Origin of the sequence: Nitrosomonas sp. (genome assembly GCF_040256045.1) — a bacterium.
Lineage (GTDB): Bacteria > Pseudomonadota > Gammaproteobacteria > Burkholderiales > Nitrosomonadaceae > Nitrosomonas.
The window spans coordinates 1-57,671 of the sequence record NZ_JBDZWD010000005.1 but is presented as its reverse complement, the minus strand read 5'-3'; the positions used below and the strand labels follow the sequence as shown (position 1 = coordinate 57,671).

The following is a 57,671-nucleotide window of genomic DNA, read 5'->3' as shown; positions in this document are numbered from 1 at the left end:
ACCTTCCGGGTCTTGCATGACCGTATAAAACTCTCCCCCAGGACGAAGATTAACCCGGCAATCTGAAATACTCCAGGGTTTTGGAACAAACCATTTTTTAAGCAGTTCCGGTTCGGTTAGGCCGCGCCATACCAAATTTACAGGGACAGCCAATTCGCGTTCAAGTACGAGGTCTAGCTCAGCATCAATTGGTGTTGTGCTCATCGTTATTTCCTTTCGGTGTGTTATGTTCTGTTAAAAGCAATGCATCCAATGCGTCAAAACGTTCGTTCCAGAATTTCCGCATTTGGCTCAGCCATTCCCACATTTCATCCACGCCTTGCGGGTTTATAGAATATATACGCTGCTGCGCTCGCTTCTCCATCTTCACCAGTTCGGCTTCTCGCAACACTTTGAGGTGCTGCGATACGGCAGACGGGCTAATATTGAACTGATTACTGATATCCGAAGCGGCAATCTCCCCCTGCGCTGCTATGATCTCAATCATGCGGCGGCGGTTCGGTTCGGCAAGAGCTGCGAATCTATCCATATCTTTATTATTAAGATTTAATTTAATTAAGTCAATTCTAAAATATTAGAACTGCTGTAAAATAAGTAACCTGAGTTCGGGATAAACCCTCAAGCTGTGTCTAGGCTATTGGCCTTGGTCAGATTCAAGGTTGGTCTGTTATCAGATAAACAATAGGCCACGATGCCAGCCATAAGATTAATGAGGAAATTGAAGAGGGAGCAATGGCGGATGTGCTCAATCTGGCAAAGGTTCTTCAATTCGTCGAAGATCGTCTCGATCAGGGAACGGCAACGTAGAATGGTCTTCTCGAGCCCGGTACGGGGCACAGGCGTCATGTTTTTCCGGAGGGAAGTGATGAGCTGAAGATTCTGCCGGGCCAATGTTTCAGTAAGCTAGCGGGCAAGGTAACCCTTATCGGCGAACAATTGGCCGAACAGCCGCTGGCAGATGGTTGGGCATGGGCTGATGGTCATCCACATTGACGGGGTATTTCATAGCCACCCATGGCAAGTATGCATTCAGGAAGGGGTGGTAAGGGTGTAGAACTCGCCCACATGGCCGAGAGTATGTTGGCTGCCAATTCAAATCCCTTGATTCTGATCATGAGTTCTGCACGCCGGGGCCGGATTGGAGACTGATCGGTCGGCCAGTCCTTGCGGGGTGAAGCTTTCTCCGAATGCGTTGCAGATGAAGGTGGATTCGAGGTAATGACGGTTTTTCTCTTCTTCTATCCTTCGGAACCATCAGCACGGGCAGTATATACGGTTCAGGGCGGGTGCCAAGTCACCATTTTTTACCGTAGGTGGAGCGATGCGGTAGTGGCTAACGATTTTGAGGCAGGTTTGATGGGCTTCTGTTGCAGTATCAGATCGGGTGCTTGCGTAGCGGCATCGGGCAGCAAGCCGTTTGGCCAGGTAGGTTTTTCAGAATAAAATCTTGACGATTGTGGCGACTGCCGCGATGATGCCGCCTGCTACTACCACAGGGTACCAGAACGTTTCTTTATTTAGTTTTGCGGTCTCAGTCATCAACTTGGCGATTTCAGCCTCTATCTTCAACTCTTCCATACCTTTTTCCATTTCTTCTCCTATTAGGATTTCAGGTTACGTCGGGGTGGGGAGAGTTAAGGATGTCTCAACCATGAGATGATGTCAACTCTGGTAGAAATCCGGCACGCATTATCATTCTCCTGATGTCACGAAAATAATAATGGTGGTGGAAAATGCTGACCAAACAATGTAAAAACATGACCATATCTGGTCATGTTTTTACGATTAACTGATTGATTCTACTAATTTAAATGGTGGAGGCGGCGGGAATTGAACCCGCGTCCGCAAGTTCTCTACAGACAGTTCTACATACTTAGCCATGTTGTTTAATTTAACCTGACATCCGCCAACCGGCAAGCTGATGAAAGGCGAGTTACCTATTTTTTAGCGCTCTGCAAAGTAACCCTGCAAAACGCGATCCTCGTTAATGACTCCACTGTCTGTTGCCAGACCCGGCGTTGAGGCCCACCGGTATGGAGTTTAGCCGGATTAAGCGGCTAAAGCGTAGTTTTCGTCGTTTGCGACTATTTTTTTTCAGCTGTTTTACGAGGGTACTGAACCTCGGTATGCCCTGCGCTGCTTTGCAACCCACGTCGAAACCGGATCGCCCCCTAATATAAATAAATTCTTGTTATATAAGAACTGATATTGAGGAGAAAGTTCAATCGGAGAAGATTGTAACAGATTAAACGTAGTACAGCAGGTCCCCCGGGTGATTGATCAGCTCAGCAGCACCCCATGTTTCGGGGGATGCACAGTTGCCAAGATAACCGTAGAGTGCCACAACGGGTTTCACCCCGGCAGCGAGGCTAGCCTGCACGTCACGAATATCATCACCCAGATAAATACAACAATCAGGAGGGGTATTTATCTGACGGCAGGCAGTGAGTAATGGTTCAGGGTGTGGTTTGCTGTAGGGGGTATCGTCTCCGCTGATAATACAGGCTGCACGATGGTATAAATTCAGAAGATGCATCAGTGGCTGGGTGAATCTTGCGGGTTTGTTGGTGACGATTCCCCAGGGAATAGCTTGATTATCCAATTGCTCGAGCAGTTCGGTAATTCCTGGAAACAAGCGGGTATCCTGGCATAATTGCTCGGTATAAAACGAGAGAAATTCCTCCCGCAGGGCCTGATATTCAGGGTCGCCCGGTTTCAGGTTGAAACCGAGATTCAACAATCCACGCGCTCCGGCAGAAGCTTCGGTACGAATCAGTTCGATCGGCAAGGGAGGCTGGTTGCGAGCAGCACGCTGCCGGTTGAGTGCACGACCAAGATCCGGTGCGGTATCCGCAATGGTGCCGTCGAAATCAAATAAAACAGCTTTGATCATCCGTTGCTAAGCGAATTCAGATCAAGCCTGAAATGTCATGATGTAGTTGACACTGGTATCTGCTTCCAGTGCATAGATCTTTGTAATCGGATTGTAGGTCATGCCGATGATCCGCGATTCCATGAGTCCGGCACTGCGAGCCATATGTCCCAGCTCAGCGGGTTTGATGAACTTCGCATATTCGTGGGTTCCCCGCGGCAGCAGATGAAGGATATATTCAGCCCCAATGATGGCATAAAGATAGGATTTCGGATTGCGATTCAATGTCGAAAAAAATACCCATCCACCATTTTTTACAAGGCGGGCACACGATTGAATCACACTGGCAGGATCAGGCACATGCTCCAGCATTTCCATACACGTAACGATGTCGTAGTGACGGGGTTTTTCCGTTGCGAGCGCTTCCACAGTTATTTTACGGTAATCGACGTGATTGCCGCTTTCCAGCAGGTGTAACTTTGCTACCTTCAATGCCTTATCGCTCAGATCGATTCCTGTCACACTGGCCCCATGTGCTGCCATGGATTCCGACAATATCCCGCCACCACAACCGACATCGACAACCGTTTTCCCGCTTAGCCCACCAGCAATTTCATCAATATAGCCCAGCCGGAGTGGATTGATTTCATGCAATGGTTTGAATTCGCTATTTGGATCCCACCAATGGTGTGCTAGTTGACTGAATTTTTCCAGCTCCATTGGATCCGCATTGATACCATCATTATCCATACGTTTATTTACCTGAAAAATTAACCGGAAAAATGTTTTTCCTAATAAGCCGTATATTTGCGTGATTCGTGGCCCGATCCCAGTATAACAAGTTCCCGAGCAGGGGCTCTTTCAATACCAAAAAGCCCTGCACATCGGCAGGGCTTTTGGCAATCTGGAAAAGGATGAACCAAACCTTAGTTAATGGTTTCCCTTGTGCCAGCAACTTCAATTTCCACACGACGATCCGGTGCCAGACAATCAATCAAAGCTCTAGTCGCCTTGGTTCCCTGGCAGGAATCACCCGTAACCGGGTTGGCTTTACCTTTACCATCCGTGAAGATACGATCAGAGCCGATTCCTTTAGAAACCAGATAGCTCTTGACTGCTTCCGCACGTTTTATGGACAGGTTTTTGTTATAAGCTTCCGGACCGATACGGTCGGTATAACCCACAGCAATGATCAAGTCGTAATTCACACCTTCCAGGTTAGCAGCAAAATCATCCAATGCTTGCTTGCCGGCTGGCTTCAGGACGGCCTTGTCAAAATCAAACAAGGCATCAGCAGAAAAAGACACTTTTTCGGGCTCAGGAATAACGGGAACTACCGGTGGTGGCGCCTCAACCACTTGTTCAGGTTGTTTGACCAGATCAGGGTCGCACTCATAGATAGCCTTGGCAGGTGTCCAGTAGCCGGTACGCCAGCACAGCCCGGTCGAATTCCGAGCCACAACACCACGGTCATCTACAGCGTAAGCTTCTGCTTTGTCCACTATGCTCAAACCCTGTCTTTCTTCCTCATGCATATCGGCCATCACGACTCCGGATGCCAGCAATCCGGGCAAAATAACGGCTCCCATCAGGTATTTCCTGGCTAATATCATTTTTTTCATGCTGTTGTCCTTATCCTCAGGTATAAAAATACTGTATCAATCACCACGCTCACTCTTTTTATACGACCACTCGCACTGTCACGATCCTCCCGCTCATCGCAATCAGCATAACCGCTCGCATACTACCGGCGTCGATTATGATTTGATCCTTTTACCTTTGTCAAACCGAAGTGTATCTTCTACACAACACTGTATCAAAGCAAATGACCTAGGATGGACTAAACTGCGGAAAGTTTTAATACGGCAAATTTTATAATTATGGTAATCGCGAGGTCAGTAAAGCGATCCTTCCTTTTTACCCGGAAAAGCTACCAGAACGAGTAATATAACAAGGTATAGATCTGATAATGCTTATTGATGTGATCCCGGACAACCCTCATCCAGTCATTGAAGCCCATAGTTTAAATCGTCAGTTTGGCGATCGTGTCGCCGTATGTGATGTAAACCTGAAATTGTGCTGTGGTGACATTCTCGGATTCCTGGGACCGAATGGCGCCGGTAAAAGCACCACTATGCGAATGTTGACTGGCAACCTGGCACCAAGCAGTGGGCACGTGCATATTTGCGGAACCGATCTACTGGACGATCCGCTGGCAGTAAAACGCCATATTGGCTATCTTCCTGAAATTCCGCCACTTTACAAAGAGCTGACAGTGGATGAGTATTTACGCTTTGCCGCCCGGCTGCACGGTCTTGCCAAAGCATCGCTGCAAATTGCCATGGATGAAGTAAAACAACAGTGTGAGCTGAATGATGTGGGAAAACGGCTGATTGGTGTCCTGTCGAAAGGTTATCAGCAGCGTGTAGCAATTGCCCAAGCAATCATCCACCGGCCGCAGCTGATCATCCTGGATGAGCCGACAGTCGGCCTCGATCCCAACCAGATCCAGAAAATGCACGCACTGATTCGTGAACTCGGCAAGGCTCACGCTGTCATTCTTTCCTCCCACATTCTTTCAGAAGTGGAAAGCGTATGTAATCGCGTGCAAATCATGCATCAGGGTAAACTGGTACTGGATGACAGTCTAAACAACCTGAAACAGCAGAATATGAATCTGGAAAACATATTCATCCAACTCACTGCCGGAAACACACCCGCCAGGGAGCCAGTACAATGATGATGTTTACCATCGCTGGTAAGGAGTTGAAACTGCTGTTTGCATCATCACTGGTATGGATCTTTCTGGCTGGAATGCAGCTGGTATTAGCTTGGGTATTTCTGGGACGACTAAATACCTTCCTCGAAATACAACCTCAGCTGACACAACTGGCCAACCCGCCAGGCGTTACTGAAGTGATTGTCTCTCCCGTTTTTTCCGTAGCCTCTATCGTACTGCTGGCCGTTACACCCGTCCTGAGTATGCGCCTGTTTGCAGAAGAGCGCCGCAACCATACACTGGCTATGCTGGTTTCTGCCCCGGTTTCCATATCTGCCATCGTACTGGGCAAATTTGTGGCACTAATGATTTTCTTCTGCCTGTTACCCTCATTGATCGTGGCATTGGCCATTTCATTACTGGCCGGGGGAATGCTGGATTTTGGCCTGCTAGGCAGTAACGTGCTCGGACTGATTCTGCTGGCAGGCTGTTTTGCTGCACTGGGACTGTATATTTCCAGCCTCACATCTCACCCGACTGTTGCAGCGCTAACTTGCCTGGGCGTGCTGCTGTGCCTGTGGGTAATGGATATCATGGCAATCGAATCAGAAAATATCGTACATTACTTTTCTCTGTTCAGACATTTCGAGAATTTCAATATCGGTCTGATCGATTCGTTCAGCCTGGTCTTTTTTCTCCTGTTCGCCATTACCTTTCTGGTATTGACCATCCGTCATCTGGAAAGTGAACGACTGAATGGCTGAGCTTTCCTTCCAACCGGTTTTTTTATGGCACTCTTCAATAAAAAGTTACGGTTACGATCCCGCTGGCAAAACGGCATGTTCACTGCCTTGTTTCTGGTACTGGTGGGAATACTGGGCTATCTGGCACAGGAGTTCCGCACACAGTGGGATATCAGTCAGAACAGCCGCAACAGTTTGAGCCAAGCCAGTATTGATCTGCTGCAAAAACTCGATGGCCCGCTGCACGTCACCGTTTATGCAACACGGCAGGATCTGCAGCTGGGAGATATTCGCGGAATCATCAGCAATTTCATCAGTGTATATCAGCGAATCAAGCCCGACCTGACTCTGAATTTCATCGATCCAGTGGAGCAGCCACAGCAGGCACAGAGTGCGGGAGTCATGCTCAATGGTGAAATTGTCATTAGTTATAAAGCGCGTAAGGAGCGCCTTGCCTCCATCAACGAACAAGCGTTTTCAAACACACTGGTGCGGCTAGCACGCACTGAAAAAAAACAATTGCTAGTATTATCCGGCCATGGTGAACGTAAAATGGACGGTATCACCCAGCGTGACCTGGGAAATTTAGGTAAGAAACTGTTAGAAACCGGCTTCGAAAGCACCTCCTTCAGCTTTACCGATCAACCTGAGATTCCGGATATCGGCGTACTGGTCATTGCCTCCCCACAAATCGAATTGCTGGAAGGGGAAGTAAAAAAAATTCTGGATTACCTTGCCAATGGTGGGAATTTGCTGTGGCTGGTGGATATCGGTTCATTGAACGGATTACTACCCCTGGCCGAAAAACTGGGCATCGTATTTACCCCCGGCGTCATTGTCGATCCTCAGTCCAAGCAGCTGAGAGTACCCACCACTTTCGCGTTGGGAACACTCTACGGTGCACATGCCGTAACAGAAAACTTTGATTACATCACGGTATTTCCTTTTGCGCGCCAGCTCATCCTGGAAGAAAACACCGATTGGCACCGTACCATCCTGGCAGAAGCTGCGCCTGAAGGCTGGGTGGAAACCGGTTCAATCAATTCCTCCTCGGAAGGTGAAATCACCTTTGATAAGGAAAACGACGTTTCAGGCCCGGTAAGTGTTGCCGTGGCATTGAGCCGAGTGGTGGGGGATCGCGAACAGCGGATCATTGTAGTGGGCAGCGGACATTTTCTGGCCAATGGCTATCTCGGTAATGGCGGCAATCTGGATTTGGGCATGAATATGATCAACTGGCTCGCCGGTGATGAAGCATTTATTCCGATTCAGCCACGTATCACTCTCGACAGCCGACTGGCACTGAACGAACTGCAACTGACCCTAATCGTTACTGGTTTCCTTATCATCCTGCCTCTGGTATTCCTTGTCAGTGGAATTTTTATCAACTGGTACCGCAAGCGCAGATGATATGCAATCCTGTTTCTCCTGCTTACTCCCGGTTCCTGCCTGATCATGCCAGAATTACCTGAAGTCGAAATCACCCGATCCGGAATCGATGCCCATCTGGCTGGCAGAGCTATCATACGGGTCAATATTCGCAATCCTGTTCTGCGCTGGCCAGTATCTTCCGAGTTGATTGTGTTATTACCCGGGCAACGAATCAGTGCAATTACCCGGCGAGCAAAATATCTGCTGTTTGCCTGCAGCAGAGGAACGCTCATCATGCACTTGGGAATGTCCGGTAATTTGCGTGTGCTACCTGAATCAACTCCGCCACAACTACACGATCACTTCGATCTGCAAATGGATAATGGAATGATGCTGCGTTTTCGTGATCCACGGCGGTTTGGCGCCATACTATGGTGGGATGGTGATATTCGCCAACATCCCCTATTACAGAAATTGGGCCCCGAACCCTTGAGCGATGATTTCAATGGACAATTTCTGTACAAAAAAACACGAGGGCGCAGCGCCAGCATCAAGGAAGTGCTCATGAACCAGCACATCGTGGTCGGGATAGGCAACATTTACGCCAATGAAGCTTTGTTTCAAGCTAGGATTTCCCCGCTGGCCGCTGCTGGCAGCCTGAATATAATGCAATGTGAACGGTTGGGTGATGCTGTCAAGGCGACCCTGCTGCGCGCAATCGAGGCTGGAGGAAGCAGTCTGCGTGATTTCACCGACTGCGAAGGCAGCCCAGGTTATTTTCAGCAGCAATATTGGGTGTATGGGCGAGCTGACCAGTCATGCCGGCACTGTGGAACGTGGGTGAGTAAGACCCGGCAAGGCCAGCGGTCTACTTTCTTTTGTGCTCAGTGCCAGCAATAAGAAATTAAGCCAGATTCAATTAAACCCGTGTTGCTGCAACCAGGTATCCAGCAGTCGGCGCAATGCCTCTATCGGACGAAAACCCACAGTAATCAAATAACAGTCTGTTTCGCTTTCAGCCACCAATGCGGGAAATCCGTTTATTCCCCACTGTTGTGCTGCACGCTGAAAACCTGCCAGTGTCCGCTGTTTCGTCTCATCAGACTGAAATACCGGGGTAAATCGTGATTCCGGTATGTTCAGATCTGCTGCAAGTTTTTTCAGAATGGCAAATTGCGTCACATTTTCCCGTTCGACATAAAAAGCACGCTGTATCTCGGCAAAAAAGGGAAATACCTTTTCCGGTTCGATCAGTGAAACACTGACGACACTCCGGCAGGCAGGTTCAGTGTCGTAAATAAACCCTTCCGGCAAGGCATTTTCAAATGTGAAGGGCTGGCCGGTAGTGGTATGTACTGACTGCCAGTGATGCAAGATCTGTGCTCTTTTTTCCGGCAAAAGCGGCGTGTTCATTCCCGGCCGCAATCCACCCGGCATTATCTTCATCGTTAAAGATGCTGAATATTCCTGCTGGATTTTTTCGATCACCGGTGCAAATCCCCAGCACCATGAACACATGGGGTCGGCTATATACCACAGAACCGGTTTTTCCATGGCCGTCAGAAGAACGTCAGGCTGCAGTACGAGATGCCCGTTTACGTTCGTGTTCCAGCAGGAAGCGTTTGCGGATGCGAATACTTTTCGGTGTAATTTCAACCAGTTCGTCATCCGCGATGAATTCGATCGCCGACTCCAGCGTCAATTGAATCGGCGGCGTCAGCACTACTGCCTCGTCATGGCCGGATGCCCGGACGTTAGTCAGTTGTTTGCCTTTGATCGGATTGACGACCAGATCGTTCTCACGGCTGTGTATGCCAATAACCATACCTTCATACAAGGGCTCTCCAGGGCTGACGAACATGCGCCCGCGTTCCTGCAACTTCCACAGCGCATAGGCCACAGCCTCACCCATTTCTGCCGAAATCAGCACCCCGTTTTTGCGTGAGGCCATATCTGGCCGCATTGGTGCATATTCATCAAAAATATGACTCATGATGCCGGTACCGCGCGTCAATGTCATAAATTCCGACTGGAACCCGATCAGGCCGCGTGCAGGAATACGGTAATCCAATCTGACTCGACCGCGTCCGTCAGTCACCATATCCAGCAGATCGCCGCGGCGTGTCCCCAGCGCTTCCATCACTGATCCCTGATTGGCTTCATCAATATCGATAGTCAGGACTTCGAACGGTTCACACTTCTCGCCATCAATTTCGCGGATCACTACCTTGGGACGAGATACCGCCAGTTCGTAGCCTTCTCGGCGCATATTTTCAAGCAGAATCGTCAAATGCAGCTCTCCTCGGCCAGAAACAAGAAATGAATCGGTTTCACCGGTTTCTTCCAGCCGCAATGCAACATTCGTCAGTAACTCCTTTTCAAGGCGCTCACGCAACTGGCGACTGGTCACGAATTTACCCTCCCTGCCGGCAAAAGGTGAAGTATTGACCTGGAAATTCATTGAAAGCGTCGGTTCATCGACTACCGGCATCGGCAATGCCTCCGGGTGATTGATATCTGCCAGAGTCGTTCCAATACCGAGTTCCTCGATACCGCTGATCAGTACAATTTCACCGGCAGCGGCCTCTCCCAGCTGAACCCGATCCAGCCCCCGAAAACCGGATACCTGATTGATACGTGCTTTTTTAGGTGTCCGCTCACCCGTCAGCACCATGACTTCCTGCCCTGGCTTCAGGCGACCACGATTGATTCTTCCAATACCGAGGCGTCCGACGAAACTTGAATAATCGAGCGCACTGATCTGCAGTTGCAGCGGCTGGTCAGGATCACCCACCGGTGCCGGAACATGTTTGAGTATCATGTCAAACAGCGGGCGCATATCGCTGCCAGACTGACTGGTATCCAATGTGGCATAACCGTTAAGTGCGGAAGCATAAACCACCGGAAAATCGAGCTGTTCCTCAGTAGCATTCAATTTATCGAACAGATCAAACGTCTGGTTCACGACCCAATCCGGCCGTGCACCGGGACGGTCGATTTTGTTGACGACCACGATTGGACGCAAACCGCAGGCCAGTGCCTTGCGAGTCACGAACCGGGTTTGCGGCATGGGGCCTTCAACAGCATCTACCAGCAACAACACACCATCCACCATCGACAATACGCGCTCGACTTCCCCACCGAAATCGGCATGGCCCGGTGTATCCACGATATTGATGTGTACGCCTGCATAATCAATCGCACAATTCTTGGAAAAAATCGTAATCCCACGTTCGCGCTCGATATCATCCGAATCCATCACTCGTTCAGCGACAGTCTGGTGAGCGGCGAAGGTACCGGCCTGATGCAGCAGCTTATCTACCATCGTGGTCTTGCCGTGGTCCACATGGGCGATAATGGCGATATTACGGAGCAGGCGTGTCATAATTGAAAGTTCCTCGGCAGTCGGTCTGGACGATTCCAGATAAACTGTGAATTATATCAGTGATCGAGTTGCTCGATTGGCAGGGTGTCATCTGTTTACTGTAGGATTTATTCAAAACCCGGAAAAACATGTTCACAGGAATCATCGAAGCAGTTGGCAGCATCAGACACGTCCATCCAGAAAAGGATGCGGTACGCATCCACATCGATCCCGGTAAACTGGATCTGGCAGATGTCACCATTGGCGATAGTATTGCTGTCAATGGCGCCTGCCTGACCGTCACTGCATTTGAAGAAGAATGCTTTACCGTTGATGTCTCCGGTGAAACGCTGAGTTGCACGCACGGGCTGGACATTCCTGGCAACCTGGTCAATTTGGAAAAAGCATTGCGGTTTTCCGGCCGGCTAGACGGCCATCTGGTCAGTGGCCATGTGGAAGGGATCGGCGAGGTCATGGAATTTACGCAGATAGGTGATCGCTGCCTGCTGGCAATCGAACTACCTCTCCAACTGCTCAAATACATCATTCCCAAAGGTTCGATCACGGTGGATGGTGTTAGCCTCACTGTGAATCAGATAGATGCCGAACGGGTTGAAATCAACCTGATTCCCCATACATTGGCCAATACGACTTTCAGGCAGTTTGAACCCGGCAAGAAAGTGAATCTAGAAACCGATATGATAGCGAAATATGTGGCACGTTTACTCGATCAGGCCCAAGGCATACAACCATGACGATTTCCTCGACTGAAGAAATTCTGGCAGATTTCAGAAATAGAAAAATGGTCATTCTGATCGACGAGGAAGATCGCGAGAATGAAGGTGATCTGGTACTGGCCGCCGATTTTGTTACACCCGACGCAATCAATTTCATGGCTAGATATGGCAGAGGACTGATCTGCCTGACATTGACGGAAGAACGCTGCCACCAGCTCAAGCTACCCATGATGGTGGCGGACAACCATTCACCACTCGGCACCAACTTCACCGTTTCCATCGAAGCAGCCACGGGCGTGACGACCGGAATTTCCGCGTCCGATCGTGCCCGAACCGTTCAAGCAGCTGTCAAGGCAGACGCCAGACCGGAAGATCTGGTTCAGCCAGGTCATATTTTCCCGCTCAAGGCACAGAAAGGTGGTGTGTTGGCACGCGCCGGCCATACCGAAGCAGGCTGTGATCTGGGGCGTCTGGCAGGTTTGAGCGAAGCTGCGGTGATCTGTGAGATTCTGAAAGAAAATGGCGAAATGGCACGATTGCCGGATTTGATCGAATTTGCCGACAAACACGCTCTCAAGATCGGGACGATTGCTGATCTCATCCATCATCGCAGCCTCACGGAAAGTCTGGTATCACGTTTTGCCGAGCGCCCCCTGCACACTGCCTACGGCGAATTCAGGCTGATTGCCTACCATGATAAGATTGCCGGTGTAACTCATATCGCGCTGGTAAAAGGCACATGGAATATCGGCGAAGAAGTATTAGTAAGGGTACATGAACCCCTATCGGTGATCGATCTGCTGGAAGTTGATGATCACAGCCACTCTTGGAGCATTCATAACGCCATGGCAGCCGTTGCACAAACTGGAAAAGGAGTGGTTGTACTACTGCATCGCAAGAATGACGCCAGCGTGCTAACTGAGCGGATTTTGCAGGCCAGATCACGTCAACCGGACAAACCTGTGCCGGATCTGCGCCAACATGGTATCGGCGCACAGATTCTCAAGGATCTTGGAGTCAGCAAAATGCGCTTGCTGGCTACTCCTCGCCGCATGCCCAGCATGACTGGCTTCAGTCTGGAAGTTGCCGGGTATATAGAACCGGGAAACCATACTCACGAGTAAAACAGTTCTTTACCTGTAGCAGAGAATAAGCCGATCTCAACAAGGAGGTACACGTTATGTCCTACTATGACAATATTCTGGAAATAGATTCAGACCTCGATGGAAACGGGTTATGCATCGGTATTGTCATGAGCCGTTTCAATATCGACGTAAGCGAAGGATTACTCGGAGCTTGTACGACAGAGCTCGCCAGATTAGGCGTACAGGAAGCGGATATTGTTCTGATAACTGTTCCCGGTGCATTGGAAATTCCAATCGCCCTGCAAAAGCTGGCTGCATCAGATCGGTTTGACGCACTGATTGCCCTAGGTGCAGTAATACGCGGCGAAACCTATCATTTTGAAGTGGTCGCCAATGAATCGGCACAGGGACTGGCAGCCGTCGGACGGGAATACAACATTCCGATTGCAAACGGTATTCTTACGACTGATGATGAAGATCAGGCTACCACCCGCATGGCTGAAAAAGGGAGGGAGACAGCGCGTGTCGTAGTAGAGATGGCCAATCTGGTCTTGGCTCTCGATGAAATGGATCAATCTGCTCCCGCATAATGTCAACAGAAGCCACTTCTCCCGTGAAACGGGCACAAAGCCATAAAGGCTACAAAAACCGCCGTCGCCTATCGCGCGAACTCGCCTTGCAGGGAATTTACCAATGGCAAGTCACCGGAGGCAACGCTCGGGACATTGGTATACAACTACAGCAAGTCAGCTTTTTCAGTAAGGCAGATGGTCCCTATTTCTCCGATTTGCTGCAAGGTATCCTGGAACACGCTGCCGACTTGCAAACACAGATCCAGCCGCATCTCGATCGACAAATGGCTGAACTCAGTCCCGTGGAATGTTCGATTCTCTTGATCGGCACCTATGAAATAGTTTACCGCCCTGAAATTCCCTGTCGTGCCATCATCAACGAAGCCATTGAACTGGCCAAAAGCTATGGTGGAACGGACGGACACAAATACGTCAATGGTGTGCTGGATAAATTGGCTGCCCGGTTGCGTGCCGTCGAACTTCAATACCCGCCTGCACGAAATAAAGATTCCAGTTAAACCATCACGGCGCTGCACCCATTGACAGTCTTCCTGCCGTGCTTACGATAAGCGACTATGAACTCAGAATTTGATGTAATCGATCGCTACTTTATCCGTCCCTGGCACAATACCTTGCTTGGGCCGGGTGATGATGCCGCACTGATTGCCTGCAAACCAGGAATGGATTGGGCAATATCAATCGATACTCTGGTTGCAGGGCGACATTTTTTTTCCGATGTCGATCCTGCCACACTGGGACATAAAGTGCTGGCCGTCAACCTTTCCGATATGGCCGCCATGGGCGCCACACCGCGCTGGGCAACCCTCTCCCTGACATTGACCGAAGCCCTCGCACAAGATGATACCTGGCTAAAAGCATTTTCCAGTGGATTTTTTGCACTGGCCGACCAGTACCAGGTCGAGCTGATAGGGGGAGATACGACGGGGGGTCCGCTCAATATCAGCGTACAGATCATTGGTGAGGTCGAACGAGAAAAAGCCCTCCGACGCAGTGGCGCCAGACCGGGAGATGATATCTGGGTATCCGGTTATCTGGGTGATGCCGCTCTGGCGCTGCAATTCCTGCAACAGCACGTAACACTGACAGCGCAGGAAGCCGTGTCCTGTCTGGCTGCGTTACATACCCCCATGCCCCGTATCTCCCTTGGAAAAGCCCTGGTAAATGTGGCACGCAGCGCCATCGATATTTCAGATGGCCTGCTGGCTGATCTGGGCCATATTCTGGATCGCTCCGGCGTTGCAGCCACGATTGATTTTGACCGCATCCCCCGCTCTCCAGCATTGAAAAATAAACTACAACCGGAAAACACCGTCACAAATACCATCCGTCAATTAGCCATTGACTGTTTACTGAGGGGCGGTGATGATTATGAGCTATGTTTCACTGTATCGGAAAACAGGCGCGATGCTGTCACTCGGCTGGCGCAGGAATCCGGTATCCTGCTTTCCCGCATTGGAAAAATCACGCCGGGAAAAGGGTTGACCGTTCTCGGTACTGACGATGACCTGCTAATCTTTAAGAATAAAGGCTATGATCACTTCTCTGCCCGATAATTATTCACCACAACGCCAAATTCCGATCAAACCGGATATCACTTTCGTACACGTCCGGCTTGCGCATTTCATCGCCATGGGCGCCGGTATTGGCCTGATTCGCTACATGCCAGGTACCGCTGGTACCCTCGCTGCTATTCCGTTTTATCATTTTCTCGATTCAATCATCGAACCAGTATCGCTACTGTTGATCATCGATGTTTTTTTCATTATGGGCATCTGGGCATGTGCAGTCACCGGCCGGGCTCTTAATTCACCCGATCATTCCGGCATGGTATGGGATGAAATCGTCGCTTTCATGCTGGTACTGTTTTTTACCCCGAATCACTGGACCTGGCAGCTTGCTGCTTTTTTCCTGTTTCGTTTTTTCGATATCGTCAAACCCGCACCTATCGGTTATCTGGATGCTAAACTCAAGGGTGGATTGGGTGTCATGCTGGATGACCTGATGGCAGCGTTCTACACTCTGCTTTGCCTCGCAGGCTGGAAATCGATGGTTCTGTTTCAAAGTTACTTTTGAACACCTCCCCCATTATTCCGGATGACGCAACCTTGCTGGAACTCGCCCGGCAAACCGGGAAGTTACTCGAACAAAACGGATTGAAACTGGTTTCGGCAGAATCCTGTACGGGCGGCTGGATCGGGCAGATCATCACTACCATTCCCGGCAGTTCCGCCTGGTATGACTGTGGCTTTATCACCTACAGCAACTCATCCAAGCAGCAAATGGTGCATGTACAACAATCCACTCTTGTACAATTTGGTGCCGTCTCCGAACAAACAGCCCGGGAAATGGCGCTGGGCGCGCTTGCTCAAAGCGAGGCACAGGCAGCGGTATCCGTAACCGGTATCGCTGGTCCTGCTGGTGATTCTGTAGAAAAACCGGTCGGTACCGTATGTTTCGCCTGGATGCTCGAAAACGCCTCTGCGACATCGGCAAACAGCAAAACATGCCGGTTCAGTGGCAACCGTGAAGCCATCCGACGCCAATCCGTCGCCATGGCACTGCAAGGCATGCTCGAGTTGCTGGAAAACACTACACCGCTGAATCTTGCCTGATAGAAGGCGGATAAAATTAACGCTTGCCGTCGTAATCAAGCCGGCAAGTTCGTGTTATGAATTATTTCAGTACGAGAACAGGAATTATGAGATTGCTACGTAACCCCTTTTTAGAAATGGGGTTACGTAGCAATGAATTGTTTTTATCAAAAGTTAAGTTTGATACTGGCTTGATAAAAATTATTGGATACATCACTCTTCACATCGAATCCACCTGCAAAACGCAAAGCAAGATTTTTCGGCAGGCCAAATTCGATGTAAGGGCCCACCCAATTATATACAACTCCCTCCAGGCTGCTATCTATACGATTTTTAGCTGCCCAAAGGTGTTCCCAGTGAATTCCGACGGAATTGATCGGTAATGCCTTACCCACACCAAACAAGGCAGGTTTTACCCCGACATTGATCCAGTTATGCAAAAAATCCCTTGCACGCGGACCACGGGTAGCCATGTAGTAAGCAACGTAGAGGTTCGCTGTAAAATAATCGTCATCGTAATTAACGACCAGGTTAGGTACAACCCCTTCACCAGCACGAATATCCTTACCGACAACTTCAGAAGACAACAGCGAACCGTTCAGCATCCCGATATTGGGATTAATGCTCAACGTATTGTCAAGAAACCTGAAATTCAGACCAATACCAAACTCTGTCCAGAGTCCCTGTCCACCCGCATTGACGGTATCACCTGTCGGCCCTGACACCACACTGCTTTTCCCGAAATTGGGATTGGTCCATAACCACGAGTAGAACGTGAAATCGATATTATCAGCAACTTCATAACCCGCATCTAAGATAGTCTGGAAGCCAAAAAAAGCATCTTGCTTCAGAACTACCCCTCCATGAAACTTATGTTTATCGAATCCGTGGCTATCGCCATGCTCTTCGTTTTCTGATCGTCCCTCAAGATCAGCAATCTTTGCCTCCAAGGCCTCCACTTTCTGCCTGAGCTCCCTGTCTTCCTCGGCAGACACACTTGTTGCAGTACATGCTAGACCCAGAAGCACCAGACCCGCTATCTGCTTTTTCATCGATGAGTACCTTTCTCAATATAAAATTGAAATTATTGTTTTTCCAGGTCAGACAACGTCACTCCCCCTGACCAGAAAAACGATTAACAATATAACTGACCGTAAAATGGCTACCCGTGAACTAATAAACTAATGAACTGTCTGAGTAGTCAGACCGGTAGTTGACTATATTTTTTCTTTTCACTCCACGTTATGAAGTGAAATTTTTTATAACTGATTTAAAAAAACGGGTCAAGGTTTTTCTGCTGGAAATTCAACTTGAATGCTTTTGGATCCTTACCTGGTTGGAAATTATGAGTTCGGTTTACGACTCTGTTAGAATCACTGAGGAAGCTGGCTAGACAGTCGCTGCCTGGTAACAGGGAGAGGAAAGTCCGGGCTCCACAGAGCAGGATGCCGGTTAACGGCCGGCCGCCGTGAGGTGAGGAACAGGGCCACAGAGACGAGCGTATTAAGTTACGGTGAAACGCGGTAACCTCCATCCGGAGCAAGATCAAATAGGCAGATGATGACGCTGCTCGCTGAGTCTGCGGGTAGATCGCTGGAGCATACGGGTAACTGTATGCCTAGAGGAATGACTGTCCACGACAGAACCCGGCTTATCGGCCGGCTTCCCCATGAACAATCTCAACAACAGATTCAGATAGATACAAAAAAGGGACAGATTACTCTGCCCCTTCCTTTTTACAACCGTTTGATTATCTGATCGTTACCGATTAGAAATCGTGGCGTACACCTACTGAGTAGACGTTACGATCAGTATCTGCACCTGCTACGAGATTTCTGTCTTTCACCCAAACGCGCTGGTAACCACCAAACAGGCTGGAACGACGGCTCAGATTATGAATCACACCGACAGTGATGTTTTCAACATTACGTTTTGCATAATATGGATCCAACGTCAAAACCTCACCAGTCTTTTTCGCTGTAGTCATACCACCTTGTGCAACCAACGTGGTATTGCCAATCGTGTAGTCAGCACCTGCTATCCACAGATCACCGTTACCGTTCGGGTTCATAGCGGAGTTACACTGACCGCGGCCACCATCAGCACTTTGAGTAGGACTGGCCGGATTATAATCTCCGAAAGCAGATGCATGGGTACAACTTGCTGCACCACCATACGGATTGGCATTGTACACACGCTCATACTGACCACGCAGACGGAAATCTCCTACGCTGAAGATTGCACCACCACGCCAGATTTGTTCATCCTTAGGTGCAGCACCTAGCAGCCCTAATCCTGATTTTTGGTAAGTACTGACATTATCCCGGGAGTAAGCACCAAACACATCCACGCCAACCGCATCAAACTGTCCGCTATACTTGGCAGCAACTTGAAAATCCCATTCACCGTTCTCACCACCAGCATATGTTAAGTCATTGATGCGTGCTGGGTCATTTTTGTCCGCATCGCCCGGCATCAGCAAACCTGCTACGGAGAAACCTTCTACTACCGGTGAGTCAAAACGTATGGCACTGTTGACAAAACCATGGTCGCCTGAACCATAACCATTATCGGAGGAAGCCATCAAGCCACCACTACCATTCGCATGCAAACTGGTGTAGGCAAATGGATCAACAGTATGACCACCAGCAAAATCTTTGAGTACCGATTGAACGCGACCAAATTTCAGTTCACCCCATTGATCACCACCCAGTCCTACCCATTGCTCCCGAGCCAGGTGTCTATCCTCACCACCGCCTGGATTGAGTGAGTACTCGATACGGCCAATGGCACGTAACCCTGCACCCAGATCTTCAGCAATCTGCAGGCCCCAGCGCGATTGCAGCGCATCATCCGATACAGCGGTTTGTGAATTGAACCCGTCCATATCAATAGTTGCATATTCAGCCTGCAAGCGACCGAAAATAGTGACATGTGTACCTTCCGCTGAAGCTGCCAGCGGAGCTGCCAATGCGCCGGCCACTGCCAGTGCAATCAGTCTTTTATTCATTTGAAACTCTCCTTAAAGAAAAATAACCTAGGTCAATAAAGATAGATCGTAATACCGTGCTTCCCACATTCTTCACTACTTCTGTTCCAACCTGACTGAAAGTGTTACGTGCTTCCTACCTTCCGGTCAGAAGGGTTGAATGGATTGTGCCCAAGCAGAATCTGCTGTGCAACATTAAATAAGCTTTTTACACTTTTTGGGTCGAATTATGTTGTGTTATTGCAACACTCTGATCATATCCATAGAAATTCTTTCAGTTCGCTGCACAACTCGTGGAACAAATCAGATAGTAACTAAAGGAGGTAGAACGTTACCCGCCACACTTTATTTGCAGTTCGCGGCTAAAAACCTGGTTATGTGATGATGGTACACACAAATCAGTGGAAATCTGCTGGTGTGGCGCTGAATGATGATGACGTGAAAGCCGGAGTTTTATGCAAGCCTCACCACGTAATATATTTCTAGCCGACGGCGTCAACTGCAGGGCAATACGCTCTCCGCCAGCACGATCCTCACCAGCAACGAGATAGCCCAGCGCCAGCAGGTGCCTGAAAACGATACGCCAGCCTTCAACACTCAATTCATGGCCGATACCAAAAGTACTGATGCAGTCATGCCCCCATTGCCTAATACGATCTGTCCGTTTTCCGGTCAGAACATCGATCAGATACTCCATACCAAAACATTGACCCGTCCGGTAAACACAGGACAATACTTTCTGAGCAGCAACCGTGGCATCCTGAACGAGTGTCGTCTCCAGGCAGATATCGCAATTGCCACACGGAAGATTGTCGGTTGGCTCACCGAAATAGTCGAGTAACGGTTTTCTGCGGCAAGTTGTTGTTTCACATAATGTCAGCAGTGCATCCAGCCGGGCAACAGCCGCCTGTCTGATTGAAGCAGACAGCTGCTCCGTACTGGATTCGATCTGGGATCGTAGCCGGATAATGTCACCAGGCCCGTAAACCATCCATGCATTGGCTGGCAGACCATCACGTCCGGCACGCCCAGTTTCCTGATAATAGCTTTCGATACTTTTGGGCAAATCCAGATGTGCGACAAAACGGATGTCCGATTTGTCAATACCCAACCCGAATGCGGAAGTGGCAACCATCACGATACCGTTTTCCTGCATAAATTTTTTCTGGTTCCGGGTACGAATGGAGGTTTCCATACCCGCATGGTAAGCAAGCGCCTGAATATGATTAGTATTGAGCCAAGCGGCTGTTTCCTCAACCTTTTTTCGGGATTGACAATAAATGATACCCGCCTCTCCTGGGTGGTAGCTACTGATGAATTTCAACAACTGTAGCCGGCTATTGGATCTTGCCGTAATGCGGTAGCAAAGATTAGGGCGATCAAAGCTGCTGATAAAGGAGCGAGCCTGATATAAATCCAAGCAACGCAGGATATCCGTGCGGGTTCTGGTATCGGCGCTGGCAGTCAAGGCAATGCGCGGTATTTGCGGAAATTTCTCCGGCAGAATTGACAATTTGCCGTATTCCGGCCGGAAATCATGTCCCCATTGGGAAACACAATGTGCTTCGTCGATGGCAAACAGAGCAATGGGGATACGCTGTAGCAGTGCACGGAACCGAACAGTCAACAGTCTTTCCGGTGCAACGTAGACCAGATCATACTCTCCCGCCAGCATCCTCTGTTCGATGGCCATCGCAGCTTCGGGTGCCAGCGCTGAATTTACATACGCTGCCCGCACCCCTTGTCGGCACAGTACGGCCACCTGATTTTCCATCAGTGCAATCAGTGGAGAGATGACGATAGCCGTACCTTTTCTCAATAATGCGGGAATCTGGTAACACAATGATTTGCCGCCGCCGGTAGGCATCAGTACCAGGCAGCTATCTCCATTCACTACATGGGTGATGATTTCGGCCTGCTTGCCGCGAAATTCGCTGTAACCGAAAATTTCTCTGAGCAGGGTTTGAGCGTGCGAGATCATTTCTCGCTCATGAAATGCTCCAGATCACGCCGGGCACGCTTGGTGGGTCTACCTTTACCGGCGAAACGCGGCGGAGTCGGCTGCGATTTGAGGTTTTCTGCCACGGTCTCACGCATCTGCCGGCTCTCTTCCGTTTCCTGATAAAGCAGGCGAGCTTCAGTGGCGGATCTGCGCTGATTGGATAACACCAGTACTTTTACCAGATGATGATAAGGCCCGATACGAATAGCGAGCAGATCACCCGTACTCAGAATTCTGGAAGGCTTGGCCCGCATACCGTTGACCTGCACCTGCCTCCGTTCGATCGCATCAGCAGCCTGTGAGCGTGTCTTGTAAAAGCGCGCGGCAAACAGCCATTTATCAATGCGGAATTTCTCGTTTGCAGACTGTGCACTCTTTTCGGTCATAAGCGAGCAGAAAAGGTTAATTAAACGAATCAGCGAATTAAGTGAATTGCTTTTATCGAGCAGGGCTGGCTGGATTCTCCCTGCCGGGCAGCAGGATTGTCAAGAAAGGGCCAAAAAATTGATGGAGTAAATTACCTTGACGATCATACCAAGCGAGATGCACCAGGCCAGAATGACAAAACTGTATTGCAGTTTCGCTTCATCGAAATGATGAGCATATCGTCTGCCTGTCAGCGTGCCGATAATCGTGCCTCCAGTAAAAGGCAGCGCGATCAGCCAGTTCATAAATCCCATGGAAGCAGCCGAGACGGCTCCAGCGACAGAAATCAGCGCAGTAATGGCAAGTGCAGTGGCCGTCAGGGATTGCATGGGCAGGTTCGATACTTTCCTGAGCGCAGGAATAGTGATGAACCCGCCTCCCACCCCGAGCAGGCCAGACAGAAAACCAGTTGCCATCCCGGAAAACAGCAACCCTTTGGCACAGGGTAAGGTCCATATCAGATGGCCACTTTCCAGACTGAGCTGACAGGGTGGGTAAGAAGCTTCCTCTAACAGTGCCGGCTGCACGAATCGCCTGCCCAGGCGGTACATGTAACCAGCTGCAAAAGCCAGCACCACAGCAAACAATACCGTCAGCAGTAAATCAGGCAATTGCCGAGCGATCCAGATCCCGGCTGGTGCGACCAGCATACCGGTAGCTGCGATGAGAGCGGCTGCCCGATAGCGGACAATTCCCCGCATGAAGGCGGTACAAGTGGCAACTGCTGCCGACACGGCGATTGACAACAGGGTAATCGGTGCAGATTCCGCGATAGTCGTATGCAAACCGAAAACCAGTAGCGGGACAGCAATGATGGCGCCACCCGAACCGGTCAGCCCCAGCACGAGCCCGGTGAAAATACCAGGCAATACCGCCAGCCACTGGATTTCCATGAAGGATTATTTTGTCTCGGTAGAGCGCGTCAGCCATTCATGCCCTTTCAGCATGCCTTCCCAGTACAGCCACGGGAAAAGTTTGACTTTAAACCACCAGTAGAGCTTTCTGGCAACGACGGGATTGAGCGGAAATGTCGGCAACAGTTTTCCGCCGAAACCAAATTCGGCCAGCACCACTTTGCCATTTTCAACTGTAAGCGGGCAAGCACCGTATCCATCGTAAACAGCGCGAAATTCTCGACCCTCTTTCGCTGCCAGCAGATTTTCAGCGACAATGACAATCTGTTTTCTGACAGCTGCTGCTGTTTTCGTATTGGGGGAAGAACAGGCATCCCCCAGAGAGAAAATATTGGCAAAACGAGTATGTTGCAACGTTTTTGGATTGACCTCACAGAATCCACTGGCATCTGCCAGCGGGCTGTCTCGCAGAAAATCCGGTGCTACCTGGGGTGGGGTAACATGCAGCATATCGAAGGGTTTATCCACGCGTGTGATTTCCCCTGCCTCATTCTTGATTTCAAAGGTAGCAATTTTCTTCAAGCCATTAACCTTGACCAGATTGGAATTGAATACCAAATTGGCGTGATACTTATGGACATACTCCATCAGCGGTGGTACAAAATCAGCTACACCAAACAGTACCGCCCCTGCCAAATCGAATTCGACCTCGATCTTGTCCAATACTCCTTGGCGCTGCCAATAATCGCAAGACAAATACATCGCTTTCTGCGGCGCCCCGGCACATTTGATCGGCATAGGAGGTTGCGTAAATAACGCCTTGCCACCTTTGAGTTGTTGCGTTAATGACCAGGTATAAGGTGCCAGATCGAACAAGTAGTTGGAGGTGACGCCGTTCTGACCGAGTGTTTCCTGGATACCTTCTATTTTTTCCCAAGCAAGACGAATACCGGGGCATACGATCAGCTGCTGATAGCCAATGGTACGGCCATCGGCCAGATGAACCAGATTATCATTCGGGGAAAATCCGGATACCTCCGCCTTGATCCACTCAGCCCCGTGTGGAACGACATCGGCCATATTACGAACAGTTTGATCCGCCGCGTAAGCACCGCCCCCGACCAGTGTCCAGGCGGGCTGGTAGTAATGTTTGTCATTTGGTTCGAGAATGGCGATACGTAGGGAGGAACGCCGGCGCAGCAGGCTGGCAGTAACCCCCAGCCCGGCTGAACCCCCTCCTACTACTACGATATCGAAAGCATTATCCCAGTTGCAGGCAGAAGGTACCGCAGCTGATTTATCTGCTGTCTCATCCCGCGAAAGCGCAGGCGATACTGCGACTGCATCGGCTGCCTCGCCATCTGCTTCGGTGACAGCTGCTGCCTCATGTTCCCAGTCACAAGCTGCAGAGGTGGTTTCAGCAGGAGTAGCGGTTGTGCCTACGTCACGACTGTACAGTGCACGAGCACGATTGCCTGAATTGCAGAAAGCCAGCACCGGCCCAGGCAGGGTCTCCATCAATTGGTGAAAAGCCATGCATTTTTCATCTGAAATCTGGCCGATTTCGACCGGTAAATAGGCGAATTGCAGTCCCGCTGCTTTTGCTGCATTTTCCAGCTCCGTGCTATCGGGCTGGTTTTCTCCCCCTTCTCCATCGGGACGGTTACAAATGATAGATTTGTAACCGGCTGCAGCGATTGCCGCTACATCGTCCACACTAATCTGGCCTGAGACTGCTATTTTTTCATCCAGCTTGTTCCAATTTGTTTCAGAAGCTACGCTCATGGTACTTTCTCCTTGTTTAGAGATGAAATTTCTGAGGCTGCCAGTAGCATATCGGCTGCATAACAGCGGGCAACATGTTCAGAGTTTAAACCCCGAACGGGATCGTCAATTTATTGTTTGCTGTTATGAGTGACGCTATCCGGAAAATGGTGATGTTCGTTCTGACAGTACACATTAAACAGCGTATTCATGATTTGCACCGCCTCCGGACTGGCGAGACTGTAATAAATATACTTTCCCTGCCGTTCGGTAGAAACGAGCTTTTCATCTCGCAACACAGTGAGCTGCTGTGACAGGGTAGGTTGCCGGATACCAAGTATCTGTTCCAGTTCACTAACGTTTTTTTTTCCTTGTATTAGTTGACACAGGATCAGCAGCCGGTCTTCATTGGCCAGTATCTTCAGCATGGAACAGGCTTTGACTGCGGCAGCCTTTTTTTCCACCATAACCGAGAAATCCGGCTGCGTATATTGGTCCGTCATTTTCTTTCAATATTTCCCGGTTGTCGATAGTTTAAATTCGAACCTGACTGATGGTGTTTTTCCAGCAGATCGAAAATGAGCATGCCTAACAGCATGGCGACCACGAATACGATACCCTCAACATTACCTGATGCTGCCAGAACCAGTCCCGGACCCGGACAAATACCGGCCAGCCCCCATCCCATACCGAACAGTAGACTGCCCAGAATCAGGCGAAGATCAACGGTGCGGATTCCGGGCAGGTGGACCGGTGTGGATAACAGTGTCTGGCCGCGCTGTTTTGCTACCCTGAAGGCAAAAAACCCGATACTTATCGCACCAAGCATGACAAACATCAGCGAGGGATCCCAGGGCCCGGCAACGTCCAGAAAGGACAGCACTTTTGCAGGATCGGTCATACCGGACAGTATCAGACCCAGGCCAAAAATCAGCCCGGAAAGGAATGCAGCAAACGGTACGAGCATGTTTTCCCTTTCTCAATGAATGTGTTTTCAACCCAAGATGTGACGAACGACGTAAACTACCACCATCCCTACGGCCATGAATAAAACCGTCGCTACCATCGAGCGCGGTGAAAGACGTGACAGGCCACAGACACCGTGGCCGCTAGTACAACCAGAACCATAACGGGTTCCTATCCCAACCGCCAGCCCGGCCAGTGCAAGTACGGCATGACCGGTTTCAATACGGACCGGGAGTAATTCTCCCAGCCAATGCCAAAGCCACGGGGCAAGCAGTAATCCACTGACGAAGGCAGCCCGCCAAGCGAAATCTCCTCTGCGTAATTCGATCAATCCGCCGACGATCCCCGATATTCCCGCGATCCGTCCGGCGATGAGCAGCAACAAAGCCGTTGCCAGGCCGATAATCATGCCGCCGGTAAATGCGCTGACAGGGGTAAATGATTGCCAATCGATCATAAATTTTCTCCTTGATGGATAAATTATACTAATATATTATATTTTTTAATAATATAATATATTAGTAGAATATAAAATTCAAGGAGCCGATAATGCAACCCAATATTCAAGCATTCTTTGATCCGGTCACGTGGACGGTCAGCTATGTTGTATTCGACAAGCCGGGTGGGCACTGCGCCATTATCGACCCGGTGCTCAATTACGACCCTAAATCCGGAAGAACCAACCATCATTCTGCCGATGTACTGATCAAATTCGTGCGCTCAAAAGATCTGGTAGTAAGCTGGATTCTTGAAACCCATGCTCATGCCGATCATCTTTCCTCTGCGCATTATCTCAAGCAGAAACTAGGTGGAAAAATCGCTATCGGCAGTCGGATTCCGGGCGTACAACAAGTATTCAAGAAGCTGTTCAACATGGGGCCGGATTTCCAGCCGGATGGCTCACAGTTCGATCATTTGTTCGATGATGGAGATACTTTTGAGGTAGGCGAGCTGAAAGGCAGGCCAATTTTCGTGCCTGGACATACACCGGCCGACATGGCCTACCAGTTCGCGGATACGATTTTTATCGGCGACACGATGTTCATGCCGGATGTGGGAACGGCCCGTGCTGATTTCCCTGGCGGGGATGCTCGGCAACTTTATCGTTCTATCCGTAAACTGCTGGATAATTACCCTCCGGAAACGAGACTATTTATGTGTCACGACTATCCGCCCGATGATCGCTCGGTACAGTGGGAAAGTACAGTTGCTGAACAACGAGCACACAACATTCATGTGCACGATGGCATCAGCGAGGATGAATTCGTTGCGATGCGCACTGCACGGGATGCCACTTTAGAGATGCCGGTACTGATCCTGCCATCTGTTCAGATCAACGTTCGGGCGGGACAACTGCCGCCCACCGAAGATAACGGTATGGTGTATCTGAAAATACCGATCAACGTTTTATAAACCAGTTCATGCAAACCTTCGGCCGGTTTCAGGGCCAGGAAAACCATGGTTACCAGTAGCGGACGTTGCCAGTATCGATATGAATGAAGTTTGATTTTGGATAATAGCCAACTCCGCCGGCATGCATCGACATTGCCGCCCGGCGCAAAATACGGAGCGGAACACCAGGCAGACGGATATCGATTGCCTTACCTTGCATGTGTAAACTGTTTTTGGCTACTCCATGATTTTGTACTGAAAGCGCAGCATTGGTGGCTGGTGAACGATACCCTGAAACCACCTGAAATTCCTTAGAACTCCCGGTTTTATAGTGCAGATGCTGCATCAGATCGATCAACCTCGGATCGATCAGGTGAATATCGCCGGATCGATGATCGCGTAACACTTTTTCAATCGCTCGCAAAGCTTCGGGAATATATTTCCCCTGTTCCCAGTAGGCGGTTCTGACTCTCTCGCCTGTATGCAGGTTCAGCAAAGACACCCGTTTTTCGTAAACACGGGAATAAGCCGCATTGGCTGCTGGCATGGCAAGCAGTGCACAGGCACCCAGACCGGCCTGCAATAGTCGACGGCGGCTGGCGCCCTGCTCAGTAAGAATTTCCAGGTTATCAGTCATGATAAGTTCGGACATTGTCATCCTCCATAGTCGTACTAGATTTAAAAAGATTGTGACAGGTGCGGCTCCGGCTGCAGCCAACGGGCATAAGCCAATGCTCGTTTGTCGCGTCCATAGACATCGGCCGAAAAGTGGACTTCGCCCTGCTCGTCACTCCAAGCGGTCAGATACAACAAGTAAACAGGAATCGGTTCAGGTAAATACACGGTTTGTGTATTGCCGCTATCGATTTTCTCCAAAATATTGGCTTTCTCAAAAGATGATCCCAGTACGAATTCTGCCAGCTTCAATGGTTTTTCCAGACGGATACAGCCCGAGCTGAAGGTGCGGATATCCCTCTGGAACAGGGATTTAGAAGGGGTATCGTGCAGATAGATGCTGAAAGGATTGGGAAACATGAATTTAATGGTGCCAAGCGCATTCTTTTTGCCGGGCTCCTGCCGCAAGACATAAGGAAACGAACGGCTGAACGCGTGCCAGTCAATGGCATCGGGATCCAGCTCGAGTTCATAATGGTAATCTGAAAATACTCGAATCCCTTCGGAAGCAAAGTGATTCGGATTGTGTTTCTGCTTTGGCAACAAATCCTTACTGGCAATACTTGCAGGTACGTTCCAGTATGGGTTGAGAACCAGGTGAGAAATCCGGCTGTTGAAACTCGGAGTAGAGCGATAGTCGCGCCCGACCACGATACGCATGTCCAGCACGCGCATATTATTCCGGATTGCTACCAGATTAAATCCAGCGATGTTAACCAGAATGTAACGATTGCTAAATTCTCTGGGCAACCAGCGCAGCCGTTCAAGTGTAATGCGCAGCTGTTGAATGTGCCCAACCGCCGTCATATTCATCGCTCGCCGGGTATTTTTACCGATGACGCCATCGGTATTCAATCCGTACTGGTACTGAAAAGCTTTGATCGCTTCTTCTAACTGATCATCGTACAACTCGCTATCATCGCTGACGATATCATATTCCGGTTTTTCAAAAATATAGTGTGCTTCCCTGATCCGCTGGCGGATCAATGGAATGGCAGCATGTCTGGTTTTGGGATGAATCGAGGAAATATCGTCCGGTATCCGCGTCCATACCGTGCCAGCAGCAACCAAAGCGCGCAACCTGATCAGCAGTTGTTTGAGTGAGCGATATTGCGGCACATCGGGTGACAAGTTTGCCAGTGTTTGTTCTAATTGTTTTGCCGAATTCACGGAAACGATGCTTTGCTGCAGGAAATTCGCTGGATCGAACCGTTGTTGTGGAATGTGCCAGTCTGGATCAGCCAGAGTTGCTGTCAACCGACCATTGGACAAGTCATGTATCAGTGCCAGCAGGGATCGGGTGGTACTCAGTTCAAGCGAAAGGGAAACCTGATCGGGAGATTCTTTACGCAACCTGCGTAAAATTTCGATATGGTAATCGCTGCTCGTCAGACCTTCTTCATCGGCTCGCCCGATAAAATTCAGTACTGTATCCAGTAAAACACCGGAATCTTTTTTCAGAGTCCAGATCGGCTGATAGTCGCGTTGCGCATAAAAATGCCGCAGTCTTATCAGTTCTCCCTCATCCATCCCTTCCCAGACATTTTTTGCCAGCTGCTCCTGTATTACATCTACACTGGCCGTTGCAGATCTATTTTCTGCAACAACAGACAGAGTCGTAAGTGCGAAGCAAAAAAAGATCAGATACTGGGCAATAACCAAATAGTTGAGCCGAAACTTGCTCAGGAACCTCTGAAAAACTACTTGCGTTGTCATTTCTGCGTTAAAAATCGGCTTAAAATACTTATTTACACGTATAAACTCCGATTTTTTCGCCGGCTTTTGCCTTGAACCGACTGCCTTGCTGACGTTTTTTAGAGATTTCCTAATGCCTCGATCAAACGATAAAAAAGCTTTCCTAAGTTTCTGGTATAAAAGAATCATCAATCAGATAGATTTTTCTCCGGGTCTGGAGAAATTTTTAAAGATTTTTTCATGAAGTTATCTTTTAACATACCTTACCTAAATTCATAAAGCGGAAATCAGAGGATGAATCCAAAAATCGTCATCCGATAATGAGATTAATAATTATATTTAAAATGATTCTGATAGGGTAAAACAGATAGCATGCAATAAAGCAACCTTCTATAGAAAACTTCATTATACTACTCATTCTGCAGGTAAACGGGACCTGCACCTACTCAACGATAAAACCGTTTGCTGTTCTGTCGCAATTAATTGTTTGTTTTTCCTCCAGGTTTTTCCGGATTTTCCGAAATACTTTTCGGGACTCAGGTCCATTTCATCTATATGTCATGCAGAAAATAGAAACTTTCTGGCATTTCTGTCTCAAGTATTTCAAACAGGCGTTGAACGGACAACAATTCAACACTTGGATCAAGCCACTCAAGCTGGAAATCTGCCCGAATGAGAAAAATACACTGGTTTTGATCGCACCTAATCGTTTCGTATTGCAGTGGATCAAGGATAACTTCGTCACTCGTATCGACGAAATGGCACAGGATCATTTCAACGAAAAAATCAACTTCAGGCTGGAACTGCGAGAATTAGTCGAAAGCGAAACTTCGACAACCAGATCCTCGGCACAGAAAAACAAAGAAGACAAAAAACCAGCTGCGGAGAAAACACAAAGTGCCATAAGCAAAAAAAACAATCCCAGTCGGCTCAACGCCAGTTTTACCTTTGATGCATTCGTTACCGGAAAAGCAAATCAACTGGCGCGTGCGGGTGCTATTCAAGTGGCGGAACGGCCCGGTATCGCCTACAACCCTCTATTCATCTACGGTGGCGTTGGATTGGGTAAAACTCATCTGATGCAGGCAATCGGCAATTATGCGCTGGAGCTGGATGCGGGTGCCAAAATCCGCTACGTCCATGCCGAAAAATACGTGTCAGACGTAGTCAGTGCTTATCAACACAAATCGTTCGACAAATTCAAACTTTACTACCATTCACTTGATCTGCTACTGGTAGATGATGTCCAGTTTTTTAGCGGTAAAAACCGGACACAGGAAGAATTCTTTTACGCTTTCAACGCACTGATCGAAGCCCACAAACAGGTGATCATTACATCCGATTGCTACCCGAAAGAAATTTCCGGACTGGAAGAACGACTGGTATCGAGGTTCGGCTGGGGGTTGACCGTAGCAATTGAACCCCCTGAACTGGAAATGCGCGTAGCCATTCTGCTGAAGAAGGCACTTACTGAAAAAATCGAACTGGATGAAAATACCGCCTTTTTCATTGCCAAATATATCCGTTCCAATGTTCGCGAATTAGAAGGTGCACTGAAGCGGGTGTTGGCATTTTCACGTTTTACCGGTCATTCGATTTCCCTTGATCTGGCCAGAGAGGCGTTAAAGGATCTGCTGGCAGTCCAGAACCGGCAAATTTCAATTGAAAACATTCAGAAAACCGTGGCGGACTACTACAAAATCAAAGTGGCCGACATGTATTCGAAGAAGCGTGTCCGGACTATCGTTCGTCCCCGGCAGGTAGCGATGGCAATTGCTAAGGAACTGACCCAACTAAGTCTGCCGGATATCGGTGAAGCTTTTGGTGGAAGAGATCACACTACCGTACTGCATGCCCACCGTAAAATCATCGAGTTACGTACTTCTGATCCGGGAATAAATAGAGATTTCAACGCACTGATGCATATTTTACGCGGATGACACCACGTTGAAAAAAACTGAATAATTTGTGGATAACCTGAATAAAACCTCCATTGAAAAATTTCATTCACAATTTATCCACAGGCCATACCGAAACCATACAAGACTCATTATTATCGTAACTATATAATATATAATACATTTATTTACTTATCCTGATTTATATCACTGATTAACTATTATTTAGTCTCTCAATTAAATGAAATTAACAATAACTGACCGGGATCAGCTGTTCAAACCATTGCAGACAGTTAGCGGTATTGTGGAACGCAGACATACTCTACCGATACTTTCGAATACTCTGATCGAAATCAGAAATGGACAATTAACCCTGGTGACTACCGATCTGGAGATAGAAGCTGAAGTAACCTCCAGTATTCCTGAACTGGAAAACCAAGGTATCTTGCAGACGACCGTTTCTGTCAGAAAACTGCAGGATATATTGCGTGCACTACCATCCGGTGCAACCATCGAATTGACCCAATCGGAAAACCGTTTACAAATCGTTTCCGGAAAAAGCCGTTTCAGTCTGCAATTGCTTCCGGCAGAGGATTTTCCAAGGATGATCCGAGATAGCGAACCCTGCAGCGCGACATATACTTTGGCACAGCGGGTTCTCAAGAAACATCTGCAACGGGTGGCACATGCCATGGCGCAGCAGGATTTGCGTTATTACCTGAACGGACTGCTGTTATTGATCGAAAACAGCGAACTGAAGCTGGTAGCCACCGACACGCACCGATTGGGGGTAACCTCGATCGATCTGAATGGAAATTTCGAAAGGTCCGAAACCATCGTTCCACGCAAGACTGTACTGGAACTGATCAGGCAACTGGAAGATAGCGATAAACCAGTCACCGTCGAGATCTATCCGAAAAAGATATACTTCCGTTTTTCTGAGGCCGTGTTGGTTTCAAAAGTGATTTCAGGAAAATTTCTTGATTTCAGACGCGCAATTCCGCAAACCAGTGCATTCCAGTTCGACGTCAACCGGCTCGATTTCCTTCACGCACTTCAGCGTATTGCGATCATTTCCAGCAGCAACGATCTGTTTCGTAATGTTCATCTGAACATTACCAACGGAAAACTGAATATTTCAGCTAAAAATAAGGAACAGGAAGAAGCACAGGAAGAAATCGAAATCGTTTATTCAAACGAGACGATTGATACCAGTTTCAATATCGTTTACCTGATAGAAGTGTTGAACAACCTGGACAGCGAACGGATCAAGTGTTCGTTTGAGAGCATGCAAAGCGCCATTCTGATCACATTGCCGGATGACGAGCAATTCAGGCATGTTCTGATGCCGATGCGTGAATGATTCACATTTGACTACCCCAACGGAATTACAAAAAAGAGAAACCACAAACATGAACACAAATCAGTCCGAATCCGTCAGAAAAACCGATAACAATCAACGCGACTATAATTCAAACAGCATCAAAATCCTGAAAGGACTGGATGCAGTACGCAAACGCCCTGGGATGTATATCGGTGATACCAGCGACGGTACTGGTCTGCATCACATGGTGTTCGAAGTGGTCGACAATGCTATTGATGAAGCTTTGGCCGGCTATTGCGACGATATTTCCGTCATTATCCACGCTGACAATTCTGTCAGCATTCATGATAATGGTCGTGGTATTCCTACCGACATCAAACAGGATGACGAACTGAAACGTTCGGCAGCTGAGATCGTGATGACAGAATTACATGCAGGTGGAAAATTTGATGACAATTCTTACAAAGTATCCGGTGGGCTGCACGGTGTAGGAGTTTCTGTGGTGAATGCCTTGTCCGAATGGCTGCGCCTGACCATTCGCCGAGATGGCAATGTTTATCAGATGGAATTCCGGGAAGGGGTTGCTGTTGCTCCTCTGAAAGTAATCGGCCAGACTGAAAAACATGGAACCGAAGTACACTTCCTCGCCAGTCGATCAGTCTTTGGCGATATTACTTACCATTACGATATTTTTGCCAAGCGGCTGCGTGAGCTTTCTTTTCTCAATCATGGCATCAAAATCAAATTGGCCGACCAACGCGATAATCGGGAAGAAGTTTTTGCCTTTATCGGAGGTATCCGCAATTTCGTCGAATATATCAACCGCAGCAAAACCGTGCTACATCCCAGCATTTTTTACGCCAAAGGTCTGAAAGACAATATCACCGTTGAAATTGCAATACAGTGGAATGACAGTTATGCCGAACAAGTACTGTGTTTTACTAACAATATTCCACAAAAAGATGGTGGCACTCATTTGACCGGACTTCGTGCAGCCATGACACGAACACTTAATAATTACATCGAAAAAAATGAACTGGCCAAAAAGGCTAAAGTTGATACGACCGGCGATGATATGCGCGAAGGGATAACTTGTGTTTTGTCGGTTAAGCTGTTCGAACCCAAGTTTTCCTCCCAGACTAAGGAAAAGCTGGTGTCATCAGAAGTACGCCCGGTAGTCGAGGAGATTGTTGTGCAGAAACTTTCCGATTTTCTGCTGGAAAATCCGAATGAAGCCAAGATTATCTGTAACAAGATCATCGAAGCAGCCAGGGCACGGGAAGCTGCCAGAAAAGCTCGGGAGCTGACACGCAGAAAAGGCGTACTGGACAGTATGGGTTTGCCCGGAAAGCTGGCGGATTGTCAGGAAAAAGACCCTAAACTATGCGAGCTATATCTGGTGGAAGGTGATTCTGCCGGTGGTTCCGCCAAACAGGGACGTGATCGAAAATTCCAGGCTATCATGCCACTCAAAGGAAAAATACTTAACGTTGAAAAATCCCGTTTCGATAAACTGATTTCCTCCCAGGAAATCGTGGCACTGATAACAGCGCTGGGAACCGGCATCGGCAAGGATGAATACAACCCTGACAAACTGCGCTACCACCGTATCATCATCATGACTGACGCTGATGTGGACGGATCGCATATCCGAACTTTGCTGCTGACTTTTTTCTATCGGCAGATGCCTGAAATGATTGAACGAGGGCATATTTATATCGCGCAACCCCCCTTGTACAAAATCAAGCATGGTAAACAGGAGCGCTATCTGAAAGATGATTATGAACTTAAGCGTTACATACTTGGCCTAGCCCTGGTAGGTGCAGAATTGCATACCGGCACGAATAACCCACCCATCACTGGTGAAGCTCTGGCTGGAATTGCGGATGAATATCTTCTGGCGGAAGCAGTAATTGAACGGATGAGCCGTCTGACAGATCGTACCGTTATGTATGCGCTGCTTGAGCAGCCGGACATCGACTTGAGTTCTGAAACCAGTGCCATGGAAAGTGCCGCTAGCCTGGCCATTTTCCTGGATGATGTCGACATCTTTGCCGAGTACGACGAGAGTTTGGAGCGTTATCGTCTCAAGATCATCCGTAAACAACATGGTAACCTGCGTACCAGCTATCTAGACGATGATTTTCTGCAGAGTGGTGATTTCGCTAAAATCAGGCAGGCTGCACAAATATTGCACGGCTTAATTGGAGAAGGAGCAAAAGTCAAACGGGGCGAACAGGAAATTCCCGTTCGAAAATTCAAGCAAGCACTGGAGTGGCTGCTGGAAGAAGCGAAAAAGAGCTTTACTATTCAGCGTTACAAAGGACTGGGTGAAATGAATCCGGAGCAATTGTGGGAAACTACCATGGATCCGGGTAACCGTCGCCTGCTGCGTGCGCAGATCGAAGACAGTATTCTGACGGATGAAATTTTTACCACTCTGATGGGGGATGTGGTTGAACCTCGCAGGGCATTTATTGAAAGCAATGCCCTGCGCGCAAGGAACATCGATATTTAGGCAGTTTACCAGGAGGGGGAGGTAGTCATGTCAACAAAACCTGATGGAATAGTAAACCGATCAGAGGAAAATATTCACCTGCTTCAGTTGCATGATTCACCCGTCATGCGCTGGCTGTACCTGAGTATAGGTGTGACAGCCCTGTTCATGGGTATACTGGGTATATTCCTGCCGGTATTACCGACGACCCCTTTTATTTTACTTGCGGCCGGTTGTTTTGCACGTAGCTCCGAGCGTTTTCACAGCTATTTACTCAACCATCGCATCGCCGGTCCGATCATCCGGGAATGGTGCGAGTACCGCAGCGTGGCGCGCCATGTCAAGCGTTGGGCATACCTGGTGATGGCGCTGTCTTTCGGAAGCTCGATTCTGATTGTTTCTTCCTGGTGGTTGAAAGGTATGCTGGCCTTACTGGCCATGATTCTGTTTACGTTTATCTGGCGGCTGCCTGTACGGGATCAGAGCAGGTAAATCGCTCATATATGACGTCATAAACTGTTTCCAGGTTTTGCTCACTGATGGAAAAAGTTCGCTTGTCCAAATTGATGTCCAGTCTGGGGATATGTTCACGCAGGGAAGCGGATGTTTACATTGAACAGGGCTCGGTGTATGTGGATGGTCAGCCGGTTCGTGAACTGGGGACGAAGATTCATCCTTGGCAGGAAATTGTGCTCGATCGAGCAGCCCAGATCAGACAGAATCAGCAGCTGACGATTTTACTGAATAAACCGGTTGGTTATGTATCTGGCCAGCCCGAACCTGGCTACAAACCCGCTATCAGTCTTGTCAGCAATGATTCCCATTTTCATCGGGATCGTTCATCTTTGAGGTTTGTACCACAACACCTTAGAAATCTTGCACCAGCCGGTCGGTTGGATATCGACTCGCAAGGATTGCTGGTATTTACCCAGGATGGCCGTATTGCCAGACAATTGATCGGAGAACATTCACAAATCGAAAAGGAATACCTGGTGCGGGTAAACGGAAATTTGACACGTGAAGGGCTGGCGTTGCTCAACCATGGTTTGCAGCTCAATGGTCAGGCGTTGAAACCTGCCCAAGTGAGTCGATTGAACCAGGATCAGTTGCGTTTTATCCTACAAGAAGGAAAAAAGCGACAGATCCGACGGATGTGTGAATTGGTCGGGTTGAATGTAGTCGGGCTGAAACGCGTGCGGATTGGGCAGATCCGGCTGGCTGATCTGCCGGAAGGCAAATGGCGCTATCTTGGAAAGGATGAATCGTTTTGAAGGTACGAGAACTTGACTCGAACTTCATTCTTCTTTGATCGGAAGACCATTACCAGAGCCATTATTCTTGACAAAATCGAAAGGGTCTCTATAATCACTCGTCTGTCGAGAGGCAAATACCAGTATAGTCCGGTATGATTTGCGGGAATAGCTCAGTTGGTAGAGCGCAACCTTGCCAAGGTTGAGGTCGCGAGTTCGAGACTCGTTTCCCGCTCCAGTTTTATACTGTATCCTCCGGCATTTTCAGTCCACGTCAAATTTTCATGCTTTGGCGCCGCAGAGCAGGTGGCGTCTCCAAACAAGTTCACGGCGGGGTGGCAGAGTGGTTATGCAGCGGCCTGCAAAGCCGTCTACGCCGGTTCGATTCCGACCCCCGCCTCCATATCTTCGTAATTGCCCGGGTGGTGAAATTGGTAGACACAAGGGACTTAAAATCCCTCGGACATTAACGTCCGTGCCGGTTCGATTCCGGCCCCGGGCACCAGGGTTCAGGCAACGTTGTCTGAGCTTTACCGTGTCTGACTCTCGTTGAATGAATCCTGCGCTACATAGCATGTCCGATACCGTAGTTAGCATAAACACTCTTTAAAGCCAAAAGTGGCAAATCACCGCTAATAACTCCCCACTTCGGGTGTGTAGCAGAATTTGTCGAGATTCTGTTAGAATCGCAAGTTTCTTTCGGAAAGTGTCACTCAAGGAACATCATCATGACTTATGTAGTAACTGAAAGCTGTATCAAATGTAAATATACCGATTGTGTCGACGTATGTCCCGTGGATTGCTTCCGTGAAGGCCCCAATTTTTTGGTGATCGATCCGGATGAGTGTATCGACTGCACGTTGTGTGTGGCAGAATGCCCGGTGGAAGCCATTTATGCAGAGGATGATGTATCCGAAGATCAGCGCCAGTTCATCGCACTCAATGCGGAACTGTCAAAAATCTGGGATCCGATCATTGAGAAAAAGGATGCGCTGCCGGATGCAGACGAATGGGCATCCGTTACAGACAAAGTGGATAAACTGGAACGCTGACCAGACTCACTGTTGCCAAAATAAGATCAAGGAGACGCCAATAATGAAAACTTCAATCACACAGGTTGTTTTTCTGATTTTGTTTTGTGTACTGCCACAAACCGCTATGGCGCAGCGTGATATGCCGCAAAGCTATCCGGTCGCGGCGAGTGAAAAACTGGTCAACGGTATTGCCAACGCTGTAACCGGGGTTATCGAACTCCCCAAAACCGTGATTCTTACCAGCCGGCGTGATGGGGCTGCTTACGGGTTGACCATCGGCCTTGTGACCGGCATCATGCATACGGTCGGCCGTACCGTGTTCGGTGCACTGGACGCCGTAACCTTTTTTATTCCTACTCAACCGACGGTTCGTCCGCATTATATCTGGCAGGATTTCGATAAAGAAACCACCTACGGGTAAAACTTGCTGGTTTAGTTTTTCAGTAACGCCATCAAATTTTTGATCTTTTTAACTCGCTCGCCAATATCCGGTATCTGCAGTCGGACGCTCAGGCGATCAGGCCCTGACAGGCTGTATTCCTTGCCACTCTGAATGAGCTGAATGATTTTTATGGCTTCGATCGGAGGTTCCGGCACAAATTGCAATTGAATGTTGTCCGGTCCGGCATCGATACGAGTAATACCTAATTGCTTGGCTTCGATACGCAGCCGATGGCTGTCCAGTAACGCGCGAGCAGGATCAGGTAACAGACCAAATCGATCGATCAGCTCCTGATGAATCTCATCCAGTTCTGCCTCATCACTGCAACCCGCCATGCGCTTGTACAGAATCAATCGTTCGTGGATATCACCACAATAACTTTCTGGCAATAGCGCTGGTACATGCAATCTGATTTCTGTGGAAACTCCCAGAGGTTGCTGCATGTCCGGCTCATGACCAGCTTTCAATGATTTGATTGCTGCATCCAGCAGAGAACTGTAAAGACTGAACCCTACTTCCTGCATTTCACCACTTTGTGAATCACCGAGCACGGCACCTGCACCGCGAATTTCCAGATCATGCATGGCCAGATAAAACCCGGATCCAAGTTCTTCCATTGCCTGAATAGCTTCCAGGCGCCTGGTTGCCTGTGTGGTCAGCGCTGCTTTTTCCGGTGTCAGCAGATAGGCATACGCCTGGTGGTGCGAACGGCCGACCCTGCCGCGTAACTGATGCAATTGTGCCAACCCGAACTTATCGGCGCGATGGATGATGATGGTGTTGGCAGTGGGAACGTCTATCCCTGTTTCAATGATGGTGGTACACAGCAGCAGATTGAAACGCTGCTGGTAGAAATCGCGCATGACATGCTCCAGTTCACTTTCCCGCATTTGCCCATGTGCAATGTTTATTCTTGCTTCCGGCAGCAGCGTGGTCAGTCTGATATACATGTTTTGAATGGTGCTGACTTCGTTGTAAAGAAAATAGATCTGCCCGCCGCGTTTCAGTTCACGCAAACAGGCTTCGCGGATGATTCCTTCCGAGTAGGGATGTACGAATGTCCGGATTGCCAGTCGTCGCTGAGGTGCAGTAGCAATTACCGAAAAATCTCTGAGGCCTTCGAGTGACATCGCCAGCGTACGCGGGATGGGTGTTGCGGTCAGCGTCAGCACATCCACTTCGGCACGAAGCTTTTTGAGCTGTTCTTTCTGACGTACTCCGAAACGATGTTCTTCATCAATGATGACCAATCCCAGGTTTTTGAATTTGACCTTATCCTGGATCAGTTTGTGTGTACCGATGATGATATCGGTCGTTCCCTGCGTCAGGCTTTGCAGTGCTTCGGACTGTTCCCGGACTGACCGGAAACGTGAAAGTTCGGCAATTTTTACCGGCCACTGATCAGCAATCAGCCCGAAACGATCAGAAAAATTCTGATAATGCTGTTCTGCCAGCAATGTGGTGGGAACCAGTACGGCTACCTGCCTGCCATCGGTGACTGAAACGAAAGCCGCCCGCAGAGCGACTTCCGTTTTGCCGAAGCCGACATCACCGCAAATCAGCCGATCCATCGGTTTACCGGACACCATATCCTGGATGACCGCATTGATGGCAGCCGCCTGGTCCGGTGTTTCCTCAAAACCGAAACCATCGGCAAAAGCATTGTAATCATGCTGGTTGAACCGGAATGTATGGCCTTCACGGGCAGCACGCTGCGCGTACAGATTCAACAGTTCAGCGGCAGTATCGCGCACCTGCTGCATCGCTTTACGCTTGGCTTTTTCCCATTGGCCGCTCCCCAGTTTATGCAGTGGAGCCGCTTCCGGTGCAGCACCACTGTAACGGCTGATGAGATGAAGCTGCGTGACCGGCACATACAGTTTGTCTCCTCCCTGATATTCCAGAGCGAGAAATTCACTGGACTGGCTCGAATCACCCTCACCCATATCCATGTTTACCAGCCCGAGATAACGCCCGATACCGTGCTGTTCATGTACTACCGGGCTGCCGGGCTTGATTTCGGACAAATCACGCAAAATGGAATCGGCCGAAACAGTCTTGCGTGTATCACGTGTACGCTGTCCGCGTACGTGCGTGGCATACAGCTCGTTTTCGGTAACCAGCGCGAGATTTTCGGCAACAAGAATGAAGCCGCTGTGCAGGGAAGCCACACTGAGCATGCAAGGGGCAGTGTCTGATCGAAATGCGGCAAAATCCTCGCAGAGTTTCAGTTTCAGGCCGTATTCGCGCAGGTATTCTGCCATCAGCTCGCGTCGCCCCACACTTTCCGCCAGTAGTAAAACCCGTCCACCTTTTTGCGTAAATGTATGGACAAAAGCGGTCAGCTGCTCGATCGGGTTGGAAGCGCGCCGGTCTACCCGCACAGGCGGAAGGGAGCAGGCAAAAGGCTTATCGATCTTTGCCTGTTGCCCCGTATGTATTTCTATTCGTTTGTATGATTTGAGGTAGCCGTAAAACTGATCTTCCGGCAAAAACAGATCCATCGGAGGAAGCAAAGGCCGATCCGGATCACTGCGCATCAACTGATAACGTGAACGGGTATCCTGCCAGAAATTTCCGATGGCTGGTGCGATCTCCCCATGCAGGCACACTGTGGAGTGCTGCACCAGGTAATCGAACAGGGTGGCCGTCTGTTCGAAAAAAAGCGGCAGATAATATTCGATCCCGGCGGGAATATTACCCTTGCTGATTTCCTGGTAAAGCCTGCAGCGTGTGGGATCACCCTCGAATTTTTCCCGGAATCCAGTGCGAAATCGACTGCGCCCGTTATCGTCGAGTGGAAATTCCCGCGCCGGCAGCAGCCGGATCTCCTTGACTGGATAGATGCTGCGCTGCGTATCGACATCAAAAGTGCGTATCGATTCAATTTCATCGTCGAACAGATCGATACGATAAGGCAGCGGGCTGCCCATCGGGAACAGGTCAATCAATCCCCCGCGGATACTGTATTCCCCCGGTGAAAGCACCTGCGATACATGGAAATAACCTGCCAGTGACATCTGGCTGCGAAATGCCTGCAGATCCAGCGTGCTGCCCTGCTTGACGAAGAATGAATGTGCTGCCAGAAATTCTTGCGGCGGCATCCGGTACAACGCTGTCGTAACCGGGACGATCAAGACGTCGCAGGCGTTATGGGTAATCTGGTAAAAAGTAGCCAGACGTTCCGAAATCAGATCCTGGTGAGGAGAAAAGATATCGTAGGGCAGCGTTTCCCAGTCCGGTAACAGGCTCACGCGCAGATCGGGTGCAAAAAAGGGAATTTCCTCGAGCAATCTTTGTGCATCCAGTGCACTGGCCGTGATGATTGCCAGTAACTGCCCGGCCGGGTTCCGGCTTGCGAGCTGCGCCAGGGCACAGGCATCACTGGAACCTTCCAAACCAGTGTAATGCGGTAATGGTTCCGAAGAAGATAGATTAGGTTTGGATGACATGATTTTACAAACAGAGTGTAAAGTGTGATTTGCTTAAAAATATGACAGATATGAAGCTGTGAAAAGTGTACCCGCCAGGCCGGCAATGATGGCTACCGTCCCCAGGAAGCATCGTCTGGCCAGTACATTGTTACCGGTAAAAAAGATCAATCCCAGCTTGAAAATCAGATTGGCGATGACCCCAAGCGTGATAGCGGTAACCACTTCCACGATTTCCAGCTTGCCCAGTCCGTGCAAACGCAGGCTGCTCAGCGTGATTGCATCCACGTTGGTCAGTCCGGAGATAATTGCCACGGCGTACAGCCCGCTGCTGCCGGCAATGTCTGACAGCCACCCGCTGAGGAACAGCACGGCGGCATAAAGCAGGCCAAATCCTATGGCAGTGGTCAGCTCCGCCGGATTTTTCGTATCCGGCATGGGAATGATCTGCTGCTGGCTGAATTCACGCCACCAGAACAGCGAAGTGATCAGTCCCAGAAAAAGCCCACCTCCCAGAACTGGCAGGAGATAAGGGAAAATCACAGGTGAAATTACTTCGGTAATCAAAGCAATCCGGACCAGTACGACCAGATTGGCCAGTAAAATCACGACAACAGCCAGATTGGTGATATCAGATCTATCCCCGTTGCGGCGTGTAAATACCAGCGTGGTGGCAGTGCTGGAAACCAGTCCGCCCAGCACACCCAGCAGTACTGCCCCGTAACGCTGGCCGATGAAACGCAGTGCAATGTAACCCACCAGGCTGACCCCTGAGATTAGCACGATCATCAACCAGATCTGATGAGGATTAAATGCATCGAAAGGACCATAATTCCTGTCGGGCAGAATCGGCAGGATGATAAAGCTGAGTACCGCAAATTGCAGTATCGAGATCAGATCCTTGCGAGTCAGGTTTTGTGTGATTCCCTGCAGTTCAGTTTTGAAATAAAGCAGGATGGTCGTGATGATCGCCAGCATGACAGCTAGCGTTGATTCTTCATACCATACCATGGCGCCCAGCCCATAGCAGATCAGCACTGCGGTTACTGTGGTGGTGCCCGGATCTTCCGGCATATCCCGTTTATCCCGGTAAGAGACAATCACCATGATTCCGACCAGTAACAAACCACTGATCAGCAACCAGGGAGTTTGTGCTTTGTGGGACAGCATCGCAGTCAGCGTACCAAACATGGCAACCAGCGCAAAAGTACGCAGCCCTGCTTTGGCAGCCGGGCTACGTTCGCGCTCCAGGCCGATCAGTAATCCGATTGCCAGGCTGGTGGCAAATTGAGCCAGATAACCCCGCTCCTGCTCAAGAAGAAACAGATCATCCATAGTGTGCCTGGCCGGATTCAAACCAATGTTCCAGCAATAATTGCATGCGGGTGTTTCCGTTATATTCGTTTATCTGCACTCGGTAGATGGCATCGATCTCCGCGGGCAGCCGTTCGGTATGAAAAAACAGAATCCCGTCGTATACCTGCGCAGCACCGGTTTTTCGCAATTTCAATTTCAGATGTTTTTCTCCGACGATACGCTGATTTTCGACCCGGAAACAGCCATTGAAGCTCGGTTCGGGAAATCCTTGTCCCCAGACCTGATCCATCAGATACTGTGCCAGCTCCAGAGTCAGATCTGCTTCTGCCAGTTCACCATCGGTTTCAATCACCTGGATTAAATCTGCAGGTGTCAGCAGTGATTGCGCGACTCGCTCGAATGCGGTACGAAATTGTTCGAAATGCTGTTCGTATATTGTCAGACCGGCAGCCATGGCATGACCGCCAAATTTGATGATCAATCCCGGGTGATGTTTTGTGACCAGATCCAGTGCATCACGCAGATGCAGACCGGGAATCGATCTGCCTGAGCCTTTGATTTCGCCGTCATTGCCTTGCGCAAAAACGATGGCCGGCCGATGCAGTCTGTCCTTGACACGCGAAGCGATCAGGCCGATGACTCCCTGATGCCAGGCCGGATCGTACAGACACAGGCTGTAAACGGATTGTTTCCCGTTATCTGCTGGCGTATCGGACTGGTTCAGGAGATTGATCACATCGTCCAGTTTGTCCATGGCTTCATCCCGCATGCCTGACTCGATTTCACGGCGCTGGCGGTTCAGTTCATCCAGCTCGCTGGCCAGACGCAAGGCACGGGATTCATCCTCGGTCAGCAAACATTCGATTCCCAGTGACATATCATCCAGTCGCCCGGCAGCGTTCAATCTGGGTGCAAGAATAAACCCCAGTTCATACGTGGTGACGCGGCTGAAATCTCGCCCGGCAGCTTTGAATAAGGCATGCATACCGGCACAGCAGTAGCCATTGCGGATACGCTGCAACCCTTGCTGCACCAGGATACGGTTGGTTCCTTCCAACCTGACCACATCGGCAACGGTACCCAATGCGACCAGATCAAGCAGACTGGCGAGATTGGGTTCTTTGCCGGTCGCTGTGAAAGCGCCTCGTTCACGTAATTCCGCTCGCAACGCCAGCATGACGTAAAAAATCACGCCGACTCCGGCAATATGTTTATCAGGAAAGCTGCATCCCGGCTGGTTGGGGTTGACGATGACGGTTGCATCCGGCAACCGGTCACCCGGCAAATGATGATCGGTGACGAATACCTGCATTCCCAGCTGGTTGGCTTCCTCTACGCCTTCTACACTGGCAATACCATTATCCACTGTGATCAGAATATCAGGAGGAGAAGCCTGGTCTGCTGCCAGGCGCACGATTTCCGGTGTCAATCCATAGCCGTATTCAAAACGGTTAGGCACGAGGTATTCCACCATGGCACCAAACTGGCGTAACGCACGCAGGGCAACGGCACAGGCAGTCGCACCATCGGTGTCGTAATCGGCGATGACGAGCAGACGCTTTTTCGCGGCGATAGCATCGGCCAGTAACACGGCGATCCGTTGGATGTTCTTTAATTGCTCGAACGATGCCATGCGGGCAAACGTCGTTTCGAGCTGGTCGGGGTGATTTATACCGCGCGCTGCAAAAATGCGTGCAAGCACGGACGGCAAACCATGTGCACTGAGTATTTCGTAGGCGTGGGCAGAAAATTCGCGGATGGTAATGTTGGCCATAGTGTCAACATTTTATCACCAGGCTGTAACCGGCCGTAACCGCGAGGAGAGTGAAGGAGAGAAAAACAGGAGTATTTCGCTGCGGTAACGTACATCGGGTTACCGCATACTCCTGTTGCGTGTTGAATTTATATCAGCTATTTACTTGGGCGCGACTACACCGGATTCACCGGTTGCTTTGGCGGCACGTAACACAGGATAAAATTGTGTGAAGACCATGTCTGTCTTCGCATTTTCCTTGTGGCAGGCAGCACATTCCGCCGTGGGCAGATTTTTGGCTGCAGCAACTAGCGGCGTGTCAGGAACATAGAAAATATAAAAAGCCCAGTTGCCCGGCTCGTTTGCAAAGCGTTGTGAATCCTTGACCGATGCCTCGAGCCCGATATAGTCGCCCATGAAGTAGCCATTTCCACTGCCCGGGCCTTTACGGTCGCCAACGCTGATCAGTTCTTTTACAGTTACCGTCCCATCTCTGAATTCACCAGTTTTTTTCCAGTGAGCATAGCTTTCCGGGTCGACATAGACTGTTCTGATTTCAGTGAAAGGTGCTTTGCCATCGTTCAATTCATTTGGTGTTACCTGGGTGCCGACCATTACCCATTCACGGTAATTTTTCGGCAGCAACAGCTCCCCCTTGTCGTTAAATTCTGCCATACCCGCTGCCAGCAGGCTGCCGGACATTACTGCTGAAAGAATCAGGCTGCTCAAACCGCCTGTCAGTTGTTTTCTGAAGTTCATAAAGGTCTCCTTTTGGTTGATTGAAGCATTATTGTTATATTCTGGTCGGGAAGATAGTTACCCGATTGATGGCGCAGCGCAGTTTACGTCAGGTTTGTCGTAAACAGGCTTGCCAGTGCGGTACCCGGATCCGGTGCCCGCATGAATGTTTCCCCGATCAGAAAAGTGTAAATATGCTGGGACAGCATCATTTCCACATCGGCGGGGGTACGGATACCACTTTCGGTGACGACGATGTGCCCGGCTGGTATGTGCCTGACCAGTTGTACGGTGGTATCCAGGGTAGTCTCGAAAGTTCGCAGGTTGCGGTTGTTGATCCCGATGAGCGGAGTAGTCAATTGCAGCGCGAGATCGAGCTCATCTGCATCGTGTACTTCTACCAGTATGGCCATTTCTAGTGCTTGTGCCGTGGTTTCCAATATGCGCATCCGTTCGAGTGCACTGTCGCCCTGATTGACAGAGGCATCCTGCTGGAAAACCGGTGAAAGAAATGCTGCGACGATCAACAGTATGCAATCCGCTCCCATCGCGCGTGCTTCGTAGATCTGATATTCGTCCAGTATGAAATCCTTGCGCAATACTGGTAAATCACAGGCAGCGCGTGCCTGCTGTAAGAAATCGGCACTGCCCATGAAAAACTGTTCATCTGTCAGGACTGACAGACAGGCAGCGCCATTTCGAGCATAACTGGCGGCAATTTTTGCCGGGATGAAATCTTGTGGAATCGGATTTCGCCCAGGTGAATTTTCCGCACGCCCCGATCCTTGTGGATTGAGTGCTTCTGTTCGTCCGCGCAACACACCTTTGCTTGGACTGGCCCGTTTGATCTCTGCAATCACAGCGGCACGATGCTGACTGATCCGGCTGCGTATCGCCTGGAGAAAATCGCGCGAAGCAGGCATCTCTTCTGCTTGCTTATGGATTTCTTCCAGTGATTTTTTTGCCCGAGCGGCCGCGACCTCCTGTTTCTTTACGGCAAGGATGCGATCAAGAATATCTGACATACTAAAAACTTACCTGATTAGAGAATTCAACCAATGCCTGCATTTTCTGTTTTGCAGCACCGCTGGCCAGCATGTCACGGGCCATTTCAACTCCTTGAGCCCAGGAATCTGCTTTCCCGGCGACATAAATTGCTGCTCCCGCATTGAGCAGAACGATATCTCTGGCAGGTCCCGGGCGGTTATCCAGTACAGACAGAAGCATTGCCTGAGCATCCTCTGTGCTGTTCACCTGCAGAGATGTAATAGCAGCGCATTCCAGCCCGAAATCTTGCGGCTGTACGCTATATTCCCGTACTTCACCCCCATTGAGTTCTGCAATTCTGGTCTGGCCGGACAGGGTGATTTCATCCAGTCCGTCGCTGCCATGCACGATCATGGCATGCCGGCTTCCCAGCCGCAGCAGTACCTGTGCCAGTACACCGGTCAAATCGGCATGGTATACACCGAGTAATTGGTTGCTGGCACCGGCAGGATTGGTCAGCGGCCCCAGGATGTTGAAGACCGTGCGCACGCCCAGTTCCCTTCGAACAGGAGCGGCATGTTTCATAGCATGATGAAAATTGGGAGCAAACATAAAGCCGATACCCACTTCGGTAATGGAACGGGTAATCTGGTCTGGCGTCTGATCGAGATTGATACCGATGGCTTCCAGCACATCGGCGCTGCCCACTTTACCTGATACGGAACGCCCGCCGTGTTTGGCCACCTGTGCGCCCGCAGCGGCAGCCACGAAAGCGGAAGTGGTTGAAATATTGAAAGTATTGCATCCATCTCCGCCAGTACCGCACGTATCGACCAGATGACTCGCATCAGGCACTTCAATACGCACGGCCAGTTCCCGCATGACTTTAGCGGCTGCACTGATTTCACCGATGCTCTCGCGTTTTATGCGCAACCCGGTGACCAGGGCAGCCGTCATGACAGGCGATACGTTTCCTGACATGATCGCGCGCATCAGTTCAATCATTTCTTCATAAGGAATTTCATGCTGCTCGAGAATTCGAGCGAGGATTGCCTGCGGATTCACACTTCACACATTGAAGAATGCTTTTGAATAGAGTTGCCATGAAGGAAATTCCCTAGCAACAGGTGGCCATGTTCACTTAATATCGATTCAGGATGGAATTGCACACCCTCGACCGATAGTGTGCGATGTCGTACTCCCATGATCTCGTTATCTTCGGTCCAGGCAGAGATTTCAAGGCAATCAGGTATACTTGACCGTTCGATGACGAGTGAATGATAACGGGTTGCCACGAACGGATCAGGCACTCCCTGAAAAATACCTTTACCATCGTGAAAAACTAGTGACGTTTTACCGTGCATGACTTTTTCGGCACGCACAATTCGCCCCCCAAAAGCCTGTCCGATACTCTGGTGACCGAGGCACACGCCCAGTATGGGAATTATTTCACTGAGCTGCTTGATCAGATCCACGGAAATACCTGCTTCATCAGGGGTGCACGGGCCCGGTGAAATGATGATACCGGCAGGATTCAATTGCCGAGCTGCCTCCACTGTAGTTTCATCATTTCGAATGACCATGACTTCTTCACCCAGTTCACCCAAATATTGCACCAGGTTATAGGTAAAGGAATCGTAATTATCAATCATCAGCAACATGAGAGGTAAAATCGGTGGTTGGCGCCTAGGAAAAATATGAAAAAACGGCCTGAGTCTTTCTACCCAGGTATTGTCACTCAGGTTGCATGAAAGGTAAACCTGCACTATGAAAATTTCTACAGATGTTGCATCTCCCGGGCAGATACACCGGAAAACCGGATCCGGATATAAACCAAAATCATTTTTGGCTTTGATCTTGATCGGATTTTCAATTGTCGGCCTGCCGCTGATCGGTGCTCTGGTATATAGTGCGGTACGTATCGATCAGTTATCTGAACAAAGCCGACACAATGTTTACCAGGCGACACAGATTACTAATGGTACCAGCGTTATCATCGGCGAAATCATGGCGATGCAGCGTAGCGTACAACATGCGCTGGTACTGGATGATGCCTCCCTGCTGGAAGGCTATTTTCTTGCACATACCAAATTTGAAAACATTACCAATCACCTTTCCGTCATTTCCCTTTATCCGGAGCAACGGCTGCCATTGGAAAAACTGCGTTTGCTCGAAACCAGTATTTTTAAGGAAATACTGAATCTGAACGAACATCCGCAGGAGTTACAGTACCTGCTCGAGCGTTTTGCCGGGCTGCTTACACTTGCCCAGGAGTTTTCAACCAACAGCTTCCGGATGATCGGGCAGAATGTGGGTAACATGAGCGAAATTGCCACACAAACGCGTTCACTGGTCGAATGGGAATTGCTGATTCTGGTTCCACTGGTTATTTTTCTCGCACTGGCTTTTTCTGTATTCATTGCTCGTCCTGTCCGTCAGATCGATGAAGCAATTGCTCAAATGGGTCAAGGCAGGCTTTCCCGTCCCATTCACGTCAATGGCCCACAGAATCTGGTCTATATTGGTGAGCGTCTGGATTGGCTACGGCAGCGCCTGCTCAAGCTGGAAGATCAGAAAATACAGTTCTTTCGTCATATTTCGCATGAACTGAAAACACCCCTGACTGCCATTCGGGAAGGGGCTGATCTGCTGGCCGAAGGGATCACAGGTAACCTCAATCATAAACAACAGCTCATCGCAGGAATTCTTCATACCAGCAGTCTGCAACTGCAGAAACGCATTGAAGATCTGCTGAATTTCAGTGCGTTACAGGCAGAAATCATTACGCTCGTCAAGCAATCCGTCAGACTGGAGAGAATAATAAATAGCGCAATACAGGCACAAAATCTTTCCATTTTGAGTAAAAGCCTTAAAATCAGCCTGAACTGCCCGGAATTGTCTCTGGAATGCGACAAACAAAAACTGGATATCATTCTCGATAATCTACTTTCCAATGCCGTCAAATTTTCTCCGGTTGGTGGCCTTATTGAAATAACGGCTTCATATAATGAAAACAGAGTGCAGATTGATGTGACAGATTCCGGCCCAGGCGTGGATGATAGTGATGGCAGCCGGATATTCGAGCCGTTTTACCAAGGACACAATACACCCGAAAGCCATGTCAGGGGCACGGGCCTGGGGCTGGCGATCGCGAAAGAATATGCCATCGCTCACGGGGGGAATATCGGACTCATTCGCAATACCGGAAAGCACGGTGCCCATTTTCGACTGATTTTGCCCATCAACGGTTTTGAATCTACGACATGACATATATTTTTAAATTATTGACAGGATTAACATTATCCCTAATATTGGCAGGGTGTACGCATACACCTGCCCAGCCCGTACATGAGTCATCCGAACAAGCGGAAATACAAATCATTCAGGAACCAGGTCCGTGGAGTGATCTGAATGAGCTGATGCATTATTATGATTCGCTGCAGAGTAAGTCCAGAGCAGAGCTTTTAGAAGAATACAAGTATGCGAACAGTCATTATCGGGAGAGTACCGATATGCAGCAGCGACTTAAACTGCTGATACTGTTGCTACTGCCGAACACCAGTTTTCAAAGTAACCGTACTGCGCTGAATCTCGTGGAAAATCTTCCGGAACAGATTGAAACCACTCCGGATACAACAGCCTTCAGAAACTTGCTGGTATTATTACTCAAGCGACAGTGGACAGCGAATTTACACATACAGAATTTGTCCGAAAAGCTACGGGCTTCAGAGACTGAAGTAAGGACACTGAAGAGTAAGATTAATGCAATCAAAAATATCGAAAAAGACTTGATGCGTAACAATACACCCTGACCAACAAGTCAAATGATACCAAACAAGAAAATTCTTCTGGTAGATGATGACCGGGATTTGCTTGAGCTGCTTTCCATCCGTTTAACGGCAGCTGGCTATGAAACCACACTTGCGGACAGCACTGAAGCAGCGATCAATTATCTCGATATCTCCCGCCCCCACCTCGTCATCAGTGATATGCAAATGGGTGGGCTTGATGGTATGGCACTGTTTGAGTACATCCATCGCAACATTCCGACGCTACCGGTCATTATCCTGACTGCTTACGGCACTATCCCAGATGCTGTGGCTGCGACGCAACGCGGGATTTTTGGTTATCTCACCAAACCTTACGATCCTAAAATTCTGATTGGTCAGGTTGAACGTGCTATTGATCTCGCACCTGCCGTTGAAACGCTTTCCAGCAAGATACCCGTTTCCCCATGGCGCAAAACCATCGTTACCCGGAGCGCGGTCATGGAAGATTTGCTTGCAAAAGTAGGTCGCGTGGCGCAAGGGGATGCCAGTGTACTGTTATCCGGTGAAAGCGGTGTTGGCAAAGAATTGCTTGCTCGTGCTATTCATCAGGCATCCCGGCGCTGTGACCAGCCGTTCGTTACCATCAATTGTGCTGCCATTCCGGAACAGTTGCTGGAATCCGAGCTGTTCGGCCATGCCAAGGGTGCATTTACCGGTGCGGTACGGGATCACAAGGGATTGTTTCAGTTAGCCGATGGTGGCAGCCTGTTTCTGGATGAGATCGGTGATATGCCTCTGCTGCTGCAGGCAAAACTGCTGCACGCGCTGCAGGAAAGAGTCATCCGCCCTGTTGGCTCCACCCAGAGTATTCCGATCAACGTGCGTATCATATCCGCTACACACAGGGATCTGAAATCAGAAATCCAGGCGGGAAATTTCCGTGAAGATCTGTATTACCGGCTTTTCGTGGTGGGACTGACGGTTCCCTCGCTTGCCCAGCGCAGTGAAGACATTCCTCTGCTAGCCAATCATTTTCTACGCGTATTTGCCGAGAAGCATCAAAAAGATGTCAACGGATTTTCTCCGGAAGCGATCAGTTTTCTGCTGGCATCCTCCTGGCCGGGCAACATTCGGCAACTCATGAACGTCATCGAACAGAGCGTTGTCATGAGTGCGGTTCCGCTCATCTCCTGTGAGCTTGTCCGTGACGCTATGCACAAGGATGAAGAGCAGATGACGTCATTCGATGAAGCTCGCAAGCAGTTTGAAAGAGATTATCTGGTAAAAATACTGAAAATTACCGCCGGAAATGTGACTCAGGCGGCCAAGCTGGCCAAACGCAATCGTACGGAGTTTTACAAATTGCTGCAGCGGCACCAGCTCGATTTCACACTTTATAAATCATTACAGGAAAAGGTCTGATTTCCTGTTTTATTTCACTAATGGCGGGAATTTCGCGATGATTTCATTGATCATGCCTTCCCGCATCACTTTCAGAGGCAGCCAGGTGCCCGGTGCCTGACGCTTGACCGCATCAATGACATCGCTGCTTTCCTTGAGTGTACTGCCGGCCATTTCGAGAATCACGTCCCCAGCCTGCAATCCGGCAGATTTAGCAATACTCCGCTGTTCGACCTGTAACACGTGAGCGCCTGCAGTCTTCTGGCTGAATTCAAAGCTGATCCCGAGACGTTGTTGCGAAGGGGGGCTCGATTCCGGTGTAAACGGAGCCAGGCCGAATACCGCATCCGCATAGCGGTCGGTCAGTAGTTTACAGGGCCGGTTCGTATCCCATGGCAGCAGGGAAACTATTTTTTTCACACCCATGTCTTTCAACTGATGTGGCACACCAAATCCTTTCAGGATATGTCCGGATCCCATGACACCCACTATCAGCGGTTTTTTGTGTTTGTCATAACTGTTCAGCACTGCATGAATTTCCTGTGCCATTGCCCGGTCCCATAATTGCTGGCTGACGACGAACCGCAGAAAATCCGGGTCGTAACGGTTCGGCTTCTGATTTTTTTCCGCAATTTTCTGAGGAGTACGGCCGTGCTGCATATAAATCGGCAGTAGAAATTCCAGATATTCCGGTGCAGGCGGGGCTGGCCGCGTGACTCCTTCTCTGTCCTTTTCCGGTACGCCGTCAAATCCTTTGGCCGTGACGGCCCGTCTCAGGTGGATATCGATATTGAGTGCACGCATCGGAATACGATTCATCCGTGCAAAGTGGAACAGGGGCAGATACAGGTATGCATCGGTGTTCCAGACCGACTGCCATTCGGATCGGGATAAAAATTCTGATTCCGTCAGTTCACCAGCCACCCATTGATCCAGAATTTTCTGTACCCGTCGCGGAAACATCTCGAAGCCGATTACCATATCCGGGCGAGCAGCATACAAGGTAGCCAGCATCTGCAATTGCCAGCGATGATGTTCGGGATTGATATGAGTTTCGCCCAGCAACACTACCGATTTGTCTTTTACTGACGCTATCACGCTGGAGAGCGTCGTTTCCCCCTTGCCGGGGATTACCCAGCTTGCAGCCGGGACACATGCACCCTGGGTAGCTTGCTCACTTGCAGAAGCAGCTTTTTTTTCCGATCCGGTTTGGGCAGAAACATCGGAGATGTTCGTCATTCCCCCCAGCAACAGCAAACTGCTTATGGCAAGCCGCCAGTCAGACTTGAAATTGATCATTGTCATCTTTCTTTATCAGGAATCTGTAAAAACGAGTGATGGAAAATGCTGCGTTAAGCCGATCAATCGACCCATTTACGGGCATTTCTGAACATTTTCATCCAGGGAGAATCTTCCGGCCAATCGTCAGGATGCCACGAATGCTGTACGGTACGGAAAACTCTTTCCGGGTGCGGCATCAGGATCGTCACCCGGCCATCGGTTGAAGTCATACCGGTAACACCTGCAGGTGAACCGTTTGGATTCAGCGGATAGGTTTCGGTAAGCGAGCCCCGATTATCGACAAACTGCAATGCAATATAGGGTTGTGCCGCAACCAGTTGTTCATCATCCCGGAATACCGCAAGCCCTTCACCATGGGCAACGGTCACCGGCAAGCGGCTGCCTGCCATGCCATCAAAAAACAGCGAAGGACTGGTTCCGATTCTGACCATGACAAAACGCGCTTCAAACTGCTCGGAGCGGTTACGTCCAAAACGGGGCCAGTGGGCCGTTCCCGGAATGATCGCCTGCAGGTGGCTCATCATCTGGCAACCATTGCATACACCTAAAGCAAAGGTATCGGTGCGCGCAAAAAACACTGCAAACTCATCTCGTGCCCGTGCATTGAACAAAATCGACTGCGCCCATCCCCGGCCTGCACCGAGCACATCGCCATAAGAGAATCCTCCTCCGGCGATCAGCCCTTTATATCCGGCCAGTTTCACCCGCCCGGACAGAATGTCGCTCATGTGCACGTCTACTGTGTCGAACCCGGCACGATCAAAAGCTGCTGCCATTTCCACATGACCGTTCACGCCCTGTTCACGCAGAATCGCGACCGCAGGACGACTGGCAAGTATAGCCGGTGCAGAAGCAACAGATTTAGTGAGTGAAAAGGTCAGTTGTGCATGCAACCCCGGATCATCCGTATTCAGAATCTGATCGAACTCCTGCTGTGCACATTCGGGATGATCACGCAACTTTTGCATCCGGAAGCTCGTTTCCGACCAGATACGCTGTGACACCACACGCTTTTCCTGGAATACAGTCGTGCCATCATGCGTCAAAATGATGTCATCCTGCCGGTTCGGACTGCCGATCATATGGCTGATTTGTTCCAATCCTGCATTCGCCAGAACGGCCATTACTACGTCATGATGTCGAGCTTCGATCTGGATGACAGCACCGAGTTCCTCATTGAACAAGGCTGACAGCACTTGTCCACCCCAATCATCAACCGGCTCAGCGCTCAACGAAATCAGCGAATCGAGCGCAAGGGTGATACCGCAATGTCCGGCAAAGGCCATTTCGCATAACGTGACGAACAGGCCGCCATCAGAGCGATCATGGTAAGCCAGCAGCAATCCGCTGCCATTGAGTGTTTGAATCGCATCAAAAAAAGCGTTGAGTTCTTCCGGGCTTTCCAGATTAGGCGCATCGTTGCCTGACTGGGCATAAACCTGAGCCAGTGCTGAACCGCCGAGACGGTTTTTGCCATTGCCAAGATCGATCAGAATCAGCTCCGTTTCGCCTTTATCTGTACGCAGTTGTGGCGTGAGAGTCTTACGCACATCGGATACTTTGGCAAATGCTGAAATAATCAGTGAGAGTGGCGCAACGACTTCTTTAGGCTGATCATCGTACCAGGCGGTTTTCATCGATAATGAATCCTTGCCTACCGGGATACTGATTCCCAGTGTGGGGCACAATTCCATCGCCACGGCATATACGGCATCATACAGGGCAACATCTTCGCCCGGGTGTCCCGCTGCGGCCATCCAGTTGGCAGATAACCGGACCGTTCCCAAGCCAGTAATCGCGGCAGCCGCCAGATTGGTAACCGCTTCCCCTACCGCCATGCGGGCTGAACTGGCCGCATCGATCACAGCCAGCGGCGTGCGTTCACCCAGCGCGAATGCCTCACCCGAATACGTCTGGAAGCCCATCGTGGTAACCGCGATATCGGCTACCGGAACCTGCCACGGGCCGACCATCTGGTCCCGTGCGGTCTGGCCACCTACGCTGCGATCACCAATCGTAATCAGAAAGGATTTGTTTGCCACGGTCGGCAGGCACAGAACACGGCGGGCCGCTTCTTGCAACTGCATACCGGTTTTATCCAGTGGAGCAGGGTCAGGGCGGATGCGTCTGACATCACGCACCATTTTGGGCGGTTTCCCCAACAATACAGGCAAAGGCATATCGGCTGGATGAGTGGATGAACGTTCATCCGTCACGATCAGCTGGGGCTCTGCCAGTGCTTTTCCGACCACAGCAAACGGGCAGCGCTCACGTTCGCAGATTGCCTGGAACAGGGAAAGGGATTCCGGTCGGATGGCAAGCACATAACGTTCCTGTGCTTCATTACACCAGATCTGCATGGGTGACATTCCAGGTTCGTCAGAAGGAACTGCGCGCAGATCAAACCAGCCGCCCCGTCCGGCATCGTGCACCAGTTCGGGCAGGGCGTTGGAAAGCCCGCCGGCACCGACGTCGTGAATGGCCAGAATCGGATTGGGTTGCCCGCTGCGCACCAGCTGCCAGCAGCGATCGATCACCTCCTGTGCACGACGTTGTATTTCGGCATTGCCCCGCTGCACCGAGTTGAAATCGAGTGCTTCTTCATTCGTACCGGCATCCATGCTGGAAGCGGCGCCCCCCCCCAGCCCGATGGCCATGCCTGGCCCTCCCAGATGAATCAGCAGAGTGCCTTCCGGGAAAGGTTCTTTTGCGGTATGCAACGCGGAAATCTGACCAATACCTCCGGCCAGCATGATAGGTTTGTGGTAGCCGCGCATCCGGCCACTGACTTCCGTTTCATAAGTGCGGAAATAGCCGGCCAGATTCGGGCGACCGAATTCATTGTTGAAAGCTGCACCGCCAATCGGTGCGGTCAGCATGATGTCGAGTGCGGATGCAATGTGCCCCGGTTTGCCGTAAAAGTCGGTTTCCCAAGGCTGTATGGCTTCAGGAATCTGCAAGTTGGAGACACTGAATCCGGTCAGTCCTGCCTTGGGTTTGGCACCGGATCCGGTTGCGCCTTCATCGCGGATTTCACCCCCCACCCCAGTGGCCGCACCTGGAAAAGGGGAGATTGCTGTCGGGTGGTTGTGTGTTTCCACTTTGACCAGCCAGTGCGTCAACTCTGGTGCATAGCCGTATTGGTTACCTTTTCCGGGATAAAACCGTTCGATAGTTTCCCCTTCCAGAATCGCAGCATTATCCGAATAGGCAACGATCGTATGCTGGGGATGGCTTTGATGGGTGTGCCGAATCATGCCAAACAGCGAATGCGGTTGTGGTACGCCATCGATTATCCAGTCGGCATTGAAAATCTTGTGCCGGCAATGTTCCGAATTGGCTTGCGCAAACATCATCAGTTCGACATCGGTGGGGTTGCGCTGGATACGGGTAAAATAATCCAGCAGGTAATCGATTTCGTCAGAAGACAATGCAAGCCCCATTTCCCGGTTGGCTTGGAGCAGTGCGTCGATTCCACGACCTGTCAGATCGATTTCACCCATTGTGCCCGGTTCTGCATGATGAAACAGAAGGGTGGCTTCAGCCAGCGAATGCAGCACTACCTCGGTCATGCGGTCATGGATGCATGCTTCGATTCGGGATAATTGTGCGGGCAGCAGCGTTACCTGGCAGCGCAATTCGAAGGAAATACCGCGTTCCAGGCGCTCGATTACGTTCAAACCACAGCAATGGGCAATATCGGTTGCTTTGGAAGACCAGGGAGAGATTGTGCCGGGGCGCGGTACCACCAGTAACAGTTTGCTGTCTGGAAAAGGCTGTGCCTCGGTTTCATCGACATCGAGCAACTGCCGCAGCCGGTCAGTTTCTTCCTGCGTCAAATCACGCTGAACCTGACAAAAATAGTGGTAATTGGCAGTGATGCCAGAAATTTGCGGTACGATTGCCTGAATTGAATGGAGCAGGCGTTCCAGACGAAAAGGGGAAAGCGCATTGCGCCCGCAAAATTGCAGCATCGGGATCCACCGGTCAATTGAATAAAAAACATGATTTTACACGAGTACACCTGTCACCAGATTATTGCCAGATGAATACCAGGCCCGTCTACACTACTGCTGAAATCCGCAAAATAGAATCACTTGTACTATCCGTGCCCCATCCACCGCCACTGATGGAAAAAGCCGGACTAGCGGCCGCAAAGATCGCTCATACCCGATTGCTGACGGATGCCAAACAACGGATATTGATTGTGGCCGGGCCGGGCAATAACGGGGGTGATGCGCTGGTGGCTGCTCGTCATCTGCGGGAATGGGGAAGACAGGTCACACTGATATTTACCGGCGAGGCTGAACGATTGCCACAGGATGCCAGACAGGCACTGGCGCAGTGGCAATTGGCCGGCGGAACGGTAATTCCGGAGCTTCCGCCCGGCGGTCAATGGGATGCGGTGATCGACGGCCTGTTCGGGATCGGCCTGAACGAAACACGCCTGCTGGCAGAAAGCTACCGGCAGCTCATCCGGCAGATCAACCAGCTCAATCTGCCAGTGCTTGCGCTCGATATTCCCAGCGGTCTGCTCAGTGATTCCGGCCGGGTGCCGGATGTGGCAGTCAAAGCGGCCATTACGACTACCTTCATCGCGCTCAAACCGGGTCTGCTGACACATGACAGTTGTGATTACTGCGGCGAAATCATTGTATGTGATCTGGGACTGGATGCCGTGGCGCTGATCTCGCCACAAAACTGGCGGCTCGATAGAGCAGGCATTGCTCAGAGATTACCTTCCCCAAGACGAGCCAACAGTCACAAAGGTACCTATGGCAGACTCGGGATTCTGGGCGGTGCCACCGGTATGATCGGCGCAGCCCTGCTGGCCGGGCGGGCTGCACTCAAACTGGGAGCGGGGCGGGTTTATCTGGGGCTGCTGGCACAGGATGATGTCCCGGCGGTGGATCCGGTTCAGCCCGAGCTGATGCTGCGTTCGCCCTTCGATTTTTTCAACCCGGATTTTCTGGAGGGGCTGATCATTGGCCCTGGCCTCGGTAGTGAAATCGCTGCCTGCATTTGTCTGGAGCGAGCATTGCAAACCTGCCTGCCCCTGGTACTGGATGCTGATGCACTCAATCTGATTGCGCAGCATACGGAATTGAGCAGCACACTCCAGGCACGCAAAGCAGCGGCCATCCTTACCCCACATCCGGCAGAAGCAGCCCGCCTGCTGAATACAACCGTAACTGAAATCCAGCGAAACCGGCTGGAGGCAGCCAGAAACCTTGCTCGGGAATTCAATTGTGCCATCGTCCTGAAAGGGGCCGGGAGTATCTGTGCTTTTCCAAACGGTCACTGTCATTTCAATACCAGTGGTAATCCCGGTTTGAGCAGTGCCGGCACGGGAGATGTTCTGTCTGGTTTCCTGGGTGCACTGCTGGTACAGGGATTGCCCCCGGAAAACGCACTGCTGCTGGCCGTTTATCTGCATGGTGCAGCAGCAGATGCATTACTGAAACAGCAGAATGGACCGCTGGGTATGGTGGCGTCAGACATCATTCCTGCTGCCCGTAACCTGCTGAATTGCTGGATTGGAGAGGAAAATCCTGGCTGGTGATGTGCTCGCTGAGACAATGGTTCTTTGATAACCTGAGTTCGGGATAAGCCCCTTAAGCTTTAGCCAGGCTGTTGACTCTGGTCAGATTCAAAGTTGGTTTGTTATCGGACAAACAGTAAGCGACGA

General features: G+C 50.0%; 52 protein-coding genes, 3 tRNA genes, 2 other RNA genes and 1 pseudogene (1 of these 58 running past the window's edge). 27 read left to right on the top strand and 31 right to left on the bottom strand.

Annotated elements, in window-relative coordinates; all coding sequences use genetic code 11:
- The 9 genes and pseudogenes from ABUL11_RS02080 to ABUL11_RS02040 all read right to left on the bottom strand — a co-directional run.
- Window positions 1–204: the 5' portion of an SRPBCC family protein gene (locus tag ABUL11_RS02080; protein WP_350282207.1), read on the bottom strand. 303 nt of this gene lie to the left of the window's left edge; 204 of the gene's 507 nt are visible here — the first part of the coding sequence; the start codon lies at window positions 202–204; its stop codon lies off the left edge, out of view.
- Window positions 185–529, bottom strand: coding sequence for an ArsR/SmtB family transcription factor (locus tag ABUL11_RS02075; protein WP_350282206.1), 345 nt, complete (start codon window positions 527–529; stop codon window positions 185–187). The genes ABUL11_RS02080 and ABUL11_RS02075 overlap by 20 nt, the downstream gene beginning before the upstream one ends.
- A gap of 89 nt (window positions 530–618) precedes the next feature.
- Window positions 619–991 (bottom strand): annotated as a pseudogene (locus ABUL11_RS02070) (transposase); the annotation flags it as partial.
- Entirely contained in the window at window positions 981–1,115 is a 135-nt protein-coding gene (locus ABUL11_RS02065) for a hypothetical protein (protein WP_350282205.1), read from the bottom strand. The gene ABUL11_RS02065 and the pseudogene ABUL11_RS02070, both read right to left, overlap by 11 nt.
- A 319-nt stretch (window positions 1,116–1,434) precedes the next feature.
- A complete protein-coding gene (locus ABUL11_RS02060) occupies window positions 1,435–1,590 on the bottom strand; it encodes a hypothetical protein (RefSeq protein ID WP_350282204.1) in 156 nt (51 codons plus the stop codon).
- Between the two features lie 222 nt (window positions 1,591–1,812).
- Window positions 1,813–2,172: a transfer-messenger RNA gene (ssrA, locus tag ABUL11_RS02055) on the bottom strand.
- A gap of 73 nt (window positions 2,173–2,245) precedes the next feature.
- Window positions 2,246–2,893, bottom strand: a complete 648-nt coding sequence (locus ABUL11_RS02050; protein WP_350282203.1) for an HAD family hydrolase — start codon at window positions 2,891–2,893, stop codon at window positions 2,246–2,248.
- 21 nt (window positions 2,894–2,914) lie between these two features.
- The gene (gene ubiG, locus ABUL11_RS02045) at window positions 2,915–3,622 is read right to left on the bottom strand and encodes a bifunctional 2-polyprenyl-6-hydroxyphenol methylase/3-demethylubiquinol 3-O-methyltransferase UbiG (protein WP_350282202.1); all 708 of its coding nucleotides are present in this window, start codon (window positions 3,620–3,622) and stop codon (window positions 2,915–2,917) included.
- A 176-nt stretch (window positions 3,623–3,798) separates the two neighbouring features.
- The gene (locus tag ABUL11_RS02040) at window positions 3,799–4,494 is read right to left on the bottom strand and encodes an OmpA family protein (RefSeq protein WP_350282201.1); all 696 of its coding nucleotides are present in this window, start codon (window positions 4,492–4,494) and stop codon (window positions 3,799–3,801) included.
- A 347-nt stretch (window positions 4,495–4,841) separates the two neighbouring features.
- Between ABUL11_RS02040 and ABUL11_RS02035 the strand changes: the two genes are divergently transcribed.
- The 4 genes from ABUL11_RS02035 (at window position 4,842) to mutM (ending at window position 8,605) form a co-directional block, all read left to right on the top strand.
- Entirely contained in the window at window positions 4,842–5,612 is a 771-nt protein-coding gene (locus ABUL11_RS02035) for an ABC transporter ATP-binding protein (protein WP_350282200.1), read from the top strand.
- A complete protein-coding gene (locus ABUL11_RS02030) occupies window positions 5,609–6,355 on the top strand; it encodes an ABC transporter permease (RefSeq protein WP_350282199.1) in 747 nt (248 codons plus the stop codon). Before ABUL11_RS02035 ends, ABUL11_RS02030 begins: the two co-directional genes overlap by 4 nt.
- A gap of 75 nt (window positions 6,356–6,430) precedes the next feature.
- Window positions 6,431–7,744 carry a GldG family protein gene (locus ABUL11_RS02025; protein ID WP_350282198.1) on the top strand — a complete coding sequence of 438 codons (1,314 nt, stop codon included), beginning with the start codon at window positions 6,431–6,433 and terminating at the stop codon, window positions 7,742–7,744.
- 45 nt (window positions 7,745–7,789) lie between these two features.
- On the top strand, window positions 7,790–8,605 hold the full coding sequence (gene mutM, locus ABUL11_RS02020) for a bifunctional DNA-formamidopyrimidine glycosylase/DNA-(apurinic or apyrimidinic site) lyase (RefSeq protein ID WP_350282197.1): 816 nt from the start codon (window positions 7,790–7,792) through the stop codon (window positions 8,603–8,605).
- Between the two features lie 15 nt (window positions 8,606–8,620).
- On the opposite strand, the gene ABUL11_RS02015 is transcribed toward mutM, so the two are convergent.
- Window positions 8,621–9,259: a DsbA family protein gene (locus ABUL11_RS02015; RefSeq protein ID WP_350282196.1), complete on the bottom strand. Its 639-nt coding sequence runs from the start codon at window positions 9,257–9,259 to the stop codon at window positions 8,621–8,623.
- Between the two features lie 16 nt (window positions 9,260–9,275).
- Entirely contained in the window at window positions 9,276–11,090 is a 1,815-nt protein-coding gene (typA, locus tag ABUL11_RS02010; protein WP_350282195.1) for a translational GTPase TypA, read from the bottom strand.
- Between the two features lie 128 nt (window positions 11,091–11,218).
- Between typA and ABUL11_RS02005 the strand changes: the two genes are divergently transcribed.
- Genes ABUL11_RS02005 through ABUL11_RS01975 form a run of 7 tightly spaced genes read left to right on the top strand, consistent with a single transcriptional unit; the run spans window position 11,219 to window position 16,096 of the window.
- Window positions 11,219–11,824 carry a riboflavin synthase gene (locus tag ABUL11_RS02005; RefSeq protein ID WP_350282194.1) on the top strand — a complete coding sequence of 202 codons (606 nt, stop codon included), beginning with the start codon at window positions 11,219–11,221 and terminating at the stop codon, window positions 11,822–11,824.
- The gene (gene ribBA, locus ABUL11_RS02000) at window positions 11,821–12,930 is read left to right on the top strand and encodes a bifunctional 3,4-dihydroxy-2-butanone-4-phosphate synthase/GTP cyclohydrolase II (protein ID WP_350282193.1); all 1,110 of its coding nucleotides are present in this window, start codon (window positions 11,821–11,823) and stop codon (window positions 12,928–12,930) included. The genes ABUL11_RS02005 and ribBA overlap by 4 nt, the downstream gene beginning before the upstream one ends.
- Before the next feature lie 56 nt (window positions 12,931–12,986).
- Window positions 12,987–13,481 (top strand): 6,7-dimethyl-8-ribityllumazine synthase, encoded by a 495-nt coding sequence (ribH, locus tag ABUL11_RS01995; RefSeq protein ID WP_350282192.1) that lies wholly within the window; start codon window positions 12,987–12,989, stop codon window positions 13,479–13,481.
- The gene (gene nusB, locus ABUL11_RS01990; protein ID WP_396956034.1) at window positions 13,481–13,981 is read left to right on the top strand and encodes a transcription antitermination factor NusB; all 501 of its coding nucleotides are present in this window, start codon (window positions 13,481–13,483) and stop codon (window positions 13,979–13,981) included. Before ribH ends, nusB begins: the two co-directional genes overlap by 1 nt.
- A gap of 57 nt (window positions 13,982–14,038) precedes the next feature.
- Window positions 14,039–15,037: a thiamine-phosphate kinase gene (gene thiL / locus ABUL11_RS01985; RefSeq protein WP_350282191.1), complete on the top strand. Its 999-nt coding sequence runs from the start codon at window positions 14,039–14,041 to the stop codon at window positions 15,035–15,037.
- Window positions 15,015–15,557, top strand: a complete 543-nt coding sequence (locus ABUL11_RS01980; protein ID WP_350282190.1) for a phosphatidylglycerophosphatase A family protein — start codon at window positions 15,015–15,017, stop codon at window positions 15,555–15,557. Before thiL ends, ABUL11_RS01980 begins: the two co-directional genes overlap by 23 nt.
- Complete coding sequence (locus ABUL11_RS01975) at window positions 15,554–16,096, top strand: CinA family protein (protein WP_350282189.1); 543 nt, start codon at window positions 15,554–15,556, stop codon at window positions 16,094–16,096. The genes ABUL11_RS01980 and ABUL11_RS01975 overlap by 4 nt, the downstream gene beginning before the upstream one ends.
- A gap of 146 nt (window positions 16,097–16,242) precedes the next feature.
- On the opposite strand, the gene ABUL11_RS01970 is transcribed toward ABUL11_RS01975, so the two are convergent.
- Window positions 16,243–17,127: a DUF6733 family protein gene (locus ABUL11_RS01970; RefSeq protein ID WP_350282188.1), complete on the bottom strand. Its 885-nt coding sequence runs from the start codon at window positions 17,125–17,127 to the stop codon at window positions 16,243–16,245.
- Between the two features lie 329 nt (window positions 17,128–17,456).
- Here ABUL11_RS01970 and rnpB point away from each other — a divergent pair.
- Window positions 17,457–17,745: RNase P RNA component class A (gene rnpB, locus ABUL11_RS01965), an RNA gene on the top strand.
- Between the two features lie 98 nt (window positions 17,746–17,843).
- On the opposite strand, the gene ABUL11_RS01960 is transcribed toward rnpB, so the two are convergent.
- From ABUL11_RS01960 to ABUL11_RS01925, 8 genes are all read right to left on the bottom strand, one after another.
- The gene (locus ABUL11_RS01960) at window positions 17,844–19,085 is read right to left on the bottom strand and encodes a porin (protein WP_350282187.1); all 1,242 of its coding nucleotides are present in this window, start codon (window positions 19,083–19,085) and stop codon (window positions 17,844–17,846) included.
- Between the two features lie 310 nt (window positions 19,086–19,395).
- Entirely contained in the window at window positions 19,396–21,045 is a 1,650-nt protein-coding gene (gene recQ / locus ABUL11_RS01955; RefSeq protein WP_350282186.1) for a DNA helicase RecQ, read from the bottom strand.
- Window positions 21,042–21,452 carry an RNA-binding S4 domain-containing protein gene (locus ABUL11_RS01950; RefSeq protein WP_350282185.1) on the bottom strand — a complete coding sequence of 137 codons (411 nt, stop codon included), beginning with the start codon at window positions 21,450–21,452 and terminating at the stop codon, window positions 21,042–21,044. The genes recQ and ABUL11_RS01950 overlap by 4 nt, the downstream gene beginning before the upstream one ends.
- Window positions 21,453–21,551: 99 nt before the next feature.
- Window positions 21,552–22,385, bottom strand: a complete 834-nt coding sequence (locus tag ABUL11_RS01945; RefSeq protein WP_350282184.1) for a sulfite exporter TauE/SafE family protein — start codon at window positions 22,383–22,385, stop codon at window positions 21,552–21,554.
- A 6-nt stretch (window positions 22,386–22,391) separates the two neighbouring features.
- A complete protein-coding gene (locus ABUL11_RS01940; RefSeq protein WP_350282183.1) occupies window positions 22,392–24,131 on the bottom strand; it encodes a bifunctional protein tyrosine phosphatase family protein/NAD(P)/FAD-dependent oxidoreductase in 1,740 nt (579 codons plus the stop codon).
- Window positions 24,132–24,241: 110 nt separating this feature from the next.
- On the bottom strand, window positions 24,242–24,613 hold the full coding sequence (locus ABUL11_RS01935; protein ID WP_350282182.1) for an ArsR/SmtB family transcription factor: 372 nt from the start codon (window positions 24,611–24,613) through the stop codon (window positions 24,242–24,244).
- Window positions 24,610–25,077 carry a DUF6691 family protein gene (locus ABUL11_RS01930; RefSeq protein ID WP_350282181.1) on the bottom strand — a complete coding sequence of 156 codons (468 nt, stop codon included), beginning with the start codon at window positions 25,075–25,077 and terminating at the stop codon, window positions 24,610–24,612. Before ABUL11_RS01930 ends, ABUL11_RS01935 begins: the two co-directional genes overlap by 4 nt.
- A gap of 27 nt (window positions 25,078–25,104) precedes the next feature.
- The gene (locus ABUL11_RS01925; protein ID WP_350282180.1) at window positions 25,105–25,533 is read right to left on the bottom strand and encodes a YeeE/YedE family protein; all 429 of its coding nucleotides are present in this window, start codon (window positions 25,531–25,533) and stop codon (window positions 25,105–25,107) included.
- Between the two features lie 92 nt (window positions 25,534–25,625).
- Here ABUL11_RS01925 and ABUL11_RS01920 point away from each other — a divergent pair, with 92 nt between their 5' ends.
- Window positions 25,626–26,489 carry an MBL fold metallo-hydrolase gene (locus ABUL11_RS01920; protein WP_350282179.1) on the top strand — a complete coding sequence of 288 codons (864 nt, stop codon included), beginning with the start codon at window positions 25,626–25,628 and terminating at the stop codon, window positions 26,487–26,489.
- 49 nt (window positions 26,490–26,538) lie between these two features.
- Here the strand turns inward: ABUL11_RS01920 and mepK are convergent, their stop codons facing one another.
- Together mepK and ABUL11_RS01910 are read right to left on the bottom strand one after the other, a co-directional pair.
- Window positions 26,539–27,120 (bottom strand): peptidoglycan L,D-endopeptidase MepK, encoded by a 582-nt coding sequence (mepK, locus tag ABUL11_RS01915; protein WP_350282178.1) that lies wholly within the window; start codon window positions 27,118–27,120, stop codon window positions 26,539–26,541.
- A gap of 26 nt (window positions 27,121–27,146) precedes the next feature.
- The gene (locus tag ABUL11_RS01910; protein WP_350282177.1) at window positions 27,147–28,859 is read right to left on the bottom strand and encodes a L,D-transpeptidase family protein; all 1,713 of its coding nucleotides are present in this window, start codon (window positions 28,857–28,859) and stop codon (window positions 27,147–27,149) included.
- A gap of 539 nt (window positions 28,860–29,398) precedes the next feature.
- Between ABUL11_RS01910 and dnaA the strand changes: the two genes are divergently transcribed.
- The 10 genes from dnaA to ABUL11_RS01860 all read left to right on the top strand — a co-directional run bounded on the left by dnaA (window position 29,399) and on the right by ABUL11_RS01860 (window position 37,262).
- Entirely contained in the window at window positions 29,399–30,778 is a 1,380-nt protein-coding gene (dnaA, locus tag ABUL11_RS01905) for a chromosomal replication initiator protein DnaA (RefSeq protein WP_350282176.1), read from the top strand.
- Between the two features lie 199 nt (window positions 30,779–30,977).
- Entirely contained in the window at window positions 30,978–32,099 is a 1,122-nt protein-coding gene (gene dnaN, locus ABUL11_RS01900; protein ID WP_350282175.1) for a DNA polymerase III subunit beta, read from the top strand.
- Between the two features lie 49 nt (window positions 32,100–32,148).
- Window positions 32,149–34,578 carry a DNA topoisomerase (ATP-hydrolyzing) subunit B gene (gene gyrB, locus ABUL11_RS01895; RefSeq protein WP_350282174.1) on the top strand — a complete coding sequence of 810 codons (2,430 nt, stop codon included), beginning with the start codon at window positions 32,149–32,151 and terminating at the stop codon, window positions 34,576–34,578.
- Window positions 34,579–34,605: 27 nt separating this feature from the next.
- Window positions 34,606–35,049 (top strand): YbaN family protein, encoded by a 444-nt coding sequence (locus ABUL11_RS01890; RefSeq protein WP_350282173.1) that lies wholly within the window; start codon window positions 34,606–34,608, stop codon window positions 35,047–35,049.
- 47 nt (window positions 35,050–35,096) lie between these two features.
- The gene (locus tag ABUL11_RS01885; RefSeq protein WP_350282172.1) at window positions 35,097–35,828 is read left to right on the top strand and encodes a pseudouridine synthase; all 732 of its coding nucleotides are present in this window, start codon (window positions 35,097–35,099) and stop codon (window positions 35,826–35,828) included.
- 141 nt (window positions 35,829–35,969) lie between these two features.
- Window positions 35,970–36,045 (top strand) — tRNA-Gly (locus ABUL11_RS01880).
- Between the two features lie 91 nt (window positions 36,046–36,136).
- Window positions 36,137–36,210: transfer RNA gene (locus ABUL11_RS01875), tRNA-Cys, on the top strand.
- A gap of 13 nt (window positions 36,211–36,223) precedes the next feature.
- Window positions 36,224–36,312 (top strand) — tRNA-Leu (locus ABUL11_RS01870).
- A 223-nt stretch (window positions 36,313–36,535) separates the two neighbouring features.
- Window positions 36,536–36,859, top strand: coding sequence for a ferredoxin FdxA (fdxA, locus tag ABUL11_RS01865; RefSeq protein WP_350282171.1), 324 nt, complete (start codon window positions 36,536–36,538; stop codon window positions 36,857–36,859).
- Window positions 36,860–36,902: 43 nt separating this feature from the next.
- A complete protein-coding gene (locus ABUL11_RS01860; protein ID WP_350282170.1) occupies window positions 36,903–37,262 on the top strand; it encodes an exosortase system-associated protein, TIGR04073 family in 360 nt (119 codons plus the stop codon).
- Window positions 37,263–37,273: 11 nt separating this feature from the next.
- On the opposite strand, the gene mfd is transcribed toward ABUL11_RS01860, so the two are convergent.
- The 7 genes from mfd to ABUL11_RS01825 all read right to left on the bottom strand — a co-directional run bounded on the left by mfd (window position 37,274) and on the right by ABUL11_RS01825 (window position 47,170).
- The gene (gene mfd, locus ABUL11_RS01855; RefSeq protein ID WP_350282169.1) at window positions 37,274–40,735 is read right to left on the bottom strand and encodes a transcription-repair coupling factor; all 3,462 of its coding nucleotides are present in this window, start codon (window positions 40,733–40,735) and stop codon (window positions 37,274–37,276) included.
- A 33-nt stretch (window positions 40,736–40,768) separates the two neighbouring features.
- A complete protein-coding gene (locus ABUL11_RS01850; protein WP_350282168.1) occupies window positions 40,769–42,049 on the bottom strand; it encodes an MgtC/SapB family protein in 1,281 nt (426 codons plus the stop codon).
- The gene (recJ, locus tag ABUL11_RS01845) at window positions 42,042–43,805 is read right to left on the bottom strand and encodes a single-stranded-DNA-specific exonuclease RecJ (RefSeq protein ID WP_350282167.1); all 1,764 of its coding nucleotides are present in this window, start codon (window positions 43,803–43,805) and stop codon (window positions 42,042–42,044) included. The genes ABUL11_RS01850 and recJ overlap by 8 nt, the downstream gene beginning before the upstream one ends.
- Window positions 43,806–43,946: 141 nt before the next feature.
- Entirely contained in the window at window positions 43,947–44,543 is a 597-nt protein-coding gene (locus ABUL11_RS01840) for a cytochrome P460 family protein (RefSeq protein ID WP_350282166.1), read from the bottom strand.
- An 83-nt stretch (window positions 44,544–44,626) separates the two neighbouring features.
- On the bottom strand, window positions 44,627–45,547 hold the full coding sequence (locus ABUL11_RS01835; RefSeq protein WP_350282165.1) for an indole-3-glycerol phosphate synthase TrpC: 921 nt from the start codon (window positions 45,545–45,547) through the stop codon (window positions 44,627–44,629).
- Window position 45,548: 1 nt separating this feature from the next.
- On the bottom strand, window positions 45,549–46,574 hold the full coding sequence (gene trpD, locus ABUL11_RS01830) for an anthranilate phosphoribosyltransferase (RefSeq protein ID WP_350282164.1): 1,026 nt from the start codon (window positions 46,572–46,574) through the stop codon (window positions 45,549–45,551).
- On the bottom strand, window positions 46,571–47,170 hold the full coding sequence (locus ABUL11_RS01825) for an anthranilate synthase component II (protein ID WP_350282163.1): 600 nt from the start codon (window positions 47,168–47,170) through the stop codon (window positions 46,571–46,573). Before ABUL11_RS01825 ends, trpD begins: the two co-directional genes overlap by 4 nt.
- 106 nt (window positions 47,171–47,276) lie before the next feature.
- Here ABUL11_RS01825 and ABUL11_RS01820 point away from each other — a divergent pair, with 106 nt between their 5' ends.
- The 3 genes from ABUL11_RS01820 to ABUL11_RS01810 are packed head-to-tail and all read left to right on the top strand — an operon-like array spanning window position 47,277 to window position 50,701.
- Window positions 47,277–48,776 (top strand): HAMP domain-containing sensor histidine kinase, encoded by a 1,500-nt coding sequence (locus tag ABUL11_RS01820; protein ID WP_350282162.1) that lies wholly within the window; start codon window positions 47,277–47,279, stop codon window positions 48,774–48,776.
- Window positions 48,773–49,321: a hypothetical protein gene (locus ABUL11_RS01815; protein ID WP_350282161.1), complete on the top strand. Its 549-nt coding sequence runs from the start codon at window positions 48,773–48,775 to the stop codon at window positions 49,319–49,321. The genes ABUL11_RS01820 and ABUL11_RS01815 overlap by 4 nt, the downstream gene beginning before the upstream one ends.
- A 12-nt stretch (window positions 49,322–49,333) precedes the next feature.
- The gene (locus ABUL11_RS01810; RefSeq protein ID WP_350282160.1) at window positions 49,334–50,701 is read left to right on the top strand and encodes a sigma 54-interacting transcriptional regulator; all 1,368 of its coding nucleotides are present in this window, start codon (window positions 49,334–49,336) and stop codon (window positions 50,699–50,701) included.
- 9 nt (window positions 50,702–50,710) lie between these two features.
- Here ABUL11_RS01810 and ABUL11_RS01805 read toward each other — a convergent pair whose 3' ends face one another.
- Both ABUL11_RS01805 and purL read right to left on the bottom strand, forming a co-directional pair.
- Window positions 50,711–51,985, bottom strand: coding sequence for a ChaN family lipoprotein (locus ABUL11_RS01805; RefSeq protein WP_350282159.1), 1,275 nt, complete (start codon window positions 51,983–51,985; stop codon window positions 50,711–50,713).
- Between the two features lie 56 nt (window positions 51,986–52,041).
- A complete protein-coding gene (gene purL / locus ABUL11_RS01800; RefSeq protein ID WP_350282158.1) occupies window positions 52,042–55,956 on the bottom strand; it encodes a phosphoribosylformylglycinamidine synthase in 3,915 nt (1,304 codons plus the stop codon).
- 71 nt (window positions 55,957–56,027) lie between these two features.
- Here purL and ABUL11_RS01795 point away from each other — a divergent pair, with 71 nt between their 5' ends.
- Window positions 56,028–57,545 (top strand): NAD(P)H-hydrate dehydratase, encoded by a 1,518-nt coding sequence (locus ABUL11_RS01795; protein WP_350282157.1) that lies wholly within the window; start codon window positions 56,028–56,030, stop codon window positions 57,543–57,545.
- Window positions 57,546–57,671: the final 126 nt, after the last annotated feature.

Excerpts from the sequence above, each read along its gene's own strand:
- ABUL11_RS02075 (WP_350282206.1), bottom strand. The coding sequence starts at position 529 with ATGGATAGATTCGCAGCTCTTGCCGAACCGAACCGCCGCCGCATGATT.
- ABUL11_RS02065 (WP_350282205.1), bottom strand. The coding sequence starts at position 1,115 with ATGATCAGAATCAAGGGATTTGAATTGGCAGCCAACATACTCTCGGCC.
- ABUL11_RS02060 (WP_350282204.1), bottom strand. The coding sequence starts at position 1,590 with ATGGAAAAAGGTATGGAAGAGTTGAAGATAGAGGCTGAAATCGCCAAG.
- ABUL11_RS02050 (WP_350282203.1), bottom strand. The coding sequence starts at position 2,893 with ATGATCAAAGCTGTTTTATTTGATTTCGACGGCACCATTGCGGATACC.
- ubiG (WP_350282202.1), bottom strand. The coding sequence starts at position 3,622 with ATGGATAATGATGGTATCAATGCGGATCCAATGGAGCTGGAAAAATTC.
- ABUL11_RS02040 (WP_350282201.1), bottom strand. The coding sequence starts at position 4,494 with ATGAAAAAAATGATATTAGCCAGGAAATACCTGATGGGAGCCGTTATT.
- ABUL11_RS02035 (WP_350282200.1), top strand. The coding sequence starts at position 4,842 with ATGCTTATTGATGTGATCCCGGACAACCCTCATCCAGTCATTGAAGCC.
- ABUL11_RS02030 (WP_350282199.1), top strand. The coding sequence starts at position 5,609 with ATGATGATGTTTACCATCGCTGGTAAGGAGTTGAAACTGCTGTTTGCA.
- ABUL11_RS02025 (WP_350282198.1), top strand. The coding sequence starts at position 6,431 with ATGTTCACTGCCTTGTTTCTGGTACTGGTGGGAATACTGGGCTATCTG.
- mutM (WP_350282197.1), top strand. The coding sequence starts at position 7,790 with ATGCCAGAATTACCTGAAGTCGAAATCACCCGATCCGGAATCGATGCC.
- ABUL11_RS02015 (WP_350282196.1), bottom strand. The coding sequence starts at position 9,259 with ATGGAAAAACCGGTTCTGTGGTATATAGCCGACCCCATGTGTTCATGG.
- typA (WP_350282195.1), bottom strand. The coding sequence starts at position 11,090 with ATGACACGCCTGCTCCGTAATATCGCCATTATCGCCCATGTGGACCAC.
- ABUL11_RS02005 (WP_350282194.1), top strand. The coding sequence starts at position 11,219 with ATGTTCACAGGAATCATCGAAGCAGTTGGCAGCATCAGACACGTCCAT.
- ribBA (WP_350282193.1), top strand. The coding sequence starts at position 11,821 with ATGACGATTTCCTCGACTGAAGAAATTCTGGCAGATTTCAGAAATAGA.
- ribH (WP_350282192.1), top strand. The coding sequence starts at position 12,987 with ATGTCCTACTATGACAATATTCTGGAAATAGATTCAGACCTCGATGGA.
- nusB (WP_396956034.1), top strand. The coding sequence starts at position 13,481 with ATGTCAACAGAAGCCACTTCTCCCGTGAAACGGGCACAAAGCCATAAA.
- thiL (WP_350282191.1), top strand. The coding sequence starts at position 14,039 with ATGAACTCAGAATTTGATGTAATCGATCGCTACTTTATCCGTCCCTGG.
- ABUL11_RS01980 (WP_350282190.1), top strand. The coding sequence starts at position 15,015 with ATGATCACTTCTCTGCCCGATAATTATTCACCACAACGCCAAATTCCG.
- ABUL11_RS01970 (WP_350282188.1), bottom strand. The coding sequence starts at position 17,127 with ATGAAAAAGCAGATAGCGGGTCTGGTGCTTCTGGGTCTAGCATGTACT.
- ABUL11_RS01960 (WP_350282187.1), bottom strand. The coding sequence starts at position 19,085 with ATGAATAAAAGACTGATTGCACTGGCAGTGGCCGGCGCATTGGCAGCT.
- recQ (WP_350282186.1), bottom strand. The coding sequence starts at position 21,045 with ATGATCTCGCACGCTCAAACCCTGCTCAGAGAAATTTTCGGTTACAGC.
- ABUL11_RS01950 (WP_350282185.1), bottom strand. The coding sequence starts at position 21,452 with ATGACCGAAAAGAGTGCACAGTCTGCAAACGAGAAATTCCGCATTGAT.
- ABUL11_RS01945 (WP_350282184.1), bottom strand. The coding sequence starts at position 22,385 with ATGGAAATCCAGTGGCTGGCGGTATTGCCTGGTATTTTCACCGGGCTC.
- ABUL11_RS01940 (WP_350282183.1), bottom strand. The coding sequence starts at position 24,131 with ATGAGCGTAGCTTCTGAAACAAATTGGAACAAGCTGGATGAAAAAATA.
- ABUL11_RS01935 (WP_350282182.1), bottom strand. The coding sequence starts at position 24,613 with ATGACGGACCAATATACGCAGCCGGATTTCTCGGTTATGGTGGAAAAA.
- ABUL11_RS01930 (WP_350282181.1), bottom strand. The coding sequence starts at position 25,077 with ATGCTCGTACCGTTTGCTGCATTCCTTTCCGGGCTGATTTTTGGCCTG.
- ABUL11_RS01925 (WP_350282180.1), bottom strand. The coding sequence starts at position 25,533 with ATGATCGATTGGCAATCATTTACCCCTGTCAGCGCATTTACCGGCGGC.
- ABUL11_RS01920 (WP_350282179.1), top strand. The coding sequence starts at position 25,626 with ATGCAACCCAATATTCAAGCATTCTTTGATCCGGTCACGTGGACGGTC.
- mepK (WP_350282178.1), bottom strand. The coding sequence starts at position 27,120 with ATGTCCGAACTTATCATGACTGATAACCTGGAAATTCTTACTGAGCAG.
- ABUL11_RS01910 (WP_350282177.1), bottom strand. The coding sequence starts at position 28,859 with ATGACAACGCAAGTAGTTTTTCAGAGGTTCCTGAGCAAGTTTCGGCTC.
- dnaA (WP_350282176.1), top strand. The coding sequence starts at position 29,399 with ATGCAGAAAATAGAAACTTTCTGGCATTTCTGTCTCAAGTATTTCAAA.
- dnaN (WP_350282175.1), top strand. The coding sequence starts at position 30,978 with ATGAAATTAACAATAACTGACCGGGATCAGCTGTTCAAACCATTGCAG.
- gyrB (WP_350282174.1), top strand. The coding sequence starts at position 32,149 with ATGAACACAAATCAGTCCGAATCCGTCAGAAAAACCGATAACAATCAA.
- ABUL11_RS01890 (WP_350282173.1), top strand. The coding sequence starts at position 34,606 with ATGTCAACAAAACCTGATGGAATAGTAAACCGATCAGAGGAAAATATT.
- ABUL11_RS01885 (WP_350282172.1), top strand. The coding sequence starts at position 35,097 with ATGGAAAAAGTTCGCTTGTCCAAATTGATGTCCAGTCTGGGGATATGT.
- fdxA (WP_350282171.1), top strand. The coding sequence starts at position 36,536 with ATGACTTATGTAGTAACTGAAAGCTGTATCAAATGTAAATATACCGAT.
- ABUL11_RS01860 (WP_350282170.1), top strand. The coding sequence starts at position 36,903 with ATGAAAACTTCAATCACACAGGTTGTTTTTCTGATTTTGTTTTGTGTA.
- mfd (WP_350282169.1), bottom strand. The coding sequence starts at position 40,735 with ATGTCATCCAAACCTAATCTATCTTCTTCGGAACCATTACCGCATTAC.
- ABUL11_RS01850 (WP_350282168.1), bottom strand. The coding sequence starts at position 42,049 with ATGGATGATCTGTTTCTTCTTGAGCAGGAGCGGGGTTATCTGGCTCAA.
- recJ (WP_350282167.1), bottom strand. The coding sequence starts at position 43,805 with ATGGCCAACATTACCATCCGCGAATTTTCTGCCCACGCCTACGAAATA.
- ABUL11_RS01840 (WP_350282166.1), bottom strand. The coding sequence starts at position 44,543 with ATGAACTTCAGAAAACAACTGACAGGCGGTTTGAGCAGCCTGATTCTT.
- ABUL11_RS01835 (WP_350282165.1), bottom strand. The coding sequence starts at position 45,547 with ATGTCAGATATTCTTGATCGCATCCTTGCCGTAAAGAAACAGGAGGTC.
- ABUL11_RS01825 (WP_350282163.1), bottom strand. The coding sequence starts at position 47,170 with ATGTTGCTGATGATTGATAATTACGATTCCTTTACCTATAACCTGGTG.
- ABUL11_RS01820 (WP_350282162.1), top strand. The coding sequence starts at position 47,277 with ATGAAAATTTCTACAGATGTTGCATCTCCCGGGCAGATACACCGGAAA.
- ABUL11_RS01815 (WP_350282161.1), top strand. The coding sequence starts at position 48,773 with ATGACATATATTTTTAAATTATTGACAGGATTAACATTATCCCTAATA.
- ABUL11_RS01810 (WP_350282160.1), top strand. The coding sequence starts at position 49,334 with ATGATACCAAACAAGAAAATTCTTCTGGTAGATGATGACCGGGATTTG.
- ABUL11_RS01805 (WP_350282159.1), bottom strand. The coding sequence starts at position 51,985 with ATGACAATGATCAATTTCAAGTCTGACTGGCGGCTTGCCATAAGCAGT.
- purL (WP_350282158.1), bottom strand. The coding sequence starts at position 55,956 with ATGCTGCAATTTTGCGGGCGCAATGCGCTTTCCCCTTTTCGTCTGGAA.
- ABUL11_RS01795 (WP_350282157.1), top strand. The coding sequence starts at position 56,028 with ATGAATACCAGGCCCGTCTACACTACTGCTGAAATCCGCAAAATAGAA.